At 66.0% G+C, this 54,506-nt stretch carries 57 protein-coding genes, 2 tRNA genes and 1 other RNA gene (1 of these 60 running past the window's edge); 34 read left to right on the top strand and 26 right to left on the bottom strand.

Annotated elements, in window-relative coordinates:
- Nucleotides 1-61: the 3' end of a chaperone protein gene (locus tag BLS55_RS07345; RefSeq protein ID WP_092153876.1), read on the top strand. It extends 110 nt beyond the left edge of the window; the window shows 61 of its 171 coding nt (coding positions 111-171); the start codon falls outside the window, past its left edge; its stop codon occupies nt 59-61.
- Nucleotides 62-283: 222 nt separating this feature from the next.
- Here the strand turns inward: BLS55_RS07345 and BLS55_RS07340 are convergent, their stop codons facing one another.
- The 3 genes from BLS55_RS07340 to BLS55_RS07330 form a co-directional block, all read right to left on the bottom strand.
- Nucleotides 284-907: a hypothetical protein gene (locus BLS55_RS07340; protein ID WP_257243173.1), complete on the bottom strand. Its 624-nt coding sequence runs from the start codon at nt 905-907 to the stop codon at nt 284-286.
- Between the two features lie 392 nt (nt 908-1,299).
- On the bottom strand, nt 1,300-1,632 hold the full coding sequence (locus BLS55_RS07335) for an SMR family transporter (protein WP_092153874.1): 333 nt from the start codon (nt 1,630-1,632) through the stop codon (nt 1,300-1,302).
- Nucleotides 1,632-2,057: a DMT family transporter gene (locus BLS55_RS07330; protein ID WP_092153872.1), complete on the bottom strand. Its 426-nt coding sequence runs from the start codon at nt 2,055-2,057 to the stop codon at nt 1,632-1,634. The genes BLS55_RS07335 and BLS55_RS07330 overlap by 1 nt, the downstream gene beginning before the upstream one ends.
- 390 nt (nt 2,058-2,447) lie before the next feature.
- On the opposite strand from BLS55_RS07330, the gene BLS55_RS07325 reads away from it, so the two are divergent.
- The gene (locus tag BLS55_RS07325) at nt 2,448-3,779 is read left to right on the top strand and encodes a DUF2207 family protein (protein WP_092153870.1); all 1,332 of its coding nucleotides are present in this window, start codon (nt 2,448-2,450) and stop codon (nt 3,777-3,779) included.
- A 219-nt stretch (nt 3,780-3,998) separates the two neighbouring features.
- Here the strand turns inward: BLS55_RS07325 and BLS55_RS07320 are convergent, their stop codons facing one another.
- Entirely contained in the window at nt 3,999-4,904 is a 906-nt protein-coding gene (locus tag BLS55_RS07320; RefSeq protein ID WP_180365419.1) for a M15 family metallopeptidase, read from the bottom strand.
- A gap of 60 nt (nt 4,905-4,964) precedes the next feature.
- Here BLS55_RS07320 and BLS55_RS07315 point away from each other — a divergent pair, with 60 nt between their 5' ends.
- The gene (locus tag BLS55_RS07315) at nt 4,965-6,398 is read left to right on the top strand and encodes a MiaB/RimO family radical SAM methylthiotransferase (RefSeq protein ID WP_092153868.1); all 1,434 of its coding nucleotides are present in this window, start codon (nt 4,965-4,967) and stop codon (nt 6,396-6,398) included.
- A 55-nt stretch (nt 6,399-6,453) separates the two neighbouring features.
- Here BLS55_RS07315 and BLS55_RS07310 read toward each other — a convergent pair whose 3' ends face one another.
- Nucleotides 6,454-6,729, bottom strand: coding sequence for a DUF2325 domain-containing protein (locus BLS55_RS07310; RefSeq protein ID WP_092153866.1), 276 nt, complete (start codon nt 6,727-6,729; stop codon nt 6,454-6,456).
- Nucleotides 6,730-6,984: 255 nt separating this feature from the next.
- Between BLS55_RS07310 and BLS55_RS07305 the strand changes: the two genes are divergently transcribed.
- Nucleotides 6,985-7,452 (top strand): hypothetical protein, encoded by a 468-nt coding sequence (locus BLS55_RS07305; RefSeq protein WP_092153864.1) that lies wholly within the window; start codon nt 6,985-6,987, stop codon nt 7,450-7,452.
- A 242-nt stretch (nt 7,453-7,694) separates the two neighbouring features.
- Here BLS55_RS07305 and BLS55_RS07300 read toward each other — a convergent pair whose 3' ends face one another.
- From BLS55_RS07300 to BLS55_RS07260, 9 genes are all read right to left on the bottom strand, one after another.
- Nucleotides 7,695-8,294 carry a TRIC cation channel family protein gene (locus tag BLS55_RS07300; RefSeq protein ID WP_092153862.1) on the bottom strand — a complete coding sequence of 200 codons (600 nt, stop codon included), beginning with the start codon at nt 8,292-8,294 and terminating at the stop codon, nt 7,695-7,697.
- Nucleotides 8,291-9,850, bottom strand: coding sequence for a ribonuclease Y (gene rny / locus BLS55_RS07295; RefSeq protein ID WP_092153860.1), 1,560 nt, complete (start codon nt 9,848-9,850; stop codon nt 8,291-8,293). The genes BLS55_RS07300 and rny overlap by 4 nt, the downstream gene beginning before the upstream one ends.
- A gap of 209 nt (nt 9,851-10,059) precedes the next feature.
- Nucleotides 10,060-10,244, bottom strand: a non-coding RNA gene (gene ssrS / locus BLS55_RS07290) — 6S RNA.
- A gap of 9 nt (nt 10,245-10,253) precedes the next feature.
- The gene (zapA, locus tag BLS55_RS07285; RefSeq protein WP_092153858.1) at nt 10,254-10,526 is read right to left on the bottom strand and encodes a cell division protein ZapA; all 273 of its coding nucleotides are present in this window, start codon (nt 10,524-10,526) and stop codon (nt 10,254-10,256) included.
- Nucleotides 10,527-10,532: 6 nt separating this feature from the next.
- The gene (gene zapB / locus BLS55_RS07280) at nt 10,533-10,778 is read right to left on the bottom strand and encodes a cell division protein ZapB (RefSeq protein ID WP_092153856.1); all 246 of its coding nucleotides are present in this window, start codon (nt 10,776-10,778) and stop codon (nt 10,533-10,535) included.
- A gap of 140 nt (nt 10,779-10,918) precedes the next feature.
- A complete protein-coding gene (glmU, locus tag BLS55_RS07275; RefSeq protein WP_092153854.1) occupies nt 10,919-12,271 on the bottom strand; it encodes a bifunctional UDP-N-acetylglucosamine diphosphorylase/glucosamine-1-phosphate N-acetyltransferase GlmU in 1,353 nt (450 codons plus the stop codon).
- A gap of 34 nt (nt 12,272-12,305) precedes the next feature.
- Nucleotides 12,306-12,719 (bottom strand): OsmC family protein, encoded by a 414-nt coding sequence (locus tag BLS55_RS07270; RefSeq protein WP_092153852.1) that lies wholly within the window; start codon nt 12,717-12,719, stop codon nt 12,306-12,308.
- Between the two features lie 77 nt (nt 12,720-12,796).
- Nucleotides 12,797-13,207, bottom strand: coding sequence for an OsmC family protein (locus BLS55_RS07265; protein ID WP_092153850.1), 411 nt, complete (start codon nt 13,205-13,207; stop codon nt 12,797-12,799).
- Nucleotides 13,208-13,265: 58 nt separating this feature from the next.
- Nucleotides 13,266-13,850, bottom strand: coding sequence for a manganese efflux pump MntP (locus BLS55_RS07260; protein WP_092153848.1), 585 nt, complete (start codon nt 13,848-13,850; stop codon nt 13,266-13,268).
- Nucleotides 13,851-14,036: 186 nt separating this feature from the next.
- Here BLS55_RS07260 and BLS55_RS07255 point away from each other — a divergent pair, with 186 nt between their 5' ends.
- The 5 genes from BLS55_RS07255 (at nt 14,037) to BLS55_RS07235 (ending at nt 18,900) form a co-directional block, all read left to right on the top strand.
- The gene (locus BLS55_RS07255) at nt 14,037-15,029 is read left to right on the top strand and encodes a hypothetical protein (RefSeq protein ID WP_092153846.1); all 993 of its coding nucleotides are present in this window, start codon (nt 14,037-14,039) and stop codon (nt 15,027-15,029) included.
- 198 nt (nt 15,030-15,227) lie between these two features.
- On the top strand, nt 15,228-16,025 hold the full coding sequence (gene flgF, locus BLS55_RS07250; RefSeq protein ID WP_092153844.1) for a flagellar basal-body rod protein FlgF: 798 nt from the start codon (nt 15,228-15,230) through the stop codon (nt 16,023-16,025).
- A 33-nt stretch (nt 16,026-16,058) separates the two neighbouring features.
- Nucleotides 16,059-16,844: a flagellar basal-body rod protein FlgG gene (flgG, locus tag BLS55_RS07245; RefSeq protein ID WP_092153842.1), complete on the top strand. Its 786-nt coding sequence runs from the start codon at nt 16,059-16,061 to the stop codon at nt 16,842-16,844.
- Nucleotides 16,845-16,957: 113 nt separating this feature from the next.
- Entirely contained in the window at nt 16,958-18,127 is a 1,170-nt protein-coding gene (gene flgA, locus BLS55_RS07240) for a flagellar basal body P-ring formation chaperone FlgA (RefSeq protein ID WP_257243172.1), read from the top strand.
- Between the two features lie 53 nt (nt 18,128-18,180).
- Nucleotides 18,181-18,900, top strand: a complete 720-nt coding sequence (locus tag BLS55_RS07235; RefSeq protein ID WP_092153838.1) for a flagellar basal body L-ring protein FlgH — start codon at nt 18,181-18,183, stop codon at nt 18,898-18,900.
- Between the two features lie 334 nt (nt 18,901-19,234).
- Here the strand turns inward: BLS55_RS07235 and BLS55_RS07230 are convergent, their stop codons facing one another.
- On the bottom strand, nt 19,235-19,816 hold the full coding sequence (locus tag BLS55_RS07230) for a DJ-1/PfpI family protein (RefSeq protein WP_092153836.1): 582 nt from the start codon (nt 19,814-19,816) through the stop codon (nt 19,235-19,237).
- Between the two features lie 152 nt (nt 19,817-19,968).
- On the opposite strand from BLS55_RS07230, the gene BLS55_RS07225 reads away from it, so the two are divergent.
- Complete coding sequence (locus BLS55_RS07225; protein ID WP_092153834.1) at nt 19,969-20,205, top strand: FmdB family zinc ribbon protein; 237 nt, start codon at nt 19,969-19,971, stop codon at nt 20,203-20,205.
- A gap of 8 nt (nt 20,206-20,213) precedes the next feature.
- Here the strand turns inward: BLS55_RS07225 and BLS55_RS07220 are convergent, their stop codons facing one another.
- The 5 genes from BLS55_RS07220 to BLS55_RS07200 form a co-directional block, all read right to left on the bottom strand.
- Nucleotides 20,214-20,699, bottom strand: a complete 486-nt coding sequence (locus tag BLS55_RS07220; RefSeq protein WP_092153832.1) for a hypothetical protein — start codon at nt 20,697-20,699, stop codon at nt 20,214-20,216.
- A gap of 250 nt (nt 20,700-20,949) precedes the next feature.
- Nucleotides 20,950-22,326, bottom strand: a complete 1,377-nt coding sequence (locus tag BLS55_RS07215) for a vWA domain-containing protein (RefSeq protein WP_092153830.1) — start codon at nt 22,324-22,326, stop codon at nt 20,950-20,952.
- A 9-nt stretch (nt 22,327-22,335) separates the two neighbouring features.
- On the bottom strand, nt 22,336-23,328 hold the full coding sequence (locus BLS55_RS07210; RefSeq protein ID WP_092153828.1) for an AAA family ATPase: 993 nt from the start codon (nt 23,326-23,328) through the stop codon (nt 22,336-22,338).
- A 179-nt stretch (nt 23,329-23,507) separates the two neighbouring features.
- Entirely contained in the window at nt 23,508-23,711 is a 204-nt protein-coding gene (locus tag BLS55_RS07205; RefSeq protein ID WP_092153826.1) for a dual CXXC motif small (seleno)protein, read from the bottom strand.
- A 72-nt stretch (nt 23,712-23,783) separates the two neighbouring features.
- Nucleotides 23,784-25,112, bottom strand: coding sequence for a UDP-glucose dehydrogenase family protein (locus BLS55_RS07200; protein WP_092153824.1), 1,329 nt, complete (start codon nt 25,110-25,112; stop codon nt 23,784-23,786).
- Nucleotides 25,113-25,266: 154 nt separating this feature from the next.
- Between BLS55_RS07200 and BLS55_RS07195 the strand changes: the two genes are divergently transcribed.
- The 6 genes from BLS55_RS07195 to BLS55_RS07170 all read left to right on the top strand — a co-directional run bounded on the left by BLS55_RS07195 (nt 25,267) and on the right by BLS55_RS07170 (nt 32,000).
- Nucleotides 25,267-25,638: a holo-[acyl-carrier-protein] synthase gene (locus tag BLS55_RS07195; protein ID WP_092153823.1), complete on the top strand. Its 372-nt coding sequence runs from the start codon at nt 25,267-25,269 to the stop codon at nt 25,636-25,638.
- 2 nt (nt 25,639-25,640) lie between these two features.
- Nucleotides 25,641-27,320, top strand: a complete 1,680-nt coding sequence (locus BLS55_RS07190) for an NAD(P)H-hydrate dehydratase (RefSeq protein ID WP_257243171.1) — start codon at nt 25,641-25,643, stop codon at nt 27,318-27,320.
- Nucleotides 27,308-27,787: a tRNA (adenosine(37)-N6)-threonylcarbamoyltransferase complex ATPase subunit type 1 TsaE gene (gene tsaE / locus BLS55_RS07185; protein ID WP_092153821.1), complete on the top strand. Its 480-nt coding sequence runs from the start codon at nt 27,308-27,310 to the stop codon at nt 27,785-27,787. The genes BLS55_RS07190 and tsaE overlap by 13 nt, the downstream gene beginning before the upstream one ends.
- Nucleotides 27,788-27,876: 89 nt before the next feature.
- Nucleotides 27,877-29,100 carry an aspartate kinase gene (locus BLS55_RS07180; protein ID WP_092153819.1) on the top strand — a complete coding sequence of 408 codons (1,224 nt, stop codon included), beginning with the start codon at nt 27,877-27,879 and terminating at the stop codon, nt 29,098-29,100.
- Nucleotides 29,101-29,406: 306 nt separating this feature from the next.
- Nucleotides 29,407-30,624 (top strand): cyclic di-GMP phosphodiesterase, encoded by a 1,218-nt coding sequence (locus BLS55_RS07175; protein ID WP_092153817.1) that lies wholly within the window; start codon nt 29,407-29,409, stop codon nt 30,622-30,624.
- 176 nt (nt 30,625-30,800) lie between these two features.
- Complete coding sequence (locus BLS55_RS07170; protein ID WP_092153816.1) at nt 30,801-32,000, top strand: cyclic di-GMP phosphodiesterase; 1,200 nt, start codon at nt 30,801-30,803, stop codon at nt 31,998-32,000.
- Nucleotides 32,001-32,081: 81 nt separating this feature from the next.
- On the opposite strand, the gene BLS55_RS07165 is transcribed toward BLS55_RS07170, so the two are convergent.
- The 6 genes from BLS55_RS07165 to BLS55_RS07140 all read right to left on the bottom strand — a co-directional run bounded on the left by BLS55_RS07165 (nt 32,082) and on the right by BLS55_RS07140 (nt 38,320).
- Nucleotides 32,082-33,473 carry an amino acid permease gene (locus BLS55_RS07165; protein ID WP_092153814.1) on the bottom strand — a complete coding sequence of 464 codons (1,392 nt, stop codon included), beginning with the start codon at nt 33,471-33,473 and terminating at the stop codon, nt 32,082-32,084.
- A gap of 41 nt (nt 33,474-33,514) precedes the next feature.
- Nucleotides 33,515-34,228, bottom strand: coding sequence for a zinc-ribbon and DUF3426 domain-containing protein (locus BLS55_RS07160; protein WP_092153812.1), 714 nt, complete (start codon nt 34,226-34,228; stop codon nt 33,515-33,517).
- A 79-nt stretch (nt 34,229-34,307) separates the two neighbouring features.
- The gene (gene hpt / locus BLS55_RS07155) at nt 34,308-34,856 is read right to left on the bottom strand and encodes a hypoxanthine phosphoribosyltransferase (RefSeq protein WP_092153810.1); all 549 of its coding nucleotides are present in this window, start codon (nt 34,854-34,856) and stop codon (nt 34,308-34,310) included.
- Nucleotides 34,849-35,352 (bottom strand): N-acetyltransferase, encoded by a 504-nt coding sequence (locus tag BLS55_RS07150; RefSeq protein WP_092153808.1) that lies wholly within the window; start codon nt 35,350-35,352, stop codon nt 34,849-34,851. Before BLS55_RS07150 ends, hpt begins: the two co-directional genes overlap by 8 nt.
- Nucleotides 35,349-35,819 carry a TlpA family protein disulfide reductase gene (locus BLS55_RS07145; protein WP_092153806.1) on the bottom strand — a complete coding sequence of 157 codons (471 nt, stop codon included), beginning with the start codon at nt 35,817-35,819 and terminating at the stop codon, nt 35,349-35,351. The genes BLS55_RS07150 and BLS55_RS07145 overlap by 4 nt, the downstream gene beginning before the upstream one ends.
- A gap of 92 nt (nt 35,820-35,911) precedes the next feature.
- Nucleotides 35,912-38,320: a homocysteine S-methyltransferase family protein gene (locus tag BLS55_RS07140; RefSeq protein WP_092153804.1), complete on the bottom strand. Its 2,409-nt coding sequence runs from the start codon at nt 38,318-38,320 to the stop codon at nt 35,912-35,914.
- 198 nt (nt 38,321-38,518) lie between these two features.
- Between BLS55_RS07140 and BLS55_RS07135 the strand changes: the two genes are divergently transcribed.
- The 18 genes from BLS55_RS07135 (at nt 38,519) to BLS55_RS07050 (ending at nt 54,216) form a co-directional block, all read left to right on the top strand.
- The gene (locus tag BLS55_RS07135; protein WP_257243170.1) at nt 38,519-39,784 is read left to right on the top strand and encodes a sigma-70 family RNA polymerase sigma factor; all 1,266 of its coding nucleotides are present in this window, start codon (nt 38,519-38,521) and stop codon (nt 39,782-39,784) included.
- Nucleotides 39,785-41,554 carry a tetratricopeptide repeat protein gene (locus tag BLS55_RS07130; protein ID WP_092153802.1) on the top strand — a complete coding sequence of 590 codons (1,770 nt, stop codon included), beginning with the start codon at nt 39,785-39,787 and terminating at the stop codon, nt 41,552-41,554.
- Entirely contained in the window at nt 41,551-42,345 is a 795-nt protein-coding gene (locus BLS55_RS07125) for a LolA-like protein (protein WP_092153800.1), read from the top strand. Before BLS55_RS07130 ends, BLS55_RS07125 begins: the two co-directional genes overlap by 4 nt.
- A 40-nt stretch (nt 42,346-42,385) precedes the next feature.
- Nucleotides 42,386-42,823, top strand: a complete 438-nt coding sequence (gene rpiB / locus BLS55_RS07120) for a ribose 5-phosphate isomerase B (protein WP_092153798.1) — start codon at nt 42,386-42,388, stop codon at nt 42,821-42,823.
- Nucleotides 42,824-42,844: 21 nt separating this feature from the next.
- Nucleotides 42,845-44,296: a cysteine--tRNA ligase gene (gene cysS, locus BLS55_RS07115; RefSeq protein ID WP_092153796.1), complete on the top strand. Its 1,452-nt coding sequence runs from the start codon at nt 42,845-42,847 to the stop codon at nt 44,294-44,296.
- 221 nt (nt 44,297-44,517) lie between these two features.
- On the top strand, nt 44,518-45,927 hold the full coding sequence (locus BLS55_RS07110) for a beta-barrel assembly-enhancing protease (protein WP_092153794.1): 1,410 nt from the start codon (nt 44,518-44,520) through the stop codon (nt 45,925-45,927).
- Complete coding sequence (hslV, locus tag BLS55_RS07105) at nt 45,927-46,460, top strand: ATP-dependent protease subunit HslV (protein ID WP_092153792.1); 534 nt, start codon at nt 45,927-45,929, stop codon at nt 46,458-46,460. The genes BLS55_RS07110 and hslV overlap by 1 nt, the downstream gene beginning before the upstream one ends.
- Nucleotides 46,461-46,486: 26 nt before the next feature.
- Nucleotides 46,487-47,380 carry a 4-(cytidine 5'-diphospho)-2-C-methyl-D-erythritol kinase gene (ispE, locus tag BLS55_RS07100; RefSeq protein ID WP_092153790.1) on the top strand — a complete coding sequence of 298 codons (894 nt, stop codon included), beginning with the start codon at nt 46,487-46,489 and terminating at the stop codon, nt 47,378-47,380.
- A 5-nt stretch (nt 47,381-47,385) separates the two neighbouring features.
- Nucleotides 47,386-47,460: transfer RNA gene (locus BLS55_RS07095), tRNA-Gln, on the top strand.
- A 94-nt stretch (nt 47,461-47,554) separates the two neighbouring features.
- Entirely contained in the window at nt 47,555-48,502 is a 948-nt protein-coding gene (locus tag BLS55_RS07090) for a ribose-phosphate diphosphokinase (protein WP_092153788.1), read from the top strand.
- Nucleotides 48,503-48,576: 74 nt separating this feature from the next.
- Entirely contained in the window at nt 48,577-49,185 is a 609-nt protein-coding gene (locus BLS55_RS07085) for a 50S ribosomal protein L25/general stress protein Ctc (protein ID WP_092153786.1), read from the top strand.
- An 87-nt stretch (nt 49,186-49,272) separates the two neighbouring features.
- Nucleotides 49,273-50,154, top strand: a complete 882-nt coding sequence (locus tag BLS55_RS07080) for a serine aminopeptidase domain-containing protein (RefSeq protein ID WP_092153784.1) — start codon at nt 49,273-49,275, stop codon at nt 50,152-50,154.
- Nucleotides 50,155-50,341: 187 nt separating this feature from the next.
- Nucleotides 50,342-50,950, top strand: coding sequence for an aminoacyl-tRNA hydrolase (gene pth / locus BLS55_RS07075; RefSeq protein ID WP_092153782.1), 609 nt, complete (start codon nt 50,342-50,344; stop codon nt 50,948-50,950).
- A gap of 394 nt (nt 50,951-51,344) precedes the next feature.
- Nucleotides 51,345-51,860, top strand: a complete 516-nt coding sequence (locus tag BLS55_RS07070) for a CarD family transcriptional regulator (protein ID WP_092153780.1) — start codon at nt 51,345-51,347, stop codon at nt 51,858-51,860.
- Nucleotides 51,861-52,036: 176 nt separating this feature from the next.
- Nucleotides 52,037-53,332 carry a transcription termination factor Rho gene (gene rho / locus BLS55_RS07065; protein WP_092153778.1) on the top strand — a complete coding sequence of 432 codons (1,296 nt, stop codon included), beginning with the start codon at nt 52,037-52,039 and terminating at the stop codon, nt 53,330-53,332.
- Between the two features lie 123 nt (nt 53,333-53,455).
- A complete protein-coding gene (locus BLS55_RS07060; RefSeq protein ID WP_092153776.1) occupies nt 53,456-53,665 on the top strand; it encodes a twin-arginine translocase TatA/TatE family subunit in 210 nt (69 codons plus the stop codon).
- 28 nt (nt 53,666-53,693) lie between these two features.
- Nucleotides 53,694-54,125, top strand: coding sequence for an ACT domain-containing protein (locus BLS55_RS07055; RefSeq protein ID WP_092153774.1), 432 nt, complete (start codon nt 53,694-53,696; stop codon nt 54,123-54,125).
- Between the two features lie 15 nt (nt 54,126-54,140).
- Nucleotides 54,141-54,216 (top strand) — tRNA-Val (locus tag BLS55_RS07050).
- Nucleotides 54,217-54,506 lie beyond the last annotated feature (290 nt).

The raw sequence follows: 54,506 nt of genomic DNA, 5'->3' as shown, positions 1-54,506 counted from the left end.
CAAACGCCAGCAGGCCTGTGAAATTCCCGAAGGCCCGGAACACGAAGGCCAGTGCGACTAGAGCAGAATAACTTTGAGCATATGCATTCTCAAAGTTAAGGATACGCTCGTTCCGGCGCTTAACAGCGCAAATACTCTGCGCTTGCGCCTGCACGACGGGCAGCCGCCTTTGCCGCCGCCCAGCCGCCACGCCCGCCCCGGCGCGTAACCGCGCAGCCGGAAGACGTGTGCGCCCTGTCCTTCAGCAACGACGGCCCGCAGGCTCCGCGGCTCGTGCGGCCGCTCAGGCCTTGTCTGACGGCAGGGAGGCCCTGGGCGGAAGCGCCGGGCCTTCGTGCGCCTGTGCCGCCGCCCCGGACACGGCAGCCGCCGCGCCCGCGTCCGCCGGGCAGACCGGCAGGCTCAGGGAAATATAGCGCTCGGCCAGCACGGCCTCCGGCAGGTTCAGGGCAATATGCTCCAGATCCCGGCGCGGAAAGCCCTGCAGCCAGCGGGCCGCCTGCCGCCCCAGCTCCGCCAGCTCGTTGAGCGGCGTAAACAGGACGGCCGGGCAGGTTCTGTACACATACATGCCGCCCGCGTTGAGCACCAGGGGGAACAGCCCGCAGGCCACGGGCCGCTGCGGCCGGGGCAGACGACAGCCGTGGGCCGTGCAGGCGCGGCAGCCCCTGGCGTCCATATAGGCCGTATCCGCATTGAGCAGATAAAAATCCTCGGCCATGCCGGGCCGCAACTGCCCCGGCAACAACCCCATAGGGAAAGGCTCGTTGGAGTCCTGCGGGCCGCAGCAGTAGCAGCAGTCCGCACAATAGCCGTTCTCCAGCCAGCCCTCGCGCCAGGCAAGTTTCCTGCGCCGGGGGAAACGCCGCCGCCACTCTTCCAGATACGCCCAAAAACGTGTGTCCATCTCAATTCCTGTATCCTGACCGCCTTGCGACGCAAACGCGGTGCATCCCCGCAGCTCGCGAAACCGTCTGCAAGGGGCAATGCCCTGTGGCGTCCCGCCAGGCCCATATACTCCGTCGGGCCCTCCTGTTTTGTCAGGCCCTTCCACTCCGTGAAGGAAGATAAGGCCACCTGGCGGGCGTGTACACCCGCAGTGCGGCCCCGGCAACAAAAAACCGCCCAGAGCCGACGGCGGACGCCTGGAAATCCTGGAGCAGATTGCGCTTGCGAATGCATCTTCAAAGGTTGCGGCGCGCTCGTTCCAGCGCTTACCCGCGCAAATAACCTGCGCTTGCGCCTGCACGGCGGGCGTCTGCTCATGCAGCCGCCGCGGCAGTACAACGTTGAACCGCCCTAACTCAACCGCAGCAGGACCATGCCGCAGACCAGCAGGGCCATGCCCGCAAAAGCGCTGGGCGCAAGCCTTTGCCGCAGCAGCAGCCAGCCGCCCAGGGCGGTTCCCAGCAGCCCCAGGCCGCCCCACAGAGCATAAGCCACGGAAAGATCCATCTGCCGCACAGCCAGCGAAAGGCAATAAAAAGCCAGACCCACCAACGCCAGGGCCAGCAGCCCAGGGCCCCGGCGGCGGAAGCCTTCCGACCGGGCCAGCAACAGATTGGCCAGCACGTCCAGGGTCGCGGCCAGCAGCACCAGTACGAAAGGAAAACCGGAAAGCGTCGCGGGCATCACAGCCCCCCCACGTCCAGATCCGCCAGGGCGTCGTCAGGCTCTTCTTTTGCGGCGCAGGGGGCGTCAACAGCGCCGCTTTCCGTGCCGTGGTGCACCAGCAACGCGCCTGTCAGCACGCACGCCAGCCCCAGCACGCGCCGGGCATTGAGGGTTTCGCCCAGCAGCAGCACGCCGCAGAGCGTGATGCAGGTAAGGCCCAGCCCCTCCCAGAAGGCGAAGCTCACCCCCACGGGCAAGCCCGTAATGGCCTTGGCCAGCAGATAGTAAGAAAGGCCCACGGCCCCCCACATGCAGCCCAGGCCCACCGCATTGGCATAAGCAAACTGCCAGCCCTGGGAGAGCTTCATGACGGTGGAGCCCGCCACCTCCAACAATATGGCCGCCGCAAGGCACAGCCAATGATATGGTTTTGTCGCGCACATACTGCATCTCGCACATAAATGGAACAGAAAAGGCCCCGTCAACGACAGGGTCCGCACAAGGGCCGACGCCGAAAAATACGCGCGATGCTACAAGAGGGAACGCCAGTAGCGTTCTTCAGGAAAACCGCAGATAATGCGGCGCAATAAAGAAAATATGGAGGGATTGAAGAAGCACATGAATCCACTATAATCCTTAGGGCGCTGTCTGGCAAGGGAAGCACCACGGAACGGAAAAAATGCGTCCGGAACATATCTGGAAGAAGGCAAGGCGCACGCCCGACGGCCCGCGCGCTCCGCGCCGCAGGGCTTGCCTTCCGCGCGCGATGCACGCATCTTCAGGGGCGCGGGAACCTGCGCCGCACTTCGCCCCGCACCGCAAGGAGGGTCTCCATGTTCCTTTGTCGGCCTTGCCGCCTGCTCGCGCTCTGTTGCGCCCTGCTGCCGCTCTGCCTGCCGCTCGGCGGCAGCACCGCTCCGGCGGAAGAATACGACGGCCGACGCGCCGCCGACGTGCGCTCTCTTGCCGCTGCGGCGCAAATCAGCCCTGCTGCAAAACAGGCTCGCCCAACGGCAACGCCGACTCCCCCTGCGGGGGAACAGACCGCCCGCGCGCAAGGCCTGCCGGCCGCGCTGTTTGCGGACAACCCACGCCTTCCCACCCAGATCCTGGCCTTCTGCGCGGTCTTTCTGTACTTTTTTCTCCTCTGGCGGCGGCTGGGGGCGGATCCGCCCAAGGGAATCATTGCCCCCAGAACACAACCGCCCCCGGCCCCTGTGACCGACAAGGCTACAGCCGTCACCCCCCTTTCCCCCCTCGCCGCGGACTATCTGCGCAACGCCGCCCGCGTCAGCGGCCGGGGGCTGGCCGCCGCCTTTCTGGATCTGGCCTTCCGCGGGCTCTGCGTTGTCCGTCAGGCGGAGAACGGCGCTTTCGTTCTGGAGCCGCGCCCCCTGGAAGAAGCCGCAGCCAGAGATCTGCCAGAGGAAGAGCGCGCCCTTTACGACGCGCTGGTCCGCCATGCCCCCGACGGCAGGCTGACGCTGCGCCCCCACGACCCCAACGTGCGGGCCCTGTTCGCCGCAGCCAAAACCTGCCTCCGCCGCCGCTTCCCCGCCGCCTGGAAGGCCAACGCCTGGGTGGCGGTGCTGGGCTGGTTTGCTCTGACCCCCCTGGCGCTTATGGCCAGCGTTCTGGATTCGGACCTCATTGCCGCGGCCGCAGCCGCTGGCCTCTCCCCCACCAGCACGCAGAACGCCCTCTGCGCCGTCTTCTGCGGCACGCTGGCCGCGCCTCTGCTGTTCCCGCGCCAGGGCACCTTCCGGCCCGCTCTGGCCGGGATCGCGGCGTTGACCCTGGCCTGCTGCGGCTTGTGGGCGCTGCGCGCCGCAGGTCTTCTGCCCACTCTGGCCTGGGCGCTTCCCGCGCTTACGACGGCGACGGCCCTGTTCTTCACGGCCATCATCAAAGCGCCCAGCAAGGCCGTCAGGGCCGTGCTGGACGAGCTTGAAGGCCTTGCCCTGTACATCCGCAACGTCGAAATGCCGCGCATGGAGCAATGCAGCGTCCGCTGGACAGCCCCGGAAGATACGCCCGCCGTCTTCCGCCGCCTGTTGCCCTATGCCCTGGCGCTGGGCGTAACAAACACCTGGTGCAACCGTTTTGCCGCCCAGCTGGACGCCGGAGCTCAGGAGGAACGTGACGACCTGACCCAACGCGGCTGAACGGATCGCCCACGGCTTCAGGCGCGCTCCGCTGCGGCCCCCCCCCGCGCCGCCGCACGGGCGGAACGGGCTATAGCAGATCAACTTTGAGGATATGCATTCTCAAAGTTTGCAGCACGCTCGTTCCGGCGCTTTCCAGCGCAAATAAATTGCGCTTACGCCTCTCCACGGCGGGCGTCTGCTCACGCAGCCGCCAGGGCATTGCAACGTTGAACGGCCCTAATAGTTGTCCGCATCGGGGGAAAAAACCTTGCGCAGCCCGCGCAGGACGCGCGCCTTGCAGAGAAGTTCCGGCCGGTATTCAAAGTGCATGAGGTCGTATTCATGCCATTTGCCGCCCCAGATAAAGCCCGCGTCCTCAAAGGCCGCCACAATGGCCGTGGGATAGCCGCGCTGCAGGGGATGGGGCTGCAGCGGGCTCCAGCGCCAGTAGGTGGCGATGCCGGGGCTGATGTCCAGGGCGATGCCGAAGGCGTGGGGGCTCAGGCGGGTTGTGCCGGCAATACGCCGCCAGGTGAAGCCGCCATCTACCTTGAGCAAAGGACGCAGGGCGGGATCGGCCCGCACGGCGGCGGTAAGGCGCGCGTCTGCTTTGTTCAGAGCCTGGGCGGCCGGTTCGGCCAGCTGCAGCCCCTGCCCCAGCAGGCGCGCGGGGCGCAGCCGGGCGCGCACGGCCGCCTGCGTCTCGCCGTACAGGGCGCGCAGCAGCGCATGGGAGCGCCGCCGCCCCGGCGAAACGCCCACGGGGGTGGCGGGCCGCTCCGGCTCCAGGGGATAGAGCTCGGCCATGCTGGTCCGCACGTCCACGTCCCAAAGGGAGTCGGCCTCAGGATTGCTCAGGGCCAGACCGGCCGTGGCCGCGCTCTCGGCCAAGGGCGCGGCGTAGAGCACGCGCCGCCCATCGGCGAAGCGCAGCCAGCGGCCCTCGCCGTCGTCCGCAAAGCCCGTTATCTGCGGATAGGCGCTGCGCAGGCAATAGAGATCCAGCCGGGCCACGGCCGCAGCGTCCATCCGGGCCAGCACGGCGGCGTCCGACGGGGGAACAGCATCCTCGGAAGCGGCCCGCGCGGCCAGGCAAGGCCCCCAACACAACAACAGTACTGCAAAAAGAAGATAACGCGCCATGCGGCCAAGCCTACCCGCCGCCGCCTTGTCAAGGCAAGCGCTTTTGCGTACACCTGCGCCATGGCCGCCTGGAAATTCTTTCTTGTCACCTTCGGCTGCAAGGTCAACCAGTACGAAACTGAAGCCCTGCGCGAGGCCTGGCTGCGCCTGGGCGGCGAGGAGTGCGACAACCCGGCGCAAGCTGCGGTGGTCTGCGTCAACAGCTGCGCCATCACCGCCAAGGGCGAAAGGGACGCCCGCAACGCCGTTTACCGCCTGCGGCGCGAAGCTCCGCAGGCGCGCCTCATCCTCACGGGCTGCGCCGCACGCCTGTTTGCGGACTACCACCCCCGCCGCGGGGCCTTCTGGGCCGCGCCGGACCTGATCCTGCCGCAGGAACGCAAAAGCCTTTTGCTGCGCGGCCCGTGGCCGGAAAACGACGCCCCGGCGGAAACGCCCCCCGCGAGCCGCCTTTCCGACGCTGCAAACCGTCCGTCCGGATCTGCCGCCACGATTCCGGCGGCCTTCCCACCCTTCCGCATTGAGGGCTTCAAACGCGCCCGGCCCGTGCTCAAAATACAGGACGGCTGCGCCCACCGCTGCACCTACTGCATCGTGCCCCTGACCCGCGGCCGCCCCCGCAGCCGCCCTGTGGCGGAGATCGTGGCCGAAGCCCGCCGCCTGCTCGCGGCCGGCCACGCGGAGATCATGCTCTCCGGCATCAACCTGGCCCAATACGGCCGGGACGCGGCAACCGGGGACTTCTGGAACCTGCTCACGACCCTGGACGCGGCCCTGGCCCCCACATACGCGGGCCGGGCGCGCCTGCGCATCAGCTCTCTGGAGCCGGGCCAGCTCGACCGGCGCGGGCTGGAGGCGCTGCGCGCCTGCCGACTGCTCTGCCCGCACCTGCACATCTCACTGCAGCACGCCAGCCAAAGCGTGCTCAAACGCATGGGACGCGGGCACTATACCGCCGCCATGCTGGCCCAGGCCGTGGAAGCCCTGACCGACCACTGGCCGCGCCTGGGCCTGGGCGTGGACGTCATTGCGGGCTTTCCCGGCGAGACGGAAGCGGATATGCGCCTGCTGGAGGATTTTCTGGCGGCCCTGCCCCTTACCTACGCCCACGTTTTTCCTTATTCACGGCGGCCCGGCACAGCGGCGGACCGTTTTGCGGACCAGGTGCCCCACAAGGAAAAGCTGGAGCGCGCTGCGCGCCTGCGCGCCCTGGCGGACCGCAAGCGGCGGGATTTTCTGCAAAGCCAGCTGGCCCTGCCCCGCATGCTGCTGGCCCCGGACGCCCGCGCGGACGGCACGCACGCTGACCGCAACGGCGGCCTGCCCCACGGCGTCAACGAATACTACGCGGCCTGCCGTCTGCGCCCCGCGCCCGGAGCGCCCCCCACGCAAAACGGCCAGCAGGGAAACGGGCTGCTGCCCGTCCGCCCCGTGGCCGCTCTGGACAAAGAACTGCTTGTGGAAGCCCTGCCCGCGGAAGGCGCAGGGCACTAGCGCAGATTACCTTTAAAACGCTGCACTCGGCGTGGCCGGCGAAAATAAATTTCGCCTACGCACTGCGCAGACATTCCCGCAGGGAAGAAACGCCGCAGGAATGCACCATCTGCAGGGGGATATTGCGAGACTTGGCCACCTGCACGGCCTTGCGCTTGGCCTCGTGAGAAATTTTATTGGTGAAGACGATGAGCGCGTCCGGATTGCCGATCTTGTCCACAAAATTCCGCTCATTGCGGGTGATGAACTTGAGGGAATGCCCGTCCTGCTCCGCCGCCGCCATATAATCTTTTTTCAGCCGGTCCATGCCGCCGATAAGGGTAACGCACATCTTGTCCTCCTGCCTGGCCGCCGTCCGTCGACGCCCTGTAGTGTTGTTGACGTTGTCGTTGCCCTCTGTATAATTGAAATTGAATTTCAAAGTCAAGCAAAATTTCCGATTTTTTTGCTCAGGTACGCATTTTTTTGGGAAACGTCGGCCCTCACAGGCGGACTTGGCGAAAACCCCGCGGCACGGTATACTGCCGGGGTTCCGCAGCCGCCCGCCGTGTAGCGGGCCTTTCTTGAACACCAGCCAGAGGAAGCCATGTTCCGTTCCGCTTTTTTGTTTTTTGTGCTGCTGTGCTGCCTTGCGGGCACGGCCCAGGCCAGGGAATACCAGTTCGCCTTTGTCACTATGGATATCCCCGATTCCTGCCACTTTATGCCGCGGGAGGGGGCCATCTTTGTTCAGGACGACCACAACCACTTTTTCACCCTGGATATCAAGCCCCTGGAGGCAGGAACGGACCCTGCGACCCACGCCGCAGCCCTGGCCGCCCAGCAAGGCGGCGGCCCGGTCCGTGCCGCTGACGAGGCCTGGAGCTTCACCGTCACGGGCCGTTCCGTGCCTTATGCCGTCACGGTTCTGGCGGACAGCAGCCATCTGGTCACCATGTATACGGATCTGCAACGCGCGGCGTGGCCAGAGGACCTCAAGTCCGCCCTGGCCTCGGTCAAAGGCAAGGATCCCACAGTGGAGGCCCTGCTGCGCCGCATGCTGGCCATACACTGAACCCGCTGTTTTTTTTTGCGGGAAAAGAAGCGGAGAGAAGCGTCTGGTTCTCTTTAGAGCAGAGTAGCTTTGAGAATATGCATTCTCAAAGCTCACAATGCGCTCATTTCTGCGCTTAACAACGCAAATACATTGCGCTTACGCCTGCACGGGGGGCGTTTGCTTGCGCAGCGGCCATGACAGGGTAAGGTGCGCCTGTCGCCTTGCTGGCGGAGAGAAAAGTTTTCACCTGAGAATCCGCCCTACGCCCGCCGCAGGCGGAAGGCGCGCAGCAGCAGAATGCAGGCTGCGCCGGCCAGAGCGCACTGCCAGGGGGGCAGACGGGCATGCCAGACGCAGGCCAGGGAAACCACGGCCCCCAGGGCGGCGGCCGTGGCGTAAAGATCTTCTTCCATGGCCAGAGCGGTATTGCCCAGGAGCGTATCGCGCACCAGGCCCCCGGCGAGGCCGGAGAGCAGCGCCAGGAGCAGCACGCCAGCGGCCCCCAGGCCCAGAACCGCGCCCTTGGCGGCCGCAAGGCCGGTGGCCAGGGCCAGACCAAGGGCGTCGGCCAGGGCAAGGCACAGGCCGGCGCGGCGCAGACGGGGCAGGGGCAGGCCCGCCAGGCCACCGGTCAGGGCGGCGGCCAGGTAGGCGGGCTGATCCAGGGCCAGGAGGGGCAGGCCCAGGAGGGTATCGCGCAGCAGGGGCGCGGCGGTCCCGGCCAGGCAGGCCAGGGCCAGCGCGCCGCCGGAGCGGCTGCCGCCCGCGCGCGCCAGGCCGGATGCGGCGGCGGCCAGCATGAAGCCGGCCGCCAGATCAAGCACAAGAAAGGGGCCGAAGCCCGCGCCGGCAGGAATCACTTGGCGAGCTCCACAGCCCGGCGTTCACGGATGACCGTAACCCGGATCTGACCGGGATAGGTCAGATTTTTCTCAATTTTCTGCGCAATTTCCTTGCAGAGCATATAGGTGGCGTCGTCATCCACCTGTTCGGAATTGACCATGACGCGGATTTCGCGTCCGGCCTGGATGGCGTAGGCCTTGGTCACGCCGGCGAAGCTGGTGGCAATGCCTTCCAGGTCTTCCAGGCGTTTGACGTAGTTTTCCAGCAGTTCCTTGCGTGCGCCGGGGCGCGCGCCGGAGATGGAATCCGCGGCCTGCACCAGCACGGCCAGGGCCGTGGAGGGGCGCTGATCCTCGTGGTGGGCGGCGATGGCGTGGACGATTTCCTGGCTTTCGTTGTACTTTTTGGCTAGGTCCGCGCCGATGAGGGCGTGGGGGCCTTCCACCTCGTGGTCCACGGCCTTGCCGATATCGTGCAGCAGCCCGGCGCGTTTGGCTTTTTTCACGTCCATGCCCAGCTCGGCGGCCATCATGCCGCAGAGAGCGGAAACCTCCAGCGAGTGCTGGAGCACATTCTGGGTAAAGGAGGTGCGGTAGCGCAGCTGCCCCAGAAGGCGGACCAGCTCCGGATGGATGCCGTGCACGCCGGCGTCGAAGGTTGCCTGCTCGCCCACTTCGCGCACCTGGGCGTCCAGCTCCTGCTCGCACTTCTGCACAACGTCCTCAATGCGGGCGGGATGGATGCGGCCGTCCTGAATGAGCCGTTCCAGCGCCATTTTGGCCACCTGGCGGCGCAGGGGGCTGTAGGCGGAAAGGATGACGGTTTCGGGCGTGTCGTCGATGATCAGGTCCACGCCGGTGGCTGCCTCCAGAGCGCGGATATTGCGGCCCTCGCGGCCGATGATGCGGCCTTTCATGTCTTCGCTGGGCAGGGCCACAGCGGTGACGGTCTGCTCGTTCACATAATCGCCGGCGTAGCGCTGGATAACGTTGCAGAGGATTTCTTTGGCCTTGCGGTCGGCGGTTTCGTGCGCTTCCATTTCAATCTGGCGGATCATGCGCGCCGATTCGTGCCGGGTTTTAGCCTCAATTTCCTGGAACAGCCGGTCCTTGGCCTCTTCTGCCGTAAAGCCGGCTATCTGGGCCAGGCGCTGCTCCTGCTCGTCAATGCGGGTCTGCAAAAAGGCTTCGGATTCGCCAAGTTGGCGTTCCTTACGGGCCAGGTCTTTTTCCGCAGCCAGCAGATCCTGCTCCCTGGCGGTGGCTTTTTCCAGTTTTTCTTCCAGGCGGTTGCCCATTTCTTCCAGTTTGCGCTCGCGGGCTTTGATTTCGCGTTCCCGCTCTTTGAATTCGTTTTCCAGCTCGCGCTTTTGGTTGAAAAGGTCGTCCTGCCCCTGGATGAGAATTTCTTTTTTCTGAGCCTGCGCCTCCTTGCGGGCTTCGGTCACTATCCTTTTGGCCAGCTCGTCGGCATCGCCCAAGCGTTTGGCCGTGGCGCGCCTGTCCAGAACGACGCCCAGCGCAACGCCGCACACGGCTGCCGCCGCCAGCGCAAGAATCAACAATGGGTCCATGAATCCAGCCTCTCTTTTATCAAGACGGGACCAGCCGCGGGCCGGCCCGGAGAACACCGGCAACCGACCGACGCCGGAAGCCGTAGCAATGGGGCCCCAAGGGGGCTGCTGCCTGGGCTGGATGGCCGCCATACGCGGCGCGAGGATGGCGTTGCACAGAAAAAGCGTTCCGGCCGGAGCCGGAACACCTCAACACCGGGGAAAGATTGCGATTCCCCAGAGCGCCGTGTCATGCTTGCGGTACAGAAACCTGGATATCCAGGTCGGGCGCCTGTATGCCCCTCTCAGGCTTCCCGGTCGCGCCGGGCGTGCACACGAGGAACAGTGACGGCCCCCTTTAACAACACTTGTCAGGTTAGCACCGAGGCATAAATCACGCACACCCCAGGGAAACGCCGGGGAGTCACGCGGACTCCTCTATCTTTGAAAGCAGGCCGTGCACCCCATGGCGCAACGCGGCGAGCTCCTTCTGCGCTTGCAACAAATCATCCGCCAGCCCAAGGGCCAGAAAGGTCAGCAGAATATCCTTGGTCTGCCTTTTAGAGAACCTCTGCTCCTGGTCAGCATACCGTTCTTCCAACAGCTGGACAGCTTCCCGCACGCGCCTCATGTCCGCGCCGGGTTTGAAATCGACGCTCAACCCGAGAACGGAGAGGTTGATGGCATCCTGATTCACAGAGTCCTACTCGACGCTGTCGTGCTCCTGAATATCGTGCAACAGGGCGTCGATGCGGCCAAGGGCCGCCTTACGCGTCTGTTCCTCTTTTTCAAGAGCTTCCAGCAATCTCAGGTTTTCCTCTTCCAACGCGGCCTTATCCGCCCCCATAGCGGCAGACTCCGTGCGCAGACGCGCATTTTCCGTCTTGAGGCGGTCGAGTCTGTCTAAAAGTGCCGCGACTTGCTTTTCGAGCTGTTCCAGAAGTTCCATGGCCTCAATCTAGCACCGAGCCAGCCCCTTGGCAAGAAAGGAGATGCCTTTGGCCCGTAAAAAACCCCCGGCAACCGCCGAGGGTTTTTGCGCCCTGCCGGAAGCCGCGCCCCCGCCAGGCGGCGCGGGGCCGCGAGCGGCTAGCCCTTGCGGGGCAGGTTCTTCTGTTTGCCCCTGGCTATGGCCAGATCGCCATCGGGCACGTCCTTGGTGATCACAGAGCCCGCCCCCACCAACGCGCCCGCGCCCACGCTGACGGGCGCTACCAGGGCCGTGTTGCTGCCGATAAAGGCGCGCTCGCCGATGGCGGTGCGGTACTTGTGTTTGCCGTCGTAGTTGCAGGTGATGGTGCCCGCGCCGATATTGCTGCCCGCGCCGATTTCGGCGTCGCCCAGATAGCTGAGGTGGTTGGCCTTGGCCCCCTTGCCCAGGCGGGCTTTTTTGAGCTCCACAAAGTTGCCCACATGGGAGGCCTCCTCCAGCACGGCGCCGGGCCGCAGGCGGGCAAAGGGCCCCACCAGCGCGCCGGGCCCCACCACGGCTCCTTCCAGGTGCGAGAAGGAACGCACCTCGGCCCCGGCGGCCAGCTCGCAATCCCGGATAACGCAGTGCGAGGCCACGCTGGCGCCGCGGGCCACCAGGCTTGCGCCGTAGATTTCGCACGGGCCCGTAAGCTCTGCGCCCGGCTCCACCCGCGCGCGCGGGCCCACCCGCACGGCTGCGGGGGCGTGCAGCAGCACTCCGGCTTCCAGCAGGCCCTCCACAATGGCGGCGCGCAGGGTTTCTTCCATCTGCGCCAGCTCCCGCGGGGAGTTGACGCCCAGAAGGGCCGCGTCCCGGCCGCAGCGCACGCCGCGCACCCGGTACTTCCCGGCCGCGGCCAGGCCCACCAGATCGGTGATGTAGTATTCCCCGCTCTTGTTCCTGTTGCTCACCTGGGGCAGCAAGCGCGCCGCCGCGGACAGGGAGCACAGATACATGCCCGCGTTGACCTCGTTGCCCGCGGGCCCCATGAGGGCGGGGTCGTAGTCCTTGGCCTCCACAATGGCCGTCACAACATCCCCCTGCCGCACTACCCGGCCGTATGCGCCGGGATTGTCCACTTCAATAGTGGCGAAGGCCAGGTCCGCGCCCATGGCTTCGGCCAGAAAATGCCGCGCCAGCGCCTCTGAAAGCAGGGGCACATCGCCGTTGACCACCAGCACATGGCTGCACCCCGCCTCGGTCAGCGCGGGCAGGGCCTGCATAAGGGCGTGGCCCGTGCCCAGCTGTTCTTCCTGCAGCACAAAGCGCGCATCGGGGAAGGCGGCCCGCACCAGGTCGGCCCGGTGCCCGGTCACAATCCAGACGTCCTCGCCGAAAACCGGCCGCAGGGCCTCCAGCACGCAGGCCAGCATGGGCTCGCCCAAAAGGGTCTGCAGCACCTTGGGCTTGTCGGAATGCATGCGGGTGCCCTTGCCCGCAGCCAGAATCAACGCCGCAGTTTTCGGCATGGCTTGCTCCTTGAAGACGGCGGACAGACGGTCCCTACTTCTTCCAGTCAAAGGTAAACACCTGCTCCACATCCGGGTGCAGGCTGTGGTGCACGGGGCAGGTAAGGGCCACGCGCTCCAGAACGGTCTTGTCCTTGGTGCTGAAGGGCTGGTCCGGCATGTGGAAGATTACCTCCACCCGGCCCAGGCGCGCGGGCGAGCCCTGATGCATGGCGGCCCTCACTTCCGTTTCCATGCCCGTCACATCCAGGTTGTGGTGGGCGGCATAGCCCGCGATGACCGTGGAAGCGCAGCAGCCCAGGGAGGCCACGCAGAGGTCCACGGGGGAGAAAGAGTCCTCCTGGCCGCCGTGTTCCTTGGTGGGCGTGACTTCCAGCCGCGCGCCGCTGCCGGGGTGCACGCATTCCATGCGCATGTTGCCGAGATATCTGATTCTGGCGTTGGTCATGGGAACCTCCATAAAAAACACGCGGTCGGACCGCGCGGCAAAGGTGCGGAAGGTGCAGACGGGCGGGCGCGCCCCGCTCAGCGTTGCCAGTGGAAGGTAAAAATCTGCTCCACATCCGGGTGCAGGGTCAGGTGCACAGGGCAGGTCTGGGTGCAGCGCTCCATAATGGCCTTTTCCTTGTCCGAATAGTCCTTATCGGGCATCTCGAAGACCACCTCCACCTTGCCGATGCGGCGCGGGTTGGCGCTCATGGTCTTGGCAATGCGCATTTTTGCGCCGGTGACGTCCACCCCGTGGCTCTGGGCGTAAATGCCGATGATGGTCATGGCGCAGGCCCCGAGAGCCGTGGCGCAGAGATCCGTGGGCGAAAAGGACGCGCCCTTGCCCTGGTTGTCTGTAGGGGCGTCGGTAATGAGCCTGACGCCGCTCTGCTCGTGGACGCATTCCACGCGCAGGTCGCCCAGATAGGTGGCGCTGACGGTTGCCATAACAATCCTCCTTCGATTGTTCAGCGCAAAGCCGCCCGCAGGCGGCCGCGGGCAAAGCCTAGCCGAAGGCGTTGTGCTCCCGCAAGATATTGCAGGCAATGGCCAGCAGGGTCAGCCCGCCCAGCAGCTCGGCCCAGGCGTTGAGCGCGCAGGTGTTGGCCAGAGTTTTGCCCAGAAACACGCCGCAGGCCGTGACCATGGCGCAGACCAAACCGATGCAGAACGCCGGGCCCCAGACCGGGGCCCCCAGCACGGCAAAAGAAAGCCCCACGGCCAGGGCGTCCACACTGGTGGCCACGCTCAGCAGGAGCAGATTGCGCCCGGCCGCCGGGTCCACTGTGGGCCGCGTACAGGACGCGCGCCCGCGCCAGGCGGCGGAGCCGGAAACAACCATTTTGCCGCCGATCCAGGCCAGCAGGACAAAGGCGATCCAGTGGTCCCAGGCCTCCATGTATCCGCGCACGGAAAGCCCCAGGGCCCAACCCAGCACCGGCATGGCAAACTGAAAAAAGCCGAAGGCCCCGGAAAGCCGCAGATACTGCCGTCGGCTGGGCGCGCGCAGGGCGCAGCCCGAAGCCACGGCCACGGCAAAAGCATCCATGGAAAGAGCCAGGGCCAGCCCCAGAACGGCGATAACAGTCATAACCCTACCTTGTGCTGTGCGTTGGCCCCACACGGGCGTAACTGCGGCACTATAGGTCAGGAAGGGCCGCCCCGCAAGCGGCGCGCGGCCGGGCCTGCGCGTGCGGGGCAAGATATGGGGCCCGCATCTTCGGACGCGAACTTGATGAGCTTGCGGGCGCGTGCGGGACAGGATACAAAAGCGGCCATGCAAACTTTTCCCGTCTGGCTTCTCTGCTGGCAATGGCTTTTGAGCATCCTTTCCCTGGGCGCGGCGGCCGCCGCCGGGCTCCCCGCCGTCCTGGCCCTGACCCTGCTGGCCGGTCGGCGCGGCAACGCCCGGCTCTGCGCCTTCGGAGCCGGACGCATGGCCCGTCTGGCCTTCCGCCTGGCCCCCCTGGGGATTTTCTGCGCCGTGGGGGACCACCTGGGCCTGATCGTGCAGTTGCGCGGCTGGGCCGGGCTTGCGGGCCTCTATCCCCTGCACCCCGCCATGCTGCCCGCCACCAGCGCAGCCCTGGCCTGGCTTGCGGGCATGGTCTGCCTGTTCTTTTATCTGAAAGCGGACGCCGCCGCCCCCCTGCCCGCCCTGCCGGAAGCGGACCAGCGCCGCGTCAAAGGCAGAAAAACCGCCCCGGACCCGGCCCTGAGCCAATGGGAAGCGCCGGAATTCCGCAGCCGCCTCATCCTGGCCCTGGCGGCCCTGGGCTGCTTTTTCGCTGCCCTGGCCTTGCCGCGCTGGCCTTTCGCCGGCCTGCCCCAGGGCATGGAACTGAGTGCCGCCGCCGAGGCCGTGCTCTCCACTTCCATCCATGACCTGTTTGCCGCCCTGTCCCCGGCGGGAGCGGCGGCCCTGCTGGCCCTGACCTGCCTGCGCACCGGCCCCGAGGGCGCGCCGCCTGCCGAAGACGCCTTGCGCAAGGCCGGCCGCTGGTGCGCCCTGTGGGCCCTGCTGGGCTACATTCCCCGCTGCCTGGACCGCTGGGGCCTGTTTGTGGGCGTCTCGCTGCGCCCTGGCCCCTTGCCCCCGGACGTGGCCGCCCAGGCCCTGGGGCTCATTCCCCTGACCCTGGCCATCGCCTGCTGGGCGCTGCTGTTTGCCCTGCGCGCTCCGCGCCGCATCCTCTGGCTCAACCTGCTGGCCATCTTTTTCCTTCTGGTGCGGCAAAGCCTGCCCTTTGTGCTGCGCCTGGCGCAGTAACAGCGTCGCTGCCATCGTCCACAGCCCTGGGCGGACTGCCGGGGCACGCTCTGGCCCGCCGTATGGAGGCCGGGCGCGGGCCGGAGTCGGCTTCGTCTCTGGCCCGTTCTTTGCATAGAATTGCGCCAAGGGCCGTCAGGCCCGTGCACGACGGCCGCGCCCCCCACCGCGCGCGGCCGCCAACCAAGGAGCAAGACTATGCAGGCGGGCATGTACAGCGGGCTTTTCGGCGCGCTCACCACCGAACACCGGATGAATTTCATCGCCAATAATTTGGCGAATGTGAACACGCGCGGCTACAAGCGCGATACCCTGGCCTTCAAGGACACCATGGTCACCTACGCCCATGACGAGATCCGCGAACCCATCCTTAACCTGCGCTCCAAGCCCCTGTTTCCGGAACCGCACAACGCCGCCCGGTCGCGCATTGCCGTGGCGCGCACGGATTTCTCCCAGGGGTCCATGCAGTTCACCGGCAATTCCCTGGACGTGGCCATCAACGGCGAAAACGCCTTTTTCCGCGTCAACACGCCCACGGGGGCCTTTCTTACCCGCAGCGGAGCTTTTTCCCTTGACGCCGACGGCGTGCTTATGACGCCGCAAGGCTACACGGTGCAGGGCCTGGGCGGCGGCAACATCGTCATCCCCCCGGGCACGCGCAACATCCAGATCAGCGGGGACGGCCAGGTGCTGGCCGACGGCGCGCTGGTGGACCAGCTCGCCCTGGTGAGCGTGAACAACCTCCAGAACCTGGAAAAACAGGGCGGCAACCTCTACCGCCCGCGCCAGAACGTGCAGGTGGCCGAAGGCAACGCCTACCTGGACGGCGCGCGCCTGGAACAGGGCTTCACCGAGGCAGCCAACGTGGAGGTTGTTTCGGAAATGGTCAACATGATCGAAGTGCAACGGCAGTTTGAGGCCTACCAGAAGGTCATGCAGACCTCCGACAGCCTGGACCGCAACGCCACGGAAAAGGTGGGCCGTCGGCAGGGTTAACCCCGCCGCAGACCGCCGTAAGGAGTTTGCCCCATGATGCGTTCCCTCTGGACAGGCGCCACCGGCATGGTGGCCCAGCAGCTCAACATAGACGTCATCTCCAACAACCTGGCCAACGTGAACACCACGGGCTTCAAAAAAAGCCGCGCCGAGTTTGAGGATCTTATGTACCAGACCATGCGCATGGCCGGGTCCATTACTGAAGGCGACAACCGCGTGCCCGTGGGCATCCAGGTGGGCCTGGGCACTCGCCCCACGGCCGTGCACAAGTTCTTTACCCAGGGCGACTTCCAGAACACCGGCAACTCCCTGGACGTGGCCATAGAAGGCGACGGCTTCTTTCAGGTGGACGTGAACGGCGAGCTTATGTACACCCGCGCGGGCTCCTTCAAGCTCAACCAGGACGGCACCGTGGTCACGGCCAACGGCTACATTCTCCAGCCGGAGTTTGCCGTGCCCGCCGAAACCAAGACCATCTCCATCTCCTCTTCCGGGCACATCGCCGCCCTGGATTCGCAGGGGCAGGAGCTGGCCGGGGCCGAAATTCCCCTCTACACCTTCATCAATCCCGCAGGCCTGGACGCGCGCGGCCGCAACCTCTTCACCCCCACCGAAGCCTCCGGCGACGCCGTGGAAGGCGTGCCCGGCACGGACAACGTGGGCACCCTGGCCCAGGGCTTTCTGGAAATGTCCAACGTGGAAGTGGTGGACGAAATGGTCAATATGATCGTGGGCCAGCGCGCTTATGAGGTCAACTCCAAGTCCATTCAGACCTCGGACTCCATGCTGGGCATCGCGGTGCAGCTCAAGCGCAGCTAAAGGAGATGCGGATCATGCGGCGCGCCCTGGCATGGCTTGGCGGTAGGCCCCATTCCCCGGCAAAACGGCCGGAGGCTCCACGGCACGGCAGCTTCGGGCTCCGTTCGGCGGCTTTGTTCTGCCTGGCGGCGGCTTTGCTCTGCCTGGCGGCGCGGCCTGTCCCGGCAGCGCCCACGGCCGGCGTACCCCAGGCCGTATGGCAGGACAACGACCGCGATCACCGGCGTTCCCCCAGCCAGATCAAACGTCAGCTCACCCCGCAAAAACAAGTGGCGCGCATCGCCCTGCCGCCCAACGCCCAGGACAAACGCGCCGCCAAAACCGGCTCCCTGCTGGCCAACGGCCAGGCCCCGCTGGCCCCGGAAGGTCAGGTGAACGTCCTGACCCAGGACGACTGGCGGCTCAAAATCCTGCCCGCCGCCGTCACCAGGTCGGACACGGTGCTGCTGGGCGAAATCGCCGTGCCCCTGGGCCGCATGGATCCGGCCCTGTGGGGCCGGCTCAGCGCCAAGGCGCTCTGGCCCGCGCCCCCGCAGGAAGGCAAACCCCTGCAGGTCAACCGTTCCCGCCTTTCCCACGCTCTGCGCCAGGCCCTGGGGCCGGATATCGCCGCCCGCTGCATCTTGCCCACCTCCCTGGCCATCCAACGCGGGGGCCTGGTCTTTCAGGAAGACGACCTGCGGGCCTACGTCGTCAAAAGCCTGACGCCGCAACTGGCCGCCATGCCCGGCGAGGCCGATCTTACCGACTTTCGCCTGCCGGACTACATTTTTCTGGCCCACAGCCAGCAGCGGGTGCAGCTGGAGCCGGGCCGCCTTTCCCCCGGCCGCATCTCCCTGCGCTTTGCCGTGGAGGAAGCCGACGGCACGGTGTTGCGCCGCCTGGCCGGCACCGCCAGCCTGACCCTCTGGATCACCGTGCCCGCCGCAGCCCAGGCCATGAACAAAGGCGACGCCCTCACGGCCCAATCCGTCACCTTTCTCAAAGTCAACGCCGGGCAACTGCGCGACGTGCCCTGGGACGGCCGGGGCGGCCCCTGGCAGCTCACCCGCGGGCTTAACGCGGGCGAACCCATTTTGCAGAGCGACCTGGCAAGCCAGCTCATGGTGCGCCGCGGCGACGTGGTCAGCCTTATCTACGCGCGCGGCAACCTGCGCATCGCCACCCAGGCCCAGGCCCTGAGCGACGGAGAACCGGGCGCCACCATCCCGGTGCGGAATTTGCAAACCAAAAAACAGGTCTACGCCACGGTGCGCGACGGCAGCACCGTGGAGATACACTGACAACGCGCATCCCCGCAGGATGCCGCGCCCCTTGCCGCAACAGGAGAACGGCCATGCAGGCACGAATCACCATCCCCTTTCTGGCGCTGATCTTTCTGCTGTGCGCCGCCTGCGGCGGCAGCCCCCACCGGCGGCCCGCCCTGCACCCCCCGGCGGCCCCGCCCCAGGAATACCGGCAGGAAACCAACGCCGCGGACAACCCCGGCTCCATCTTCGCCGCCAGCGAGCAGGACACGCTTTTTTCCGACAGCCGCGCCCGCCGCGTGGGCGACCTGGTGGTGGTCAAACTGGTGGAAAGCACCAAGGCCCAGAACAAGGCCGAAACCACGGCGGACAAGGACAGCAGTAACGACTATCAGGTGAGCGCCCTGTTCGGCAAAAGCAAGGTGGGCTTTATTCCCTTTACGGGCATCGGCCCCCAAAGCACCGTGGGCCTGCCCGTGCTCAACACCAGCTCGCAGAGCGACCTCACCGGCACCGGCAAGACCAAACGCGAAAACTATGTGACCACCTCCCTGGCCACCCGCGTTCTACGCGTGCTGCCCGGCGGCCTGATGGAAATAGAAGGCGCGCGCGAAATCCGCGTCAATGAGGAAACGGAATATATGGTGGTGCGCGGCATGATCCGCAGCAAAGACGTGAGCGCCGACAACAGCGTGCTCTCCACCCAGATTGCCGACGCCAGCATCGAATACTACGGCAAGGGCGTGCTCTCGGATAAGCAGAAACCCGGCTGGTTTACCAGACTCATGGACAACATCTGGCCGTTCTAGAGCAGAGTAACTTTGAGAATACGCATTCTCAAAGTTTAAGGCACGCTCGTTTCGGCGCTTAACAGCGCAAATAAATTGCGCTTACGCCTCCACAGCGGGCGTCTGCTCACGCAGCCGCCAGGGCCTTGCAACGTTGCAAGGCCCTGGGCGCAGGGAACGGGAAACGGGAAAGATGCGGGGGAAAGGGAGCTTGTGTGAACACAAGTTCCCTTTCCCCCGGCATTTTTCAAAAAACTTTTCTCTCCTCAGGAAAGGCGGCAGGCGTACCCTGGGCGCAGGAAAGGACGCCTGCTCCGTCGGCCCGCTGCCGCACGGCCTTGGGGGCGTGCCCCCGTCAGATGCTGATCTTGGCGCCCAGCAGTTTGACAAAGGCGGCAATCCAGGCCGGGTGTGCGGGCCAGGCCGGGGCCGTCACCAGATTGCCGTCCACGGTGGCGCTGGTAAGGGTTTCGTTAAAGTCGCACCAGGTAGCGCCCGCGTCCACCACGTCGGGCTTTACGGCCGGATAAGCCGTGCACTGCCGGTTGCGCAGCACCCCGGCGGAAACCAGAATCTGCGGGCCGTGGCACACGGCGGCAATGGGCTTTTGGGCGGCGTTGAATTCCCGCACGATTTCCAGCAGGCGGGCGTTAAGGCGCAGATATTCCGGCGCGCGGCCGCCGGGAATGACCAGACCGGCGTAGTCCGCCACGTTCACCTGGTCAAAATCGGCGTTGATGGCGAAATTATGGCCGCGTTTTTCGGAATAGGTCTGGTCGCCCTCAAAATCGTGGATGGCCGTGCGCACCGTATCGCCGGGCTTTTTGCCGGGGCAGACGGCATGCACCTCATAGCCCAGCATCTGGAGCATCTGGAACGGGACCATCACTTCGTAATCTTCCACATAATCGCCGGCCAGAACCAGAATTTTTTTCATAGTATCCTCCGTAAAGCCCCAAGGGGCCGGTTGGCGCGCTTGCCTTGCGCGCATAGATACTTATATAGGGCTGAGACGCCCCAGGGCAAGTGCCTGGTGGGGGGCGTCTCCGTGCCGTCTTCGCGCCACTTTGCCAACAGGAGTCTGCATCCATGCCCATGTACGATTTTGTCTGCACAGCGTGCGGCCACACCTTTGAGGATCTGGTCAGCGGCGACGCCACGCCGCCCTGCCCCCGTTGCGGGGCCGCCACGCAACGCCAGGTCAGCGCGCCGAGCCCCCTCAAAACTGGCGCGTTTCCCTTTAAGCCCGGTCCGGTGCGGCCCATGGGCCAGGGGCGGCCGCCTTCCTGCGCTTCCGGCGGCTGCGGCGCGGGCGGCTTTTCCTGAAGCAACAGTTAGTCCGCGGCGTTTTCCCGGCCGCCGGCGGCGGCGCGCAACAATCGCGCGCCCAGCACGCCAGGGGCCAGCACACGCCGCAGCGCGGGCGAGGTTCGCTCCGCGCCGTTCAGAAGCAGGGGCGCGCTGTTGTAGGCGCGCTCCAGTTCTTTTTCCAGGGCCTCCCGCAGACGAAGGAAGGAAGCCGCCACTTCAGGGTAGGCATTGTCCTCCCGCCAGGGCAGGAGCAGCGTGCGCGTCCAGGTGTGGCCCTTGTGCGAAGGGGCTTCCAGCGTGTAAAACGCGCCGGGCGCAGCGTCCGCCGCGCGCTCCAGGCAGCCGGGATAGCAGTAGTCCTGCCGGGGCTCCTCCGGCTGCGGAATGCTGGAGACAATGGCCACCGTAGGCAGGGCCAGGGCCTTCTCGTGTTCCTCCAGCTCCACGCTGTAGCGCAGTACGGGCCGCAGGTTGCCGCGTTTTTTTGTTATTTTCCACTCAATGCGCATGGGCGTTCCCCTTTTTCCCGCTTTTTTCCGGCGCTATTCCTTTATAGGGCATTTCAAAGTTGCAATGCCCTGGCGGCTGCGTGAGCAGACGCCCGCGTGGACATGTAAGCGCAATTTATTTGCGCTGGTAAGCGATGAAATGAGCGTGCCGTAAACTTTGAGAATGCCTGTCCTCAAAGGTAATCTGCTCTAGAGGCGATACCTGCCGGATACTGCAGACACGCCCCCCACAGCAACATCCCCCCTTCGCCTACCCTTCTTCCGGCAGCATAAGCAGCGTGCCGAAGGGCGGCGGCTCGGCAGCGGCATCGCTGCAGACCCAGAGCACGGGATAGGGCGGCGGCGGCGGAAAGCGGCTGCACTGCAGATCTGTAAACCAGATCAGGCAGGCGGGGGCAAGGCCTTCCGCCTCCAGGCGGGCGGGCACGGGGCGGTAGTCCGTACCGCCGCCGCCCACGGGCGTGAAGGGCACATCCCTGTCCATACGGCTGCGCAGCTCCAGGGCGTGGACCCGGCTGTCGTGGAAGAGCACGGCCAGGGTGGCGTCGTAAGCGTCCAGCACGGCCGTGAGTTCCGCCATAAAGCGTTGCAGTGCGGTTGCGTCCACGGAGCCGGAGCAATCCACGGCCAGGGCAGCCAGGGGCAGACGCGCCTCCCGCCGGGAGGGCAGATAGATATCCTGGAACAGGTAGCGCCGGTTGGGGGTGGTCCAGGCGTAGTCGCTGTGGGCGCACTGTTCCAGAAAACGTTGCAGCAGGGCGCGCCAGTCCAGACGCGGCCGGGCTGCGCCCGTGAGCTGCCGCCGCAGGCCGGCGGGCAGGTCGCCCATGTGCCGCGCCCGCCTGAGGGCCTGGTTGAGGGCCGCCTGGGCCTCGCGCGCCGCTTCTTTGAGGGCGGCGCTCTCCTCCTGCTCCACGCCGGGGTGGTCGCGCACTTCGCCGGTAAAACCGCTCTGCCCGCCCCCTTTGGAGCCACGGGCGTCCTTGCGCGCGCCTGGCCGCGCCCCGGCGCGCGACTGCTGCTCGCCCGCGCCGGGCGTGGACCTGGGGGGCCGGGCAGGCGCATGGCGCAGCTCGGCGGGCGGACGCAAAGGCGTAACCGCCCCATCCGAAGCGCCGCCGGCAGCCCCTGTGCCGCCGGGGCCGCCGGCCCGCGCCCGGCCCCCCAGGTCCACGCCCGGCGTCGGGTCTTCACGCTGACCCATAAGGGCGGCGTAAATTTCTTCAGCGGCCAGGCCCGCGTAGGCCGCGTCGTGCAGGAAGCCCTGGGGCAGACTGAAGCCCGCCTCCAGCAGGATCTGATTCACAGCCAGATCGCAGGCCCTGTTCCAGAGGTCTTTGTCTCTGCCCTGGCGACGCAGGTGGTGGCCAAAGGCCAGATGGAGCACTTCGTGGGCCTGCGCGCCCACCAGGGTCTGCTCCGGAATGGTGGCGGCAAAGGCCGGATTGTAGGCCAGGGCCGTGCCGTCGGTCCAGAGGTCGCGGCAGGCGGCGTCCTCCCGCAGGCGCAGCCGCAGGGCCAGCACGCCGAAAAAGGGATGGTCCAGCACCAGGGCGGCCCTGGCCCGCCGCATGGCCAGCTCGGCCTGGCGGCGCAAATTTTCCGGCGGCGCAAAAGCAGCGGGCATGGTCGCGCCTTACATGAGCACGGCGGCGTTCTGCGCCGCCCAGCGGGCAAAAGCCGGGGATTCCACCAGGGCCGCGTCCCGCTCCACGGCGTCGCGCATGAGCAGCACGCCGAATTCCGCAGGCAGACGCGCCGCGTAGGCGGCCAGGGCGTCCATGGTGTCCGCGCCCGCGTGCAGGCTCAGGGCCTCGCAGGTGGCGTAAAGGGCGGCGGGCTCTTCGGGCACAGGCACGGCTTCCGGGGTTTCCAGAATTTCTTCCACTGTGGGCAGCTCGCGCCACACGGCGAGAAAGCCCGTAAATTCCGCCGCGCAGCCAGCGCCCACCGCGCCCTCAAGCAGCTCCTGCTCCACGGCGCGCTCCGGGGCGGCGTCCAGAATGCGCGAAACAAAGGCCCAGGACCGGGGCGACGCAAAGGCCCGTTCCCCGCGCGCGGGGTCAAAATCGTGCAGGAGCTGCGGCCGGAAGCGCAGAAAGGCGCAGACTTCAGGGCGAATGCCTGCCCCTTGCGCCCAGTCCAGCCAGTCATCCAGGTCAGGAACAAAGTCCAGGTGCACCATGCGGTTGGCCAGGGCCGAGGGCATGCGGTAGGCCACGGCCCTGTCCCCTTCCCGGTTGCCGGCGGCCACGATGCTCCAGCCTTCGGGCAGGCGGTATTCGCCGATGGCTCTGTCCAGCACCAGCTGATAGCAGGCGGCCTGCACCAGGGGCGGCGCGGCGTTGAGCTCGTCCAGGAAGACAATGCCCCGCTCCGGATCGTCCGGCCCCGGCAGGAAGGCGGGGGGGCACCACACGGACCGCCCGTCGGCGCTGATGCGCGGCAGGCCCCGCAGGTCCACAGGGTCCAGCAGTATGGCGCGGATGTCCCGTAGGGCCAGACCGTGCTGACGGGCGGTCTGGGCCACCACCTGGCTTTTGCCCACTCCGGGCGGGCCCCATAAAAAAACCGGCTGCCGGATGCGCAACAGCGCATGCAGGGCGGAGGCGATTTGCGAAGGTGTCATGCGGCTCCCGAACGACGCTTTATGGATGTGGACAGCCGCAGGGGCAAAACGCCCCAAACGCGGCCCGACCGCACGCCCCCCTACGCCGGACGACGCGCGCTACGGGTGCAGCATGATAAAAACGAAAGTGGATGTCAATTCCTAAAAAAGGGATCTGCGGACAGTCGCGCGCGCCGGCCCTAAATCCGGTCGCAGTAGACGTTTTCCAAAAAATGTTCCATGGCGTCGTCGGCCTGGCTGATGTAGTCCTGAAGGGCAAAGCGCGCCTTGCAGGCCGGGCAGTGCATATGGACTTCGTGGCAGGTGCGCGCAATGTGCAGGCGCGCCCCGCAACGGGGGCAGGCAAGGGTGGTTTCCGCGTCACGGGCGGCAAAAAAGGCCATGGGGCCTCCCTGGGCAAGAGGGTGAAGGGGCGGCGCGCCTGGCGCGCCGCCCCACAGAACGCCGGTCCGGTTCTAGCCGCGGCCGATGCAGAAATAGGCGAAGCCGTGCTCCGCCATGAAGGCGGGCGAATAGAGATTGCGCCCGTCAAACAGCAAAGGCGCGGTGAGCAGGCTTTTGACCCGGTTGAAATCCGGGTTGCGGAACTGGTTCCATTCCGTCACCACCAGCAGGGCCTGCGCGCCCCGGCACACGTCGTACTGGTCCGCGCCCACCTCCACCAGGGGGTTATCCTTGAAAAGACGCCGGGCATTGTCCGCAGCTACGGGGTCAAAGGCCCGGATGCGCATGCCCGCCGCAGTCAGCTCATTGATGATGCTGATGGAGGCGGCCTCGCGCATGTCGTCGGTATTGGCTTTGAAGGCCAGGCCCCAGAGGGCCAGCGCCTTGTCCTTCACGCCGCCCTGGGGGGCGAAGTATTCCATGATGCGCTGGGCCATGTGCTTTTTCTGGCGGGCGTTCACCGCCTCCACGGCGTGCAGCAGTTGCGGCTCCACGCCCGCGCCCTCCGCGGTGCGGATCAGCGCCTTGACGTCCTTGGGGAAGCAGGAGCCGCCGTAGCCCACGCCGGGGTAGATGAACTGGTAGCCGATGCGCGAATCCGAGCCGATGCCCGTGCGCACGTCGCGCACGTCCGCGCCCACCCGTTCGCAGACGGTGGCAATTTCGTTGATGAACGAAATTTTGGTGGCCAGCATGCAGTTGGCGGCGTATTTGGTCATTTCCGCGCTGCGCACGCCCATGACGATGATTTTGTCCCTGGTGCGGGCAAAGGGCGCATAAAGCTCGCGCATGAGGGCCGCGGCGCGGGGGGAATCCGTGCCCAGCACCACCCGATCGGGCTTCATGAAGTCCGCAATGGCGTCGCCTTCCTTGAGAAACTCCGGATTGGAGACCACATCCACCCGCAGATCTTTGCCGCGGGCGGTCAGCTCCGCCGTCAGGATGGCGCGCACTTCGTCCGCCGTGCCCACCGGCACTGTGGATTTGTCCACCACCACCAGGTCGTTCTGCATATGGCGGCCGATCTCGCGCGCCACCTCGCGCACATAGCTCAGGTCGCAGGAGCCGTCGGCCTGCGGCGGCGTGCCCACGCAGATGAAGGCGCAGTCCGCGCCCACAATGCCGTCCTCCAGCTTCGTGGTAAAGGTCAGCCGGCCGTCGGCCCGGCTGCGCTGCACCAGCGGCTCCAGGCCCGGTTCAAAGATATGGACGAAACCGGCGTTGAGCTTCTCCACCACCGCCGGGTTCACGTCCACGCAGGTGACGGTGTTGCCCATCTCCGCAAAGCAGGCGGCACTCACAAGGCCCACATAGCCGGTGCCGATGATGCACAGTTTCATAGGGAATTTTCTCCATCTTTCCCGGCGGCCGTCCCTTGACGGTCCTGCCGTGCACGGTTCAGAATAGTGGCATGAAAAAATCTGCATACGGCATTTCCCCCCCCGAATCAAGGTTGCGCAGCACGGCCGCGCGCCCCGCGCCCCGGAGGCCGTCGTGATCCTGGGCCTGGGGGTGGACCTGGCGGACCTGAACCGCATCCGCCGCAGTTATGAGCGCTTCGGCCGCCGCTTTGCGGAAAAAATCCTCGCCCCGGAGGAACTCCGTTGCCTGCCGGAAGCCCCTGTAACCTATCTGGCGGGGCGCTTCGCCGCCAAGGAGGCCGCGGTCAAGGCCCTGGGCACGGGCTTCAGCCAGGGCATCGGCCCGCGCCAGATCGAAATCCGCAACACGCCTGAGGGCAAACCTGAACTGCGCTTCCTGGGCCGGGCGGCCGAACGCGCCCGCGCCCTGGGCGTAACGCGCCGCCACGTTTCCCTGAGCCACGACCGCACGGCGGCGGTGGCCCTGGTGGTGCTGGAGGACTGAGCATGACCGCATCCGCTCTGACGCTGCTGCCCCCCCTGCCCCTGCCCGACGAGGTGCGCGCCTGGGATCAGGGCGCGACAGCCCTGGGACTTTCCGGCGAAATCCTGATGGAAAACGCCGCGCGCGCGGCCTTTGACGTGCTGCGCGCCGCTGTGCCGCGCCTGGAGGGCCGGGAGGTCTGGCTGCTCATGGGCGGGGGCAACAACGGCGGCGACGCCGCCTGCCTGGCCCGACAGCTGCTGGACGCCGGGGCCCGCCCCCTGGTGCTGCACACCCGCCCCCTGCGCTCCTATAAGGGCGAGTGCGGGCGGCATGTGCGCGTGGCCCGGGCTGCGGGCGTGCCCTTTCGCCCGCTCAGGCCGGGGGGACAAATCTGGTCAGCCGCCCCGGATCTGCTGGTGGACGGCCTCTTGGGCACGGGCTTTCACGGCCCCCTGCGGCCGGACATGCTGGGCCTGATCCGCGCCGTGAACGACCGCCGGGCCGCCTTCGTGCTGGCCCTGGACATCCCTTCGGGCCTGGACGGCGTTACGGGCGCGCCCCAGCCGGAAGCGGTGCGGGCCACGGCCACCGTCACCTTTGCCGCGGCCAAGCCCGGCCTGGCGCTGCCCCAGGCGCGGCCCTGGACGGGGAAGGTGCACGTCCGCCCCATCGGCATCCCTGCCGTGGTGCGGCAGGCGGCCCCGTGCGCCGCCTATCTGCTGGACGGCCGCTGCCTGGCCCCCCTGGCGGCATTGCCGGCCAACGGCTTTAAAAATTCCTTCGGCCATGTGCTGGTGGCGGGCGGCGCGCCCGGCTACGGCGGCGCGGCCCATCTGGCGGCGCGCGCGGCCCTGCGCGCCGGGGCCGGGCTGGTGACGGCCACGGCCCCGGAAGCGGCCCTGGCGGACATCAAAAACGGCTGGGCCGAAATCATGACCCTGGCCCTCCCCGGGCCGCACGGCTGCTGGCCGGAAACCCTGCCGCCGGCCTTTGCCGCGCTTGCGGCCCGCTGCGCCGCCCTGGTCGTCGGCCCCGGCCTGGGCCGGAGCCCGGACGCGGCGGCCTTTCTGCACGCCCTGCTCAGCCTGCCCGACCGTCCGCCTACGGTACTGGATGCGGACGCCCTGGCCCTGCTGGCCGCGCAGCCGGAGCTGCTCCGCCTGGTGCGCAAGGACGACGCGCTCACCCCCCACCCCGGCGAAGCGGGGCTGCTGCTGGGCCGCCCCGCCGCCGCGGTGCAGAAAGACCGCCGGGCCGCCCTGCGCGACCTCTGCGCCCTCTGCCGGGGCGTGGTGGCACTCAAGGGCGCGGGCACCCTGGTGGGCCAGGCGGGCGCGCCCGTCCTGCTCAGCCCTTACGATGTGCCCCAGCTGGCCGCGGGCGGCTCCGGCGACGTGCTGGCCGGCTGCCTGGGCGGGCTGCTGGCGGCCCACCCCGTGGACGCCGCCTGGGCGGCGCCCTTGCGGCCCACCCAGTTTACAGCGGGCCAGGCCGTGGCCCTGCACGCCCTGGCCGGACGCGAGGCCGCGCAGATCTGGCCCCTGCGCGGCAATGTGGCTTCCGCCACGGCGGATCTGCTGCCGCAGGCCCTGGCCCGTTATGCCGCGCCGCAGCCGCCCACGGGCTCCGCCCTGCCCATGGACAAAGCGGCCCACAGCGCCCCGGACGCGCGGGAGGACGCCCTGGCATGGCCGTGGTAACCCTGCAATCCCTGGAGGACACCCGCCGCCTGGGCCGCCTGCTGGCCGAGGGGCTGCGCGCTCTGGGGCCGGTGGCCCTGCTGCTGCGCGGCCCTCTGGGCAGCGGCAAGACTACCCTTGCCGCCGCCCTGGTGGCGGCCCTGCCCGGCGGCACAGCGGCCGAAGTGGCAAGCCCTTCCTTTACCATCTGCAACTACTACCCCACCACGCCGCCGGTGCTGCACGCGGATCTCTACCGCAGCCCCGGCGCGCCGCCTGAAGAGCTGGAGGAAGCCCTGGATCAGGGCCGCAGCCAGATTCTCCTGGAATGGGCGGAATACCTGCCGCAGGCGCTTTTGCCGGAAGAATATCTGGACATATCGGTTGATGCGTGCGAAAAAGGGCGCCTGCTGACGTTGACGCCCTGCGGCCGCAAGGCCGGGGAGCTGTTGCGGCTGGTATGCGGCCGGTGGTCGGGCGAAGCCTGAAGGCCTTTGCGGCGCTTGCGCGGCAAGGGTTGCAGCATGGCGCTGCGCCCGCCGCTTTTGGAACACTTGCGGACATATGGATGACGGACATGAAAATTCTGGTCCAGAAATTCGGCGGCACTTCCGTGGCCAACCTGGAGTGCATGCGCCGGGTGCAGGAAAAAGTGCTGGAAGGCCTTGCCCAGGGGTACAAGGTCATTACCGTGCTTTCCGCCAGAGCCGGGGACACCAACAAGCTGCTGTCCCTGGCCGAGGAGTGGTCGCCCACGCCGGACAGGGCGGCCTGTGACGTGCTGGTTTCCACCGGCGAGCAGGTTTCCATCAGCCTGTTCACCATGCTGCTCCGGGATGCGGGCGTCCGCGCCCGTTCCCTGCTGGGCTGGCAGATTCCCATTACCACCGACGAGGATTTCGGCCGGGCGCGCATTCGCGCCATCGACAGCAAAGCCCTGCGCGCCCAGCTGGAAAACTACGACGTGCTCGTGGTGGCCGGCTTCCAGGGCTGCACGGAAGACGGCCGCATCACCACCCTGGGGCGCGGCGGGTCGGACACCTCTGCCGTGGCTCTGGCCGCGGCACTGGGCTCGGTGGAGTGCCACATCTTTACCGATGTGGACGGCGTATACACCACAGACCCCAACATCTGCTCCACCGCGCGCAAAATGGACCGCGTGGCGTATGAAGAAATGCTGGAAATGTCCAGCATGGGGGCCAAGGTGCTGCACATCCGCTCCGTAGAATTTGCAAAAAAATACAAGGTGCCCGTGCGTGTGCGCTCCACGTTCAGCGACGATCCCGGCACCCTCGTCACCCAGGAGGATTCCAGCATGGAAGCCGTACTTGTTTCCGGCATCGCCTATGACAGAGACCAGGCCCGCGTGACCCTGCGCGACCTGCCGGACGTGCCCGGCATGGCTGCGGCCGTGTTCGGCCCCCTTTCCGAGAAGGGCATTCTGGTGGACATGATCGTGCAGAACACCAGCCTGGACGGCCATACGGACATCACCTTCACCATCTCGCGCAAAGACCTGCAGCAGACCCTGCGCATCATGGACGAAGTGGCTAAAAAAACCGGCGCTTCGGAAGTGCTGCACGACGTGAGCGTGGCCAAGGTTTCGGCCATCGGCGTGGGCATGCGCAACCACTCCGGCGTGGCGGCCCGCGCCTTTGCCGCCCTGACCCAGGAAGGCATCAATATTCTTATGATCAGCACCTCGGAAATCAAAATCACCCTGCTTATCCAGGAAAAATATCTGGAGCTGGCCGTGCGCATCCTGCACGACACCTTCGGGCTGGATTGGGATATCGGCTAACGGCTGCGCGCGCAGCCGCCGGGGTCGCAGGCGCGCAGGGGCTTTCCGGGGCCCCTGTCCCGCAGATGCCGGTGCGCTGTCGGCCTGAAAAGCTCTAACCGTTTTTTGATTGACATTTTTTTGTTCGCAAGGAAATCTGCCCTGAAGAACAACAGCATCAGGGCAGCATCCCACAACGCACCTGCGGCATTCCCGCCAGAGGTGGTCTTGCGGCTTTGACGCGGCCTTCTCTTTTGCGGCCGTTCGGGCGCGCTCCGGCAGGAGGGGCGCTTGGCACAACGGCCCTGGGCATACCGGGGGTGTTCCATGGCTGCCTGCAAAATCCCTGTTGCCGAGCTGCAGCCCGGCATGTATGTGGTGGATACGGGTCTGCCCTGGACCAAAGCCCCACTCCTGTACGCGGAAGAAGGCCCCATAGCCTCACGCCAGGAGGTGGAGCGGATTGTGGCCCAGGGCTACAGCGAAGCCTTTCACGACCCGGAACGCTTCAGCCCGCCAATGCCGCAAAAAGGCGCGCCGCCGCTGGAAACCGCAACGCAAGTCCCCGACGAAGCGCCGCCCGCTCCCGAAACCTGGGGCCGCCGCGTTTCCTTTGAAGAAGAACTGACCCAGGCCCGCAAAATCTACGCCTCTTCCTTCGACTATGTAAAAGGCTTCATGCGTTCGCCCTACGCGCCGCTGGACGTGGCGACCTCCGAACCCTATGTGGAAGCCATCATCGGCAGCCTGGACCGCAATGCGGACGCCCTTATCTCCCTTTCCAAACTCTGCGCCACCGATGCGTACACCTTTACCCACAGCGTCAACGTCACTATTTTTGCCGTAGCCTACGCCCGTTTTCTGGGCCTGGATGGGGCGCTTCTGCAGGCCGTGGGCGTGGGCGGCCTTTTCCACGACCTGGGCAAGGCCCTTATCCCGCAGGAAATTCTCAACGCCCCCCGCCGCCTCGACTTTCGGGAAATGCAGATTATGCAGACCCATGTGCTGCGCGGCTACGAAAAAATCTCCCAGCTGGACGGCATTGCGCAGGAATCCCTCCAGGGCGTGCTCCAGCACCACGAGAAACATAACGGCACGGGCTACCCCTACGGCCTGGCCGGCAAGCGCATCACGCCCTACGGGCGCATCCTCTCCTTAAGCGACGTCTATGACGCCTTGACCTCCTTCCGGGTTTACAAAAAGGCCGTTCCCGCCCACCAGGCCCTGGGCATCATGTACACCATGCGCAACAAATCCTGGGCCCCCGGCGCGGTAGAGCGCTTTATCAAGCTCATGGGCGTCTTCCCCGTAGGCTCGCCGGTAGAGCTCAACGACGGCCGCCGCGGCGTGGTCTGCCGCGCCAACGCCAGTTTCCCCACCAGGCCGCAGGTGGTGCTGGTGCAGGATATTCAGGGCCGCCGCCTGCCCCCAGAAACCGTAGACCTGGCCAAAAGCCGCGGGCTGGAGGTTCTCCGCACGCTGGCCCCTGAGGAAAGCGCCGCCTTCGACATCCAGGGTCTGCTGCGCCAGGCCAGGCCAGGGTAAACCGCCGCCCGCTTCCCGCCTTCCCGCCAAAAAAAAACAGGACAAAGCCTCTTGCCAGGGGGCTTCCCCATCGTTATACCTAAAGAATCATTTCCGCTTACGCCTGCCGCGGGGAACGCGCTTGCGCGGGTGCAGCAGACGTCGGCCGCGCCGCGCCTCCTGAGGTACATACGTTCATGCCGATAGTAAAAATACCCATTAGCAGCTTGCAACCGGGCATGTATGTGGTCGACGCAGGCATCCCCTGGACCCAGGCGCCCCTGCTCTATGCGGAGGCGGGCTACATTGCCTCGCACGAGGATGTGCAGCGCATTGCGCGCCAGGGGTTTACGGAAGTCTACCACGATACGGAGCGCTACCGCCCGCTGGGCCTGCCCATAACGGAAGGGCTGACCGTGCCCGACATCGCCTGGGGCCGCCGCGTGCCCCTGGAGCAAGAGCTGGCCCGCGCCCGCGAGGTCTATACGGCCTCCATCGAACACGTCAAAAACTTCATGCACAGCACGCCCAGCACCCCTGTGAACATGGAGGCCGCCCGCCCTCTGGTGGAATCTATCCTCACCAGTCTGGACCGCAACCTGGACGCCCTTATTTTTCTGGCCAAACTGCGCCACTCGGACGCCTATACCTTCAGGCACTGCGTCAATGTCAGCATTTTTTCCGTAGCCTACGCCCGTTTCCGCGGTCTGGACCGGGAGCATCTCTACAGCGTGGGCCTGGCCGGGCTGTTCCACGATTACGGCAAGGCCTTGGTGCCCTCCCATATCCTCAACGCGCCCCGCCCCTTGAAGCCCTGGGAAACGGAAATCATGCACTCCCATGTGCTGCGCGGCTACGAAAAGCTCAAAACGGACAAGGCCATCGCGCCGGAAATCCTGCTCGGCGTGCTCCAGCACCATGAAAAATTCAACGGCACGGGCTATCCTTACGGTCTGGCCGGCGACGCCATCAGCCTTTACGGCCGCATCCTTTCCCTGAGCGACGTTTACGACGCGCTGACCTCCTGGCGCGTCTACAAGCAGCCCCTTGCGCCCCACAAGGTGCTGGGGATCATGTACCAGATGCGCGGCCAGGCCTGGACGCCTACGGATGTGGACCTGTTCGTCAAATTTATGGGCGTCTACCCCGTAGGTTCGCCTGTGGAGCTCTCCAACGGATTGCGCGGGGTAGTCTGCCGCTCCAACCAGCGCGCCCCGGCCAAGCCCTGGGTCAAGCTGGCTCTGGACAAGACGGGCCGCCCCCTGCACCCCACAGAAGTGGTGGACCTGACCCACGCCGACGGCCTGGAAATCGCCCGCCCCCTCTCCAGCCAGGAGAGCGCTTCGCTGGACGTGCCCGGCCTGCTGGGCCTGCCGCAGCGCTGCGGCAACGCCTGATCCCGCGCGTTTTTGCCCGCAAAAAAACGACGGCCCGGAGGCGTGCCCCCGGGCCGTTGCGCGTTGCTGTTTCCCGTTTTTTTATGCCGCCCGGCGCGCCCGGCTACGGCATTTCAGCCTGTAGCCCAGCCAGACAAAGCCGACCCAGAGCGGAGCGAGCAGCACGGAAACGCCTTCGCCGATGTAGACCAGCACGGCCAGCACCAGAACCATAAAGGCCAAGCACAGGTAATTGGAAAAAGGATGCCAGAAAGCCCGGAACACCAGGGCCTCGCCCGCCCGCTGCTTGGCCGCGCGGAATTTGAGGTGCGTCAGGCTGATCATGGCCCAGTTGATGACCAGCGCCGCCACCACCAGCCCCATAAGCACGCCCAGGGCGCTCTTGGGCATGAAGTAGTTGAGCAGCACGCAGACCAGCGTGGCCGCCGCGGACACCAGAAGGGCATACACCGGCACGCCGCGCGCGCTCACCTCGCCCAGCGCCCTGGGGGCGTTGCCCTGCAGGGAAAGGCCGTAGAGCATGCGGCTGTTGCAGTACACGCAGCTGTTGTAGACCGAGAGCGCCGCGGTCAGCACCACAAAGTTGAGCACGCCCGCGGCCGAAGGGATGCCGATGAGGTCAAAAATCTGCACAAAGGGGCTGGCGATCATGGCCTCGGCCCAGTGGCTTTTGTCCACGGGCGCGCCCAGCATGTTCCAGGGGTGCAGGCTCAGCAGCACGGCCAGCGCGCCGATATAAAAAAGCAGGATGCGATAGATGAGCTGGTTGATGGCCTTGGGGATGGTTTTGCGGGGGTTGTCCGTCTCTGCGGCGGCAATGCCCACCAGCTCCAGCCCGCCAAAGGAAAAGGCCACCACCGCCAGGGAGGTGACCACCCCCGCCCAGCCGTTGGGGAAAAAGCCCCCGTGGGTCCACAGGTTGCTCACCCCGGCCTCGGGCCCGGCCTGACCGCTGGCCAGCAAAAAACAGCCCAAAGCGATCATGAGCACAATGGCCGCCACCTTGATGACCGCGAACCAGAACTCCATTTCGCCAAAAAAGCCCACCTGGGCCAGATTGATGGCGTTGATGCACAAAAAGAAAAAAGCCGTGGTCTGCCACGGCTCCACCTGGGGAAACCAGTACTGCACATACACAGCCACGGCCGTAAGCTCCGACATGCCCACCAACACATACAGAATCCAGTAATTCCAGCCGGAAAGCAGGCCTGGGAAGTCGCCCCAGTATTTGTGGGCCAGGTTGCTGAACGAACCGGCCACCGGCTCCTGGGCCATCATTTCGCCCAGCTGCCGCATAATGAGAAAAGCGATGAAGCCGCCCACGGCATAGCTCAGCAGCACGGCGGGGCCGGCCATCTGAATGGTGCCCGCCGAACCGAGGAAAAGCCCCGTGCCGATGGCCCCGCCCAGGGCTATGAGCTGGATGTGTCTGTTTTTTAACGCACGCTTAAGATGGGGGGTATCTGTTTTCATGAAAAATGGGGGTTGTGGCGCGTCCGCACGCGGCCGTTAGGTTACTTTTCGCCGCCCGCCGCGCCGGGGGCCGGGGCGTCCTGCACGTCCACAATGCGCACGCCGAATTCGGCCACGTCCGCGGGCGGCGCATAAAACAGGACCATAAAAGGCACTTCGCCGCCGTGCGGCACATTGCTGTTGTTGGTGAGGATTTCCACTTTGTTGTTGAGGAAGGCCTCCATCTCTTTTTCGCTCAGCACCTGGAGCTGAAAAAGCGAAAGCTGCGCGCCGCCCAGCTGCCGTTTGACGGAAAGGGGTTTCTTGTCCTTGTCGTAGATGGCGGCCTCCACGGCGATCAGCTCCTTGGGCTGCGGAAATTCGTTGACCACCTTGCCTTCAATGACAAAAACCTTGCCCACCTTCTCGTTATCCACATAATACTGCCGCACGTTGCGCATGGTGAGCAGCTCCACCTTCTTGGCGATTTCCTGCTCCGTGGGGGGCTGGGGCGCGGCGGCCCCGCGCAGATAGTAGCGCCAATACCCGCCCGCCCCGGCGCAGAGCAGCGCCAGCAGCAGCACTAGCGCCCATTTGCCGCCGGAGCGGCGACGCTTCACGGGCATTTCCGGCAGTTTTCCCTGCTCAGGGCCGTCAGCTTCGGGCGTGTAGGGGAAGACTGTCCCGCACACCGAGCAGCGCAGCTTGACGCCCGGTTTGGCGAGCTGATCCGGCAGCTTGAAACGGCTGGCGCAGTGGGGGCATTTCACTTCCATACTTTTCTCCCGTATCCCCGCCGTGGCCGGCGGCCGCAACGCGGTCGGCTCCGCCGTGCGACGGCTCGCGCCGGGGGCGCTACAAGGTCACTTCAAAGACGCCGGGCAGCATGCGGTAGCGCTCGGCATAGTCCAGGCCGTAGCCCACGATGAAGCCCTCAGTGAGTTTAAACCCGGCAAAGTCCACTTTCACGTCCACTTCACGCCGTTCGCCCTTATCCACCAGGGCTGCCAGGCGCAGGCTGCGCGGCCGGCGCGCGGCAAACTGGCTCATAAGAAACTGCATGCTGTGGCCGCTGTCCACAATGTCTTCCACAATCAGCACATGCTTGCCGGCTATGTCAATCTCCACATCCTTGCTGAAAATGACGTGCTTGGAGCTGGTGGCCTTTTTGCCGTAGCTGGACAGGCGCACAAAATCCAGCTCCATATTTTCATTATGCAAAGCACGTACCAGATCGCTGAAAAAAATAAAGCCCCCTTTGAGCACGCACACGGCCACCAAGGGTTCCTGCCCGTACAGGGCGTCGATTTCCGCGGCCAGTTCCCGCACGCGCACGGCGATCATCTCCTGGCTGAACACGGGTTTCAAAGCCTTGACGGGGGTCAGGGCGGCCTCTTCAGACATGTTTTCCTCCTTGCGGTCCGGCCTGGGTGGCCGTCAGATCCAGAAAAACGGCGCTTTCGTCGCAGTCCGGGTATTTGGCGCAGTGCACGCAGTCGGCCCAGATTTTCTGGGGCAGCACGCTTTTGTCCACCACGGCAAAGCCCAGGCGCGCAAAAAAAACTTCCTGGTAGGTCAGGGCAAACACTTTGCGGATACTCAGGGGCGCGCAATCCTCCAGGCAGGCCGCCACCAGCAGCCGCCCCACGCCTTGGCGGCGCAGGTCGTCCCGCACTACCAACGAACAGATTTCAGCCAGGTCTTCCCAGACCGGGGCCAGGGCGCAGCAGCCCACAATGCGGCCCGTTGCCTCGCAGGCAACCATAAAATTGCGCACATGCCCATACAGATGGATCAGCGCGCGCGGCAGCAAAAGCCCCTGCCGCGCGCTGTCCAGCAGCAGGCCGTGCATGGCGGGCACGTCGTCCATGCGGGCCTTGCGCACCGTAAACATGCTCATTGGGCGCTCAGCAGCTTTTTGAAGACCATTTCCATGATTTCGGCGTCGGCCACGCCCGGCTCAGAGAGCACCAGCTGCCCGTCCCTGCTGTAAAAAGCGTTGTGCGGGATGCTGCTCACCTGAAAGGCGCGGGTAATGTCCCGGCCCGCCATGTACACGGGGTAATCCATGCCCATCTGGCGCACAAAGGGCGGCACCACGTCAGCTTTTTCGTCCACGGAAAGGCTGATGATGGCCACGTCCTTGCCGGCGTACTTCTTGTGCATCTTGACGAGCTCAGGAATTTCCGCCCGGCAGGGGGGGCACCAGGTGGCGAAGAAGTTGAGCATCACCACCTTGCCCTTGTTTTTGGCCAGCAGGTCCGTAAGCCCGGCCAGATCCAGCCGGGGCACGGCGTCCGCCTTGGCGGCCAGGGCCGTGCAGGGCAGGAGCAGACAAAGCAGAAGGGGCAGAAGGATTTTTTTCATACCGCACCGCAGGCCTGGGCCTGATTGCTGAAGGTGAAGCCGCCCCAGGCCCGCACGGCCATGCCGTAAGGCGCGGGGCGACGCAAGGCTTGCTACAGAAACTGCCGGGCCGCCCGCACGGCCCCCACGGCGTCGGGGCTGTAGGCGTCCGCGCCGATGGCGTCCGCAAAGGCCTGGGTCACCGCCGCCCCGCCCACCATGACCTTGATGGGCAGGTTGCGCTCGCGCACCAGCTTCACGGTGTCTTCCATGCGCACCATGGTAGTGGTCATGAGCGCCGACAGGCCGATGATACGCGCGTTGTGCTCCAGGGCGCAAGCCACGATCTTTTCGGCGGGCACGTCCTTGCCCGCATCCACCACCTCAAAGCCGTGGTTGCCCAGAAGCAGGGAAACAATGTTTTTGCCGATGTCGTGGATGTCGCCCTCCACTGTGGCCATGACCACCACAGGGCGCTTTTCCGGGCCGCGCTTTGCCTCCAGCAGGGGCTTCAGCCGGACGAAGGCCGTCTGCATGGTCTCGGCGGCGCGGATGAGCTGGGGCAAAAAGTATTCCCGCCGCTCGTAGCGCGCGCCCACCTCGGTGATGGCGGGGATGAGCGTATCCTGCACCAGGGCGAAGGGGTCCGCCCCAGCGGCCAGCTCGGCCTCCAGCAGGGGCAGGACGTGCTCCTTGTCGCCGTTGAGCACGGCGTCGGCCAGGGTGCGGGCCGCGCCAGCCCCCTCCGCGCGCAGGGTCACGGCCCCGGAATCCGGCTTCCAGGCGGCATAGCCGCCGATAAAGGACGCGGCGTGGGGGTCGTGCTCCCCCAGCACCTTAAGGGCGTCCGCAGCCTCGCGCACCCGCCGGGCCGAGGGGTTGGCAATGCAGGAAGTGAGCCCCGCTCCGGCCGCCCAGCAAAGGAAAGTGGCGTTGAGCAGCTCCCGCGCGGGCAGGCCGAAGGAAAGATTGGAAAGCCCCAGGGTGGTGGGCAGCCCCTGGGCCGTGCACCAGCGCACCATCTCCAGGCACTGCCGGGCCCCGTCCGGACTGGAGGAGACGGCCAGGGCCAGCACGTCCACCATCATGAGCCGCCGGGGAATGCCCAGGCCTTCGGCCCGGGCCAAAAGGCTCTCCACCGTGCGGATGCGCTCGGCGGCCTTTTTGGGCAGGCGCGCGCCTTCAATGGGCAGCAGAATAAAGGGCGCGCCGAAATCCCGGCAGAGCGGCCCCAGCACGTCCATGCGCCCGGCCTCGCCGCTGATGGAATTGACCAGGAACGAGCCAGGACAGTACGGCAGGGCATTGGCAATGGCCTGCGCATTGGGCGAATCCAGCGACAAAGGCAGCGTAAGGCGCGCCGTGAGCTGCTGCACCAGCTCCGGCAACAGGGCTGTTTCGTCCACCAGGGGCGCGCCCACGTTCACGTCCAGCACGCCCGCCCCGGCCTGCACCTGGGCGTCGGCCAAGTCCATGGCCGTGGTGAAGACCCCTTCCTGCAGATCCTTGGTCAGGGCCTTTTTGCCCGTGGGGTTGATGCGCTCGCCAATGACGATCAGCGGCTCCCCAGGCCCGATCCGCACCAGCTCAGAACGGCTGGTAAGGCAGATGCCCCGGCGCGCCCCGGCGGCAGCGTCCACACGCTCCACCCCGTGCAGGGCCTGGGCCAGGGCCGCAATGTGCGCAGGCGTGGTGCCGCAGCAGCCGCCCAGCACGGCGGCCCCCATGCGGGCAAAGGGCGCGGTTGCACGCGCAAAATCCTCCGGCCCCAGGGGGAAAACCGTGGTCGCGCCGCGCAGCTCCGGCAGGCCCGCGTTGGGCTCCACCATGACCGGACAGACGCAGGCCTGCAGCAGCTCCGCCGCCACAGGGCGCATCTGTTCCGGCCCCAGGCTGCAGTTGGTGCCCACCACATCCACGCCCATGTTCTGCATGGTTTCCGCAAAAATCGTGGGGCTGGAACCCGTAAGGCTCACGCCCTGCTCAAAGGTCATGGAAACCATGACCGGCAGACGGCAGACCCGCCGGGCGGCGGCCACAGCCAGACGCGCCTCGGCCAGATCAAACTGGGTTTCGATGAAGATAAGGTCCGCCCCGCCCGCGACCAGGCCCTCTATCTGCCGGGCAAAGGCCTCCAGCAGATCGGCGGGCTCCTCCGTGCCCAGGGGCCTGGCAAACTGGCCCGTGGGCCCCACGTTGCCCGCCACAAAAACGGGCGCGCCGTCGGGCCGGGGGCTGGCGGCGGCAGCCGCCCGGGCCACCTGGGCCATGCGCTTGTTGAACGCAAAAACATCAAGGCCTTTCGGCAGCTTGTAGATGCTGGCCCCGAAGGTGCAGGTGGTAAGGATGTCCGCCCCGGCCTCCAGGTAGGCGCGGTGGATGCCCTGGAGAACGTCCGGATGCTCCATGCAGAATTCTTCGGGGCTCACGCCGGCGGGCAGGCCCGAAGCCTGGAGCATGGTGCCCATGGCGCCGTCCAGCAGCAGGGGCCGCCCAGTGCCCGAAGGAGGGAAAAACGTCATGACCGCCTCATGAAAATCGGTTGCCGGAAGGGCCTGCGGGGGGCTTTGCTTTCCGCCCGCAATGCCTGTATGCTGTCTTTTCAGCTTCGCCGCCGCGCGGCAGGCCCTGTAGTACTGAAAAACGGAACAAAGGACAAATCCGAAATTCCGGCCCCAAACCATTGCGCCCGGCGGGGCGCCATGGCCACTATGGACAGCATGAAAAAAAATAGCAAGACAGCCGCCCCGGCCCGGTCCGGGGATCCCGTGCCCGCCAAGGGCGCCCCCGCCCGGCCTGAAGCGGAAGCGGCGTCGGTGGAGATTCTGGAAGCCCCCCGGCCCAGGCCGCAACGCGCCCGACGGGCGCGCGCCGGAGCAAAGCCTGACCGCCCCCGAAAAACGACGACGGACGGCCCGGCCCCGGACGCCAAAGGCCCGGTGCTGGACGTGGACGACCTGAACGGCCACGACGGCTCGGACGCGGAGCCCGATCCCGAAGATCTGCCGACGGACCTGCCCGATGACCTGGCGGACGCCGCGCCGGAGGAGGCCCCCGCGCCCTTGGCCCTGGAGGAAGACGACGCCGACGACCTGCCCGCCCCGGCCGCCCCGCGCCTGCCCGCTGTGGGCCCGCGCGACAGTCTGCGCCTTTACCTGCGCGAAGTCAGCCGCTTCCCCATGCTCAAGCCTGAAGAAGAGCACGAGCTGGCCCTGCGCGTGCGTGACCATAACGACCCCGACGCGGCCTTCCGCCTGGTCTCCTCCCACCTGCGGCTGGTGGTGCGCATCGCCATGGATTTTCAACGCCGCTGGATGCAGAACGTCCTGGACCTGGTGCAGGAAGGCAACGTGGGCCTTATGCGCGCGGTCAACAAATTCGACCCGGACAAAGGCATCAAATTTTCCTACTACGCCTCCTTCTGGATCAAGGCCTACATCCTCAAGTTCATCATGGACAACTGGCGCATGGTCAAAATCGGCACCACCCAGGTGCAGCGCAAGCTGTTCTATAACCTGAACCGGGAGCGGCAGAAGCTCATCATGCAGGGCTTTGATCCGGACGCGGCCATGCTTTCGGAGCGCCTGGGCGTGAGCCCGGAGCAGATCGAAGAAATGGACCAGCGCCTGGCCGGCAACGACGTTTCCCTCAACGCCCAGGTGGGCGAAGAAAGCGGCGGGGCCACGCGCATGGACTTTCTGCCCGCCCTGGGCCCCGGCATAGAAGACAGCCTGGCCTCGGACGAAATCGCGGGATTGCTGCGCTCCCGCCTCAAGACCATCATCCCAAAATTGAACGAAAAAGAGCTCTACATCCTCAACAACCGCCTGCTCACGGACGAACCCGTCACCTTGCGCGAGATAGGCGAACGGTATAACGTCACGCGCGAGCGCGTCCGTCAGCTGGAGACGCGGCTGCTGGAAAAAATCCGCCAGCACCTGGCCGGGGACATCAAGGATTTTTCAGACGCATGGATACAATCCTGAATGAAACGTAAACACCTTGCCCTGCTCTGCGCCCTGGTTCTGGCGGCGCTGACGCCTTTTTCCCTTCTGGGCTGCGGCGGCTGCGCCGGCTCCCGCCACGACGAAAACAACGCCAAGGACAAAACAGCCCCGGCCGCCGCCAGCGCCGCGCCCTCCGCCGCGCAGACCGTGCGGCCCGCCCCCGCCCGCGCGCCCGAGGCCCTCTCGCCCGAGGCCCTCGATACCTACGCCTTCCTGGTCTACGCCTACGGCCTGAACAACGAGGACGAAAGCGCCCTGGCCGCGGCCGCGCCCCTCATGGCCCGCGCCCGCATCCCCGCCGGGGTCTGGCTGGAAGGCGGCGTGTGGCTGGTGAGCCGCAAATCGCCCGTGGCCGTGCCCTATCTGGAAGAAGCCCTGCGCGCCTGGCCGGAAGACATGTCCCTCAACCTGCTGCACGCCGAGGCCCTGGCGGACCAGGGGCAGGCCGCACGCGGCGTGGCTCTTATGCGGGACTACCTGAAAAAACGCCCCGATTCGCTGGACGCCCGCCTGGAGCTGGCCCTGCTGCTGGTCAAGGACAAGCAGTTCACCGAGGCCGAAGCCCTGCTCAACGCCATCCCGGAGCAGCAGCGCACCCCCCTGGTAGACTACTACCACGCCCGCGCCCTCCTGGGCATGGACCGCCCGGAGGCGGCCATCCCCTATCTGCAGAAAGCCGTCAAAAAAACGCCGGACTTCGTGGAAGCCCTGGCGGAGCTGGCCTTTGTTTACGAGCAGCGCGGTAACCTCACAGCCGCGCGCGCGGCCTACGAAAAGCTGCTCAAACTGGATTTCTCGCCCCAGGACGTGCTGCTGCGGCTCATCCACATTTCCTTGCGCCTGAACCAGCCGGAACGGGCCCTCAAGTACATGCGCCAGGGGCCGGACAACGCCCCCTTCAAACTCACCGTGGCCAGCATGCTTATGGATTCGCGCCACTACCTCCAGGCCGAACGGCTGCTCAAGCAGCTGGCGGCCCAGGGCAACGTGCCCGATGAAGTGTATCTGCTGCTGGCGGACCTTACCTACGCCCAGCGGCGCGAGCTGGATGCGGCCCTGGCCTGGCTGGATCAGATCCCCGCGCAAAGCAAGGCCGCCCGGCGCGCCGCGCTCCTGCGGGCCCAGCTCCAGGCCGATGCGGGGCAGAACGAAGCGGCCCTGGCCACCGTGCGCGCGCGCCGCAAAACCGCGGACGCCCCCGATCTCTGCGACGCCGAAATCCGCATCCTGGCCCGGCTCAAGCGTCTGCCCGAGGCCCTGACCGCCGCCAAGGCCGGCGTGGCCCTCTGGCCCGACCAGGCGGAGCTCGCCTTCCTGCTGGGCTCAGTGCTGGACGAATCGGGTGACAAAAAGGCCGCCATGGAAGTCATGGAAAAGGTCATCGCCCTGCAGCCGGACAACTATCAGGCCCTCAACTATGTGGGCTATACCCTGGCGGAACAGAACCGCGACCTGGAGCGGGCCGTGCGCCTGCTGGCGCGGGCCAACGAGCTTTCGCCCGATCAATCTTATATTGTGGATTCCCTGGCCTGGGCCCTGTTCAAATCCGGCAAGCTGGACGAAGCCCTGGCCGAAATCCGCCGCGCCGTCAAACTGGACGAGCGCGTGGATCCTTCCATCTGGGAGCACTACGGCGACATCGCCGCGCGCATGGGCCTCAAGGACGAAGCCCGCGCCGCCTACCGCAAAGCCCTGGAACTCAAACCCGCCAACGCCGAGTCCCTCCGGCAGCGGCTGTCACAACTATGAAGCACCTTACCCCCCTTCTGCTCTGCGCCCTGGCCCTGCTCTGCGCCTGCGCCCGTCAGCCCGTCATGGAGGCGCCCTCGCCCGAGGCCCGCGCCCGTCTGGAACAGACCTGGCAACGTTATGTGGCCGCCGACGACGCTGTAGCGCCCGCCCCTTACCGCCTGCAGCTGAGTCTGCGCTTCGGCACGGAGGGCGATACCCGCCGGGTCACGGCCCTGTTCTGGGGCAACGGGCAGCGCAAGCTACGCATGGACGTCATGGCCGGCGTGGGGGCCACCGTGGCCAATATCCTGGAGGACGGCCAGCACTTTCTGGTCTTTGCCCCCAACGAACGCAAGGCCTATTTCCACCAGGGGGCCAACAAGCCCCTCCTCCAGGTGGGCGTGCCCGTGCCCTTTAACCTGGACCACCTGGCAGACCTGCTCAACGGCCGCTACGCCCAGGTTTTCGGCCGCGAATACGCCGACGCCGCCGTGCAGGCCGACGCCCAGAGCCGCTACACCCTGGAAGGCAAGCCCGGCGGCAGCCTGACCCTCAACGCCCAGGGCCTGCCCGTGGCCTGGCGCGAAAACGCCCACGGCAAAGACGGCTGGAGCATGGAAATCCTCTATACGGACGACGCCCGGCCCCTGCCCCGCCGCCTGAACCTGACCCACACCAACGGCAAACGCGCCATCGTGCTGGTCAAGGAACGGGAAAAGCCGACCCAGGCCTTCACCGAAGCCCAGCTTTCCCTGCCCCTGCCCGCGGACGTGCCCCTGCTGCCCCTTTCGCAATTCAAGCAACGCTGATCCCGCCGCCCGCCGACGGCTTTGTGCAGGAGACAAACGCATGCGCACCATCCATATCGCCTCGGACCACGCCGGATTCGCCCTCAAAGGTCTGCTGACCCGGCACCTGGAGCAGCAAGGCTATGCCGTCAACGACCACGGCACCCACTCCACGGAAAGCTGCGACTACCCCGTGCTGGCCCACGCCCTGGCCACCGCCGTGGAGGCCGAGCCCGATGCCCTGGGCATCCTCATCTGCGGCACGGGCATCGGCGTTTCCATTACGGCCAACCGCCACCCCGGCATCCGCGCCGCGCTCTGCGCCACGGAGCTGCAGGCCCGCCTCGCCCGCGAGCACAACAACGCCAACGTGCTCTGCCTGGGCGCGCGCATCACCGGCGACGAGCTGGCCCGCGCCATTACGGACGCCTTCCTGGACGGCAGCTTCGCCGGGGGGCGGCACCAGCGCCGCCTGGACCGCATTAACCTGCCCGCCTGAAACCAACGGTAAAGGACCGCCATGCAGCTCTACAATTCCCTGGGCCGGAAAAAGGAACTTTTCGTGCCGGTGCGCCCCGGCAAAGTGCAGATGTACGTCTGCGGCATCACGGCCTATGACTACTGCCACATCGGCCACGCCCGCTCGGCCCTGGTCTTTGACGTCCTGGCCCGCCACCTGCGCCGCCTGGGCCTCAAGGTGCTCTTTGTGCGCAACTTCACCGACGTGGACGACAAAATCATCAACCGCGCCCAACGCGAACAGCGCGACTGGCGCGAAGTGGCGCAGACCTATATTGACGCCTTTCATGAGGATATGGACCGCCTGGGCGTGGTGCGCGCCGATGCGGAGCCCCGCGCCACGGACTACATCCCCAAGATCATTGAGCTCTGCGCCAAACTGATTGCGGAGGGCGCGGCCTACGCCACGCCATCGGGCGACGTCTACTTCCGGGTGCGGGCCTACCCCGCCTACGGCAAACTCTCCGGCCGCAGCCTGGACGAGCTGCTCTCCGGCGCGCGGGTGGCCCCCGGCGAGGAAAAAGAAGACCCCCTGGACTTCGCCGTGTGGAAGGCCGCCAAGCCTGGCGAACCCTTCTGGGAAAGCCCCTGGGGCAAGGGCCGCCCCGGCTGGCATGTGGAGTGTTCGGCCATGAGCGCCCCTTACCTGCCCCTGGATATCCACGGCGGCGGCCAGGACCTGGTCTTTCCGCACCATGAGAATGAAATCGCCCAGTCCGAGGCCGCCTGTCACTGCGAGCTGGCCCGCTACTGGATCCACAACGGCTTTGTGCAGGTCAACGCCGAAAAAATGTCCAAATCCCTGGGCAACTTCAAAACCATCCGGGACATCCTGCAAAGCTACCTGCCGGAAACTCTGCGCTTCTTCCTTCTGGGCAAGCACTACCGCAGCCCCATTGATTTCAGCGCCGCGGGCATGGACGAGGCGGAAAAGGCCCAGCACCGCGTCTATGCCTCGCTGCTGGCGGCGCGCCAGGCCCTGACGCGCGCCAAATGGAAAAAAACGCCTCTGCCCCCGGCCCTGCTGGAAGAATGGCGCCCCCTGGCGCCCTCCTTTGCGGCCGCTCTGGACGACGACCTCAATACAGCGCAGGCCCTGGGCCAGATTTTTTCCCAGGTGCGGCTGGTCAACCGTCTGCTGGAAGACCCCGGCCTGCGCGCCGGAGAAGAAGCCCGCGCCCTGCTGGAAGCCTTTCTGGCCAACGCCCGCGAATGGGACGCCCAGCTGGGGCTCTTCGGCCAGGAGCCGGAAGCCTTTCTCAACGCCCTGCGCGCCCTGCGCGCCCGTCGGCGCGGCATTGATGCGGCGCAGGTGGAAGCCCTGCTGGAAGAACGCCGTACGGCCCGCGCCGCCAAAGACTTTGCCCGCTCCGACAGCCTGCGTCAGGCGCTGCAGGAGCTGGGCGTGAGCGTGCGCGACACCCCGCAGGGCCAGGCCTGGGATCTGGAATAGCGCGTCCGCAACGGGCCCGCGTTCTGCCCGCGGCGCCGTTATGTCCCGCACCGCGACTGCCGGAAAGGACGACCTTTTTTGCCAGCGGGGCACGCGCCTTGTTGCCAACGCAGGCGGGCGGCCTTTGTGCCGCCGCAGGCCCGCCCGCAGGCAGGCCCCCGGGGCAACGGCCCTTTGCCCCTCCCGACGCGCTCCCAACCTTTTCCCAGGAGGTAAAGCCCGTGTTGCAACGTGAGGCCCTGCGCCGCCGTACCGCACTGCTGGTGCTGCTGGCCTTCTTCCTGAGCCTGTGCGCGCCAGCGCCTGCCGCGGCCTTTTTTTTCGGCGGCGTGGGCATCAAGGACGAAAAGGAGATGGGCCGCAAGTTTGACGCCATGCTGCGCGCCACCCTGAGCGTGGTGGAAGACCCGGAAGTAAGCCTCTACGTCAACAAGGTGGTGGCCCGGCTGACAGCCCCCATGCCGCCGCAGCCCTATACGTTCAAGGCCGCAGTCATCCTGCACAATTCGCTCAACGCCTTTGCCGTGCCCGGCGGGTATGTCTATGTGTTCACCGGTCTGCTCATGAATCTGGACCGGGAGGACGAGCTGGCCGGGGTGCTGGCCCACGAGCTGGCCCATGTGACGCAGCGGCATGTGGCCTCACGCCTGGAACGCGCCCAGTACCTCACCCTGGGCAGCCTTCTGCTGGCCATAGCCGGCGTGGCCGCGGGCGGGCCGGGCGGCGGGGCCCTGGCTGTGGGGGCCATGGGCGCGGGGCAGTCCGCCATGCTCAACTACAGCCGCATGGACGAAAACGAGGCCGACCACATCGGCCTGCAATACCTGGTGGCCGCGGGCTATCCGCCTTCGGGCATGGTGGGCGGCTTCAAAATCCTGCGGCAGAAAAGCTGGATGAGCGGTACCAGCGTGCCCACCTACCTTTCCACCCACCCGGCCATTGGCGACCGCATCAACGGCCTGCAGGCCCGCATCCAGGGCATGCCCAAGGCCGTGCTGGACAGAAAGCAGGACAACCGCCAGTTTTTGCGGGTCAAGACCCTGCTCTGGGGGCGCTACGGCGACCCGCAGGCAGCGCTGCAGCGCTTTGCGGGCAAGGACGCCCTCTCGCGCATGGGCGCGGGCATGGTGCTGGCCCGGCAGAACCGCGTGGCCGAGGCCGGCGCGGCCTTTGATCAGGCCCTGGCCGCCGCTCCGGAAGATCCCCTGGTGCTGCGCGAGGCCGGGGCCTTCCACTACCGCAAAGGGGACATGAGCCGGGCCGGGGATTTGCTGCGCAAAGCCCTGCGCCTGGACCCGCGCGACTACATGGCCGCCTTTTTTTACGCCCGCATGCTGGATGAGACGGGCCGCGCCCGCGAGGCCGCGCCCTATTACAGGGACGTGCTGCGCGCCGTGCCCGAGGACGCCGAAGTGCACGAGGCCTTCGGCCGCTCCCTGGGCAAGGCGGGCGATACGGCAAGCGCCTATATCCACCTGGCCTACAGCGCCATCTACGCCAACAACCGCAAAATGGCCGAGCGCTATGTGGATCAGGCCCGCTCCCTGGCCGCCCGGGGCGGCGACAAGCGGGCGTTGCAACGCCTGGAAACCGTGTATAAGGAACGCAAGGAACTGTGGGAATCGAACTGATGGACACGCACGCCACAACCATTCTGGCTGTCCGCGCCAACGGGCGGACGGCGCTGGCCGGAGACGGCCAGGTGACCCTGGGTCAGAACATGATCATGAAGCACGGCGCGCAGAAAGTGCGCCGCCTGGACGACGGCCGGATTCTGGCGGGTTTTGCCGGGGCCACGGCCGACGCCTTCACCCTTTTTGAATTGTTTGAGGCCAAACTCAAGGAGCTGCGCGGGCACATGGCGCGCGCCGCCGTGGAAATGACCAAGGAGTGGCGCAAGGACAAATACCTGCGCAAGCTGGAGGCCATGCTGCTGCTGGCGGACAAGGAGCACATCCTGCTGCTCTCAGGCACGGGCGACGTCATTGAGCCCGACGACAACGTGGCCGCCATCGGCAGCGGCGGCCCCTACGCCCTGGCCGCGGCCCGGGCCCTCACCCGGCACAGCAATCTGGACGCCGAGACTGTGGCCCGGGAATCTCTGCGCATCGCTTCGGAAATCTGCGTCTACACCAACGATCATATAACTGTAGAGGTTCTGTAAACCGGCACGGCCGGGAAGGCGGCGTCATGAACATTCTGGTAGCCGGCTGCAAGATCAATCTGGGGTTGCGCATCATCGGGCGACGGGCCGACGGGTACCATGAGCTGGATTCGCTCTTCTGCCCGCTGGCGCGGCCCTGCGACCGCCTGCGCCTGCGGGTGACGGAGGGCCGCGGGCTGCATGTCCGCTGCGATGCGCCGGGACTGAACCCGGAGGATAATACTCTTACCCGCGCCTACGCGGCCTTTGCGGCGGCCACAGACGCGGCAGACCTGCCGGGGCTGGAAATCACGCTGCGCAAGGGCATTCCCCTGGGCTCCGGCCTGGGCGGCGGCAGCAGCGACGCCGCAGCCCTTTTGCGCTGGCTCAACGCCCGCGCGCCGCGCCCCCTGGACCAGGCGGCCCTGACGGCCGTGGGCCTGCGGGTGGGGGCGGACGTGCCCTTCTTTTTGCAGCCGGGGCCGGAGCTCAAACCCTGCCGGGTGCGGGGCGTGGGCGAAATTGTGGAACCGGCGGGCGCGCACCTGGCGGGCTTGCGCCTGGTGCTGGTCTGTCCCCCGGCAAGCGTCAGCACGGCCCAGGCCTACGCGGACTTTGACGCCGCTCCAAAGGCAGCGCCCGCGCCCGATGGCCCAAACGACTTGACAAAGGCGGACGCCGGGGCTAATGGAACGTTTCTCTCCGAGGCGCGGCCGGCGGTGGACCTGCACAACGACCTGGAGGCCGTCGTGTTTGCCCGCCACCCGCAGCTGGGGGCCATTAAGGCCCAATTGCTGCGCCTGGGCGCCTTTGCGGCGGCCATGAGCGGCAGCGGCTCGTCCATAATCGGGCTTTTCCAACTGGAAGCCCTGGTGGAAGCGCGCGCCGCGGCGGCCCTGCTGCAGGAGGAGGGCTGGCGCGTCTACGCGCATACGCTGTGAAGCACTGGGATGTCGCCAAGTGGTAAGGCAACGGGTTTTGGCTCCGTCATTCGAAGGTTCGAGTCCTTCCATCCCAGCCACAGCCTCGCGCCCGAAACCGGGCGCGGCATCAGGCCGCCAATGCGGCCGTGTCCAACCGTAAATGCCCCCTGGGCGCGCAAGGCGGGACGGTTCATGTTCAGCGATCTCAAGATCGTCACCGGGTCATCCAATCCGGATCTGGCCAAGGCCATCTGCAACCACCTGGGCTGTCAGCTGACGCCCACCCTGGCCACCACCTTCAGTGACGGCGAGTTGCGGATCGAAATCGGCGACAACGTGCGCGGCGACGACGTGTTTGTGGTGCAGCCCACCTGCCCACCCATGGTCAACCGCAATCTGGTGCAGCTCTGCCTGATGCTGGACGCCCTGAAGCGGGCCAGCGCGGGCCGCATTACGGCCGTAATCCCCTATTACGGCTATGCCCGGCAGGACCGCAAGGTCAGCCCCCGCGCGCCCATCAGCGCCAAAATGGTGGCGGACTTCATCAGCGTTTCCGGGGCCGAGCGGGTGGTCACCATTGATCTGCACGCCGGGCAGATTCAGGGCTACTTTGATTGCCCGGTGGACAATCTCTTTGCCGTGCCCGTCATGCTGGACGCCCTGCGCCAGCTGCACGAGGACAACGTGGTTATCGTTTCGCCCGACGCGGGCGGCGTGGAGCGCGCCCGGGCCTACGCCAAGCGCCTCAACGCGCCCCTGGCCATCGTGGACAAGCGCCGCGACAAGCCCAATCAGGCCCAGGCCATGCACGTCATCGGCGAAGTGGAGGGCCGGGTGGCCATTGTGGTGGACGACATGATCGACACCGCGGGCACCCTCTGCGCCGGGGCCGAGGTGCTGCTCAAAAACGGCGCCACCAAAATTGTGGCCTGCGCCACGCACCCCGTGCTCTCCGGCCCGGCCATTGAGCGCATCAACAGCACCGGGGCGCTTTCTCAGGTTTTTGTCACGGATACCATCCCCCTGGGCGACAAGCTGGAACGCTGCCCCAAACTGCAGGTTATTTCCGTGGCCGCCCTGCTGGGCAAAACCATCCACAACATCCATACCGGCTCCTCGGTAAGCGTGTTGTTTGTGTAGCCTGCGCCAGGACATTTTGTCAGTACTGAACTTTTTCCGCACGTTTCAGGCGGCGGCAAGCCAAGGAGTGGACCATGAGCATTGAAAAAACATTGTCGGTGCAGAAGCGCGAAGGCTGCGGCAAAGGCCCCAGCGGCCGTCTGCGCGCCCAGAATCTGATCCCCGGCGTCTTCTACACCCCCAAGGGCGAAAATGTGGCCGTGCAGATCCCTGCCCTGCCCCTGGAAAAACTGTTTGAGGAAGTGGGCCGCACCACGGTGTTCAACCTGGAAATTGAGGCCGACGGCCAGAAAAACGTGCATCCCGTCATGTTCTGGCAGGTGCAGACCCATCCCTACAAAAAAGCCTTCACCCATGTGGATTTTTACGGCGTGGATCTGGATAAGCCCGTCACCGTAGACGTGCCCTTGGAAATCGTGGGCGTGGCCCGCGGCGTGAAGCTGGGCGGCATTCTGGAATCCTACCGCGAAGAAATCCCCCTCCAGAGCAAGCCGCTGAACATGCCCAAGAAAATCGTGGTGGACGTGAGCGAGATGAACATCAACGACACGGTCAACGTGGCGGACCTCAAGCTGCCCGAAGGCGTGGCCGCCGTGTTCGATCAGAACTACGCCGTGGTGAGCGTGCTGGCCAAGGCCAAGGACGACGCCCCGGCCGAGGAAGAAGCCGCCGCGGAAGCCTAGGCGCGTCCGTAGCAGCGCCCAGACGCGCGGAAGGGCCTTGGCGGTTCTTCCGCGCGTTTTGTTTGCGCAGCGCCACCGGAAAAACGCATGCCGCCGTTCGCCGTCGCCATCCACAGGCTGGGGCCGGGCCGCCGGGCCTGCAGCCTGGAATACTGGCCCAACCCAGGGGCCGGGGTTGTGCTGTTCTATCCCGGCACCATGCTCTCGCCCCTGCAGTACCGCCCCCTGATCCTGGCTTTGCGCCGGGCGGGCCTGGCCGTGGCAGCCCTGCACCATACGGGGCACGGGATCAATCCACACCGGGTGGGCTTTACGTTCAACGATCTGCTCGGCAACGGCTTTACGGCCGAAGCCTGGCTGCGGCAACGCGGGCACACGGCCCTGGCCGTGTGCGGCCACAGTCAGGGGGGCATCCTCACCCTGGCGCACGCCGCGGCCAGCCCCCGCCTGGCGGCGGCGCTGCCCATCTGCGCCGCCCTGCCGCAGCAGGAAGAAGCCATCGGCATCACCCGCTTTGCCGCCTTTGCCCGGCAGCGGGAACGCATTGTACGCTGCACGGCCGCGGCGGCGCGCCTTTTACCGCGTCTGCCCCTGCCCGTGCAGGCCTATCTTTCCGTACGGCGGATCACGGCCGGGGCGCACGGCGTGCGTGCCCCCCGGCGGGGCGCGCGCTGGAGCTACCCCCTCGCCTTTCTGGCGAGCCTGTTCCAGGCACGGGTGCCGCCCCGCCAGCGCTGTGCGCTCTGCTTTTTTGCCGCACCCGACGACGCCCTGTTCACGCCGGCCCTGAGCCGCAGCGCGTTTGCCCTGCTGGAAGCGCCGGCCAAAAGGCTGGTCTGGCTGCCCGGCGGCGGCCACCTGGCCGCCATGCAGCCGCGGGTCTGCACCTTCCTGGCCCGGCACGCGGCAGCCTTCTGCGCGGGCCAGGGCCTGCCCCTGCGCCTGACCAGGGCCTGCCCTTGCGCCTGAGCGCGGAAACGAAAAATCCGGGTGCGAACAGACAGACCTGAAGGACACGTCGCAGCCAGAGGAGCCGTGACCACACGCGAAGGATCTGTGCCCGCGCGACAGCCGCCGCAGAGCATTCCGCCGGGCCCGACGGCGGGTCCGCGCCCTGCCCCGCCGGGTTTGCATATTTATTTTGAAGGATACGACCATGAGCTATGAAGGACTGCTGGCGGGCCTTGGCAACCCCGGCCCGCGCTATGCCGCCACCCGCCACAACTTTGGCTTTGCCCTGGCGGACGCCCTGCTGGACAAGGCCCGGCGGGACGGCCAGGCCGAGGCGCTCAACGGCGGCAAATTTTCCTGTGAGCTGTGGCGGGCGCGCCTGCCGGAGCTGGGGGGCTGGTGGCTGGTAGCCAAGCCGCAGACCTTCATGAACCTGAGCGGCCAAAGCGTGCAGCCCCTGCTGGCGTGGCACCGCCTGCCGCCGGAGCGGCTGGTGGTGGCCCATGACGAGCTGGATATCCCGGCAGGGCAACTGCGCTTTAAGCGCGGCGGCGGCAACGCCGGGCACAATGGCCTTAAATCCATTACGGAACAGCTGGGCACGCCGGATTTTTACCGCCTGCGCCTGGGCATCGGCCGCCCCCCCCACCAGGGGGAGGTCACCAACTGGGTGCTGGGCCGCCCCGAAGCCGCTGCGGCCGCCCGCATGGCCGCGGCCCTGCCCCTGGCGCTGGAGGTGCTTTTCGCCTTTGCGGGCAAAGGGCTGGAGGCGGCCACCAGCCTGGCGCGCCAGGCCGGAACTGCGCCGGAATAAACAGCCGCAACGGCGCGCCGTCTACACGCTGAGCAGAGTACCTTTGAGAACAGGCATGCTCAAAGTTTACGACACGCGCCTTCCGGCGCTTAACAGCGCAATAAATTGCGCTTACGCCTCCACGGCGGGCGGCGGCCAGCGCAGCCGCAACGGCGGAATGGGTGGGGCGGCAGCCCGCCCGCCATGCGGCAGGGGCTCCGGCCCGCATCCGCGCCGGGGCCGCGCCTACAGAAAGATTTACGGCTTTGGGCTGGACTCTTCCCTACTTTTGGACTAGCATCTTTGAAGAGTCGACATCAGACTCCTCATTTTTCTCATAACCATTCGCGACGTACAGCCGCACATGCGCCCGGTTTTCGGGCTGAGCGTTCCGTTTGGAACGCACGGTGGCATCATGTTCACTTCCGACGATCTCGTGGTATACCCGGCCCAGGGCGTGGGCAAAATAGAACGCGTGGACAGCCAGGTTATCGGCGGCGTGGCCTGCGAGTTCTATATTGTACGCATCCAGGCCAACAACGTCACGCTGATGGTGCCTGTGAACAACGCCGCCCATGTGGGCCTGCGCAGGCTTACGCCCGCAGACCACGCACAGGCCATCCTGGACGCCCTGCGCGCCGATACGGGAAAAACCATCTATACCGGACAGAACTGGAACCGCCGCTTCCGCGAATATTCCGACCGGCTGAAAAGCCCGGACCTGGCCGTGGTGGCCGGGGTGCTGCGCGAGCTGCTGCTCATCGGCAGGGGCAAGGAGCTTTCGTTCGGCGAGCGCCGCCTGCAGGAGCAGGCCATGAGCCTGGTAACCGGCGAGCTGGCCCAGGTGCTGGATCTCAGCGCGGACGCCATCCGCGACGAGCTGCTGGAGATCTACGCGCCGCCCGCGTTGCCTGAGGCGGCTTCGCACTGATCTGTCCGCGCGGACGGAATTTTTTTCAGAATCGCGCGAATATTTTTCTTGCCATACGGCTAAAGATGGGCTAATCGCATCTTCGCACCTCTTTTTAGTCCCCTATCTTCTCCGCTTACGCACTGCAGTGCTTTTGCACTGCATGTGGCATACATGTCCTAAACGATCGGATTGTTATGCGCAAAAAGAAAGCCTCTCCCACACTGTTGTCTGACAGCGCCCTCAGTTTAACGGATCTCAAAACCCGCAGCATGCAGGAGCTTATGGACCTGGCCGAGCAGTATGAAATTGAAAACGCCAGCTCCATGCGTAAACAAGAGCTCATCTTCGCACTGCTTTCCACCTGTGCATCGCAGAACGGCGCCATTTACGGCGACGGCGTGCTGGAAATACTGCCCGACGGCTTCGGCTTTCTGCGCTCGCCGCTGTGCAGCTATATGCCCGGCCCGGACGACATCTATGTGTCGCCCTCGCAGATCCGCCGGTTTTCCCTGCGCAAGGGCGACATCGTTTCGGGCCAGATCCGCCCGCCCAAGGAGGGCGAACGCTACTTCGCCCTGCTCAAGGTCACGGAAATCGGCTTTGAACCCCCGGAACACGCCAAAAATCTCGTTCTGTTCGATAACCTCACCCCCATCTATCCCGACCACCAGCTCGTCATGGAAAATGGTGAGAAAAACCTCTCCAACCGCGTCATCGACCTCATGGCCCCCATCGGGCGCGGGCAGCGCGGGCTCATCGTGGCCCCGCCGCGCACGGGCAAAACCATCCTGCTCCAGTCCCTGGCCAACGCCATCAACGCCAACAGCCCCGAAGTCTACCTCATCGTGCTGCTCATTGACGAACGCCCCGAAGAAGTGACGGATATGGAGCGCACCGTGCAGAAGGCCGAGGTCATCAGCTCCACCTTTGACGAGCCCCCCCAGCGCCATGTGCAGGTCTGTGAAATGGTTCTCGAAAAGGCCAAGCGCCTGGTGGAGCGCAAGCGCGACGTGGTCATTCTGCTGGATTCCATCACCCGCCTGGGCCGCGCCTACAACGCCGTGACGCCCTCTTCCGGCCGCGTGCTCTCCGGCGGCCTGGACGCCAACGCCCTGCAGCGGCCCAAACGCTTCTTCGGCGCGGCCCGCAATATTGAAGAAGGCGGCAGCCTGACCATCATCGCCACGGCCCTCATCGATACGGGCTCGCGCATGGACGAAGTGATTTTTGAGGAATTCAAGGGCACGGGCAATATGGAAATTTACCTGGACCGCCACCTTTCAGAAAAGCGCGTCTTCCCGGCCATCGACATCAACCGCACGGGCACCCGCAAGGAAGACCTGCTTCTGCCCGACGACGTGCTCAACCGGGTCTGGATTCTGCGCAAAATTCTGGCCCCCATGTCGCCCATCGACAGCATGGAATTTCTGCTGGACAAAATGCGCGGCACCAAGTCCAACAAAGACTTTCTCAACGCCATGGGCAAATAAACGGGCGGCCCGCAGCGCCGCCCTGCGCCGGAAGCGGGGCACGGTTGACCTTGGGCCCCGCCCGGCTTATTGTTGCAGTCCGTCAGGCTGCCCGCAGCCCAACATCCAACGGAGGCTTGCCGCATGTTCGGCATTGGCATGCAAGAATTGTTGCTCATCCTGGTGGTCGTGCTTCTGATCTTCGGCGCCAACAAGCTGCCGGAAATCGGCGGCGGCCTGGGCCGGGCCATCCGCAACTTCCGCCGCGCCTCGTCGGAACCGGACGAGATCGACATTACCCCTAAGGACAAAAAACCGTCGGATAAAAACGACGACACCAGCCACAAAGCCTGATCAGCACAGCGTTGCAAAGGATCGCCCCATGATGACCGAACAGCTTTCCGTATTTTTGGAGAACAGGGCGGGACGCCTTGCCGAAGTTACGCACGCACTGGCGGAAGCGGGGGTCAACATCCGCGCGCTTTCCCTGGCCGACACCTCGGACTTCGGCATTCTGCGCATGATTGTCTGCGATCACGAGAAAGCCCAGGCCGTGCTTAAGGCCAAGGGCTTTACCCTGGGCCGCACCAGCGTGGTGGCCGTGGAAGTGCCTGATGCCCCGGGCGGCCTGGATTCCGTCCTGCAGCTGGTCTCCCGCCACGGCATCAACGTGGAGTACATGTACGCCTTCGTCCACCGCGAGGCCGAAAGCGCCGTGATGATCTTCCGCTTTGACAATGTGGAGCAGGCTGTTGCCGTGCTGCAGAACAACAACTTCACAATTCTGCCCGCCGCGCAGCTCTGCGCGCAGTAACGCTGCACCGGTTTCGGGCAGTTAGCTCAGTTGGTGGAGCACCGCCCTTACAAGGCGGGGGCCGGGGGTTCGAGCCCCTCACTGCCCACCAGATAAATCAAGGGGTTACGGTTTACACCGTGGCCCCTTAATTTTTGTACAAGCCATTTTGTACAGCTTTCGGTGGGGACGGAAGGGCTTCTACGCTGTCTTTTTCTGAGAGTCTCGCACATGCTGATAGTGCTTTGACCTTACCCCATTGCGTATTCCACTTGTAAGCGAGTGGTTCCTGTCGGGTTAGAGGTTCTGTTCTGCCGGCAAAATTCTTCTGGCGACGGCCTACTTTCCCACATGACGTTGCCTTAGCCGTTGCCGCGCAGCGGCTTACGGATAAGGACAGCA

Source organism: Desulfovibrio legallii (assembly GCF_900102485.1).
Lineage (GTDB): Bacteria > Desulfobacterota > Desulfovibrionia > Desulfovibrionales > Desulfovibrionaceae > Desulfovibrio > Desulfovibrio legallii_A.
This window is presented reverse-complemented; position numbering and strand designations above follow the sequence as displayed.

Coding starts and splice junctions, on each gene's coding strand:
- BLS55_RS07340 (WP_257243173.1), bottom strand. CDS start 907: ATGGACACACGTTTTTGGGCGTATCTGGAAGAGTGGCGGCGGCGTTTC.
- BLS55_RS07335 (WP_092153874.1), bottom strand. CDS start 1,632: ATGCCCGCGACGCTTTCCGGTTTTCCTTTCGTACTGGTGCTGCTGGCC.
- BLS55_RS07330 (WP_092153872.1), bottom strand. CDS start 2,057: ATGTGCGCGACAAAACCATATCATTGGCTGTGCCTTGCGGCGGCCATA.
- BLS55_RS07325 (WP_092153870.1), top strand. CDS start 2,448: ATGTTCCTTTGTCGGCCTTGCCGCCTGCTCGCGCTCTGTTGCGCCCTG.
- BLS55_RS07320 (WP_180365419.1), bottom strand. CDS start 4,904: ATGGCGCGTTATCTTCTTTTTGCAGTACTGTTGTTGTGTTGGGGGCCT.
- BLS55_RS07315 (WP_092153868.1), top strand. CDS start 4,965: ATGGCCGCCTGGAAATTCTTTCTTGTCACCTTCGGCTGCAAGGTCAAC.
- BLS55_RS07310 (WP_092153866.1), bottom strand. CDS start 6,729: ATGTGCGTTACCCTTATCGGCGGCATGGACCGGCTGAAAAAAGATTAT.
- BLS55_RS07305 (WP_092153864.1), top strand. CDS start 6,985: ATGTTCCGTTCCGCTTTTTTGTTTTTTGTGCTGCTGTGCTGCCTTGCG.
- rny (WP_092153860.1), bottom strand. CDS start 9,850: ATGGACCCATTGTTGATTCTTGCGCTGGCGGCGGCAGCCGTGTGCGGC.
- zapB (WP_092153856.1), bottom strand. CDS start 10,778: ATGGAACTTCTGGAACAGCTCGAAAAGCAAGTCGCGGCACTTTTAGAC.
- glmU (WP_092153854.1), bottom strand. CDS start 12,271: ATGCCGAAAACTGCGGCGTTGATTCTGGCTGCGGGCAAGGGCACCCGC.
- BLS55_RS07270 (WP_092153852.1), bottom strand. CDS start 12,719: ATGACCAACGCCAGAATCAGATATCTCGGCAACATGCGCATGGAATGC.
- BLS55_RS07265 (WP_092153850.1), bottom strand. CDS start 13,207: ATGGCAACCGTCAGCGCCACCTATCTGGGCGACCTGCGCGTGGAATGC.
- BLS55_RS07260 (WP_092153848.1), bottom strand. CDS start 13,850: ATGACTGTTATCGCCGTTCTGGGGCTGGCCCTGGCTCTTTCCATGGAT.
- BLS55_RS07255 (WP_092153846.1), top strand. CDS start 14,037: ATGCAAACTTTTCCCGTCTGGCTTCTCTGCTGGCAATGGCTTTTGAGC.
- flgF (WP_092153844.1), top strand. CDS start 15,228: ATGCAGGCGGGCATGTACAGCGGGCTTTTCGGCGCGCTCACCACCGAA.
- flgG (WP_092153842.1), top strand. CDS start 16,059: ATGATGCGTTCCCTCTGGACAGGCGCCACCGGCATGGTGGCCCAGCAG.
- BLS55_RS07235 (WP_092153838.1), top strand. CDS start 18,181: ATGCAGGCACGAATCACCATCCCCTTTCTGGCGCTGATCTTTCTGCTG.
- BLS55_RS07230 (WP_092153836.1), bottom strand. CDS start 19,816: ATGAAAAAAATTCTGGTTCTGGCCGGCGATTATGTGGAAGATTACGAA.
- BLS55_RS07225 (WP_092153834.1), top strand. CDS start 19,969: ATGCCCATGTACGATTTTGTCTGCACAGCGTGCGGCCACACCTTTGAG.
- BLS55_RS07220 (WP_092153832.1), bottom strand. CDS start 20,699: ATGCGCATTGAGTGGAAAATAACAAAAAAACGCGGCAACCTGCGGCCC.
- BLS55_RS07215 (WP_092153830.1), bottom strand. CDS start 22,326: ATGCCCGCTGCTTTTGCGCCGCCGGAAAATTTGCGCCGCCAGGCCGAG.
- BLS55_RS07210 (WP_092153828.1), bottom strand. CDS start 23,328: ATGACACCTTCGCAAATCGCCTCCGCCCTGCATGCGCTGTTGCGCATC.
- BLS55_RS07205 (WP_092153826.1), bottom strand. CDS start 23,711: ATGGCCTTTTTTGCCGCCCGTGACGCGGAAACCACCCTTGCCTGCCCC.
- BLS55_RS07200 (WP_092153824.1), bottom strand. CDS start 25,112: ATGAAACTGTGCATCATCGGCACCGGCTATGTGGGCCTTGTGAGTGCC.
- BLS55_RS07190 (WP_257243171.1), top strand. CDS start 25,641: ATGACCGCATCCGCTCTGACGCTGCTGCCCCCCCTGCCCCTGCCCGAC.
- tsaE (WP_092153821.1), top strand. CDS start 27,308: ATGGCCGTGGTAACCCTGCAATCCCTGGAGGACACCCGCCGCCTGGGC.
- BLS55_RS07180 (WP_092153819.1), top strand. CDS start 27,877: ATGAAAATTCTGGTCCAGAAATTCGGCGGCACTTCCGTGGCCAACCTG.
- BLS55_RS07175 (WP_092153817.1), top strand. CDS start 29,407: ATGGCTGCCTGCAAAATCCCTGTTGCCGAGCTGCAGCCCGGCATGTAT.
- BLS55_RS07170 (WP_092153816.1), top strand. CDS start 30,801: ATGCCGATAGTAAAAATACCCATTAGCAGCTTGCAACCGGGCATGTAT.
- BLS55_RS07165 (WP_092153814.1), bottom strand. CDS start 33,473: ATGAAAACAGATACCCCCCATCTTAAGCGTGCGTTAAAAAACAGACAC.
- BLS55_RS07160 (WP_092153812.1), bottom strand. CDS start 34,228: ATGGAAGTGAAATGCCCCCACTGCGCCAGCCGTTTCAAGCTGCCGGAT.
- hpt (WP_092153810.1), bottom strand. CDS start 34,856: ATGTCTGAAGAGGCCGCCCTGACCCCCGTCAAGGCTTTGAAACCCGTG.
- BLS55_RS07150 (WP_092153808.1), bottom strand. CDS start 35,352: ATGAGCATGTTTACGGTGCGCAAGGCCCGCATGGACGACGTGCCCGCC.
- BLS55_RS07145 (WP_092153806.1), bottom strand. CDS start 35,819: ATGAAAAAAATCCTTCTGCCCCTTCTGCTTTGTCTGCTCCTGCCCTGC.
- BLS55_RS07140 (WP_092153804.1), bottom strand. CDS start 38,320: ATGACGTTTTTCCCTCCTTCGGGCACTGGGCGGCCCCTGCTGCTGGAC.
- BLS55_RS07135 (WP_257243170.1), top strand. CDS start 38,519: ATGAAAAAAAATAGCAAGACAGCCGCCCCGGCCCGGTCCGGGGATCCC.
- BLS55_RS07130 (WP_092153802.1), top strand. CDS start 39,785: ATGAAACGTAAACACCTTGCCCTGCTCTGCGCCCTGGTTCTGGCGGCG.
- BLS55_RS07125 (WP_092153800.1), top strand. CDS start 41,551: ATGAAGCACCTTACCCCCCTTCTGCTCTGCGCCCTGGCCCTGCTCTGC.
- rpiB (WP_092153798.1), top strand. CDS start 42,386: ATGCGCACCATCCATATCGCCTCGGACCACGCCGGATTCGCCCTCAAA.
- cysS (WP_092153796.1), top strand. CDS start 42,845: ATGCAGCTCTACAATTCCCTGGGCCGGAAAAAGGAACTTTTCGTGCCG.
- hslV (WP_092153792.1), top strand. CDS start 45,927: ATGGACACGCACGCCACAACCATTCTGGCTGTCCGCGCCAACGGGCGG.
- ispE (WP_092153790.1), top strand. CDS start 46,487: ATGAACATTCTGGTAGCCGGCTGCAAGATCAATCTGGGGTTGCGCATC.
- BLS55_RS07090 (WP_092153788.1), top strand. CDS start 47,555: ATGTTCAGCGATCTCAAGATCGTCACCGGGTCATCCAATCCGGATCTG.
- BLS55_RS07085 (WP_092153786.1), top strand. CDS start 48,577: ATGAGCATTGAAAAAACATTGTCGGTGCAGAAGCGCGAAGGCTGCGGC.
- BLS55_RS07080 (WP_092153784.1), top strand. CDS start 49,273: ATGCCGCCGTTCGCCGTCGCCATCCACAGGCTGGGGCCGGGCCGCCGG.
- pth (WP_092153782.1), top strand. CDS start 50,342: ATGAGCTATGAAGGACTGCTGGCGGGCCTTGGCAACCCCGGCCCGCGC.
- BLS55_RS07070 (WP_092153780.1), top strand. CDS start 51,345: ATGTTCACTTCCGACGATCTCGTGGTATACCCGGCCCAGGGCGTGGGC.
- rho (WP_092153778.1), top strand. CDS start 52,037: ATGCGCAAAAAGAAAGCCTCTCCCACACTGTTGTCTGACAGCGCCCTC.
- BLS55_RS07060 (WP_092153776.1), top strand. CDS start 53,456: ATGTTCGGCATTGGCATGCAAGAATTGTTGCTCATCCTGGTGGTCGTG.
- BLS55_RS07055 (WP_092153774.1), top strand. CDS start 53,694: ATGATGACCGAACAGCTTTCCGTATTTTTGGAGAACAGGGCGGGACGC.